The sequence below is a fragment of the uncultured Bacteroides sp. genome (genome assembly GCF_905207245.1).
GTDB lineage: Bacteria > Bacteroidota > Bacteroidia > Bacteroidales > Bacteroidaceae > Bacteroides.
The window spans coordinates 1-57,189 of the sequence record NZ_CAJLKP010000036.1; the positions used below are offsets into that span (position 1 = coordinate 1).

34 protein-coding genes and 2 pseudogenes are annotated in these 57,189 nt (G+C 46.1%); 15 read left to right on the top strand and 21 right to left on the bottom strand.

The features are described 5' to 3' along the window. Positions 1-178 precede the first annotated feature (178 nt). The 15 genes and pseudogenes from QZ135_RS12190 to mraZ all read right to left on the bottom strand — a co-directional run bounded on the left by QZ135_RS12190 (position 179) and on the right by mraZ (position 18,190). Positions 179-1,426: an acyloxyacyl hydrolase gene (locus QZ135_RS12190; protein ID WP_294609350.1), complete on the bottom strand. Its 1,248-nt coding sequence runs from the start codon at positions 1,424-1,426 to the stop codon at positions 179-181. 187 nt (positions 1,427-1,613) lie between these two features. Continuing rightward, a complete protein-coding gene (locus tag QZ135_RS12195) occupies positions 1,614-2,063 on the bottom strand; it encodes a GatB/YqeY domain-containing protein (RefSeq protein WP_294609353.1) in 450 nt (149 codons plus the stop codon). A 105-nt stretch (positions 2,064-2,168) separates the two neighbouring features. After that, positions 2,169-3,488, bottom strand: coding sequence for a cell division protein FtsZ (gene ftsZ / locus QZ135_RS12200; protein WP_294609356.1), 1,320 nt, complete (start codon positions 3,486-3,488; stop codon positions 2,169-2,171). Positions 3,489-3,508: 20 nt separating this feature from the next. Then, positions 3,509-4,933 carry a cell division protein FtsA gene (gene ftsA / locus QZ135_RS12205; RefSeq protein ID WP_294609359.1) on the bottom strand — a complete coding sequence of 475 codons (1,425 nt, stop codon included), beginning with the start codon at positions 4,931-4,933 and terminating at the stop codon, positions 3,509-3,511. 109 nt (positions 4,934-5,042) lie between these two features. Further along, a complete protein-coding gene (locus QZ135_RS12210; protein WP_294609362.1) occupies positions 5,043-5,783 on the bottom strand; it encodes a cell division protein FtsQ in 741 nt (246 codons plus the stop codon). Between the two features lie 88 nt (positions 5,784-5,871). After that, the gene (gene murC / locus QZ135_RS12215; RefSeq protein WP_294609365.1) at positions 5,872-7,257 is read right to left on the bottom strand and encodes a UDP-N-acetylmuramate--L-alanine ligase; all 1,386 of its coding nucleotides are present in this window, start codon (positions 7,255-7,257) and stop codon (positions 5,872-5,874) included. Positions 7,258-7,271: 14 nt separating this feature from the next. Further along, positions 7,272-8,429 carry an undecaprenyldiphospho-muramoylpentapeptide beta-N-acetylglucosaminyltransferase gene (gene murG / locus QZ135_RS12220; RefSeq protein ID WP_294609368.1) on the bottom strand — a complete coding sequence of 386 codons (1,158 nt, stop codon included), beginning with the start codon at positions 8,427-8,429 and terminating at the stop codon, positions 7,272-7,274. A 10-nt stretch (positions 8,430-8,439) separates the two neighbouring features. After that, on the bottom strand, positions 8,440-9,717 hold the full coding sequence (locus QZ135_RS12225; RefSeq protein ID WP_294609371.1) for an FtsW/RodA/SpoVE family cell cycle protein: 1,278 nt from the start codon (positions 9,715-9,717) through the stop codon (positions 8,440-8,442). 33 nt (positions 9,718-9,750) lie between these two features. Next, on the bottom strand, positions 9,751-11,085 hold the full coding sequence (gene murD, locus QZ135_RS12230) for a UDP-N-acetylmuramoyl-L-alanine--D-glutamate ligase (RefSeq protein ID WP_294609374.1): 1,335 nt from the start codon (positions 11,083-11,085) through the stop codon (positions 9,751-9,753). A 133-nt stretch (positions 11,086-11,218) separates the two neighbouring features. Continuing rightward, positions 11,219-12,487: a phospho-N-acetylmuramoyl-pentapeptide-transferase gene (locus QZ135_RS12235; RefSeq protein WP_294609377.1), complete on the bottom strand. Its 1,269-nt coding sequence runs from the start codon at positions 12,485-12,487 to the stop codon at positions 11,219-11,221. A gap of 77 nt (positions 12,488-12,564) precedes the next feature. Further along, entirely contained in the window at positions 12,565-14,082 is a 1,518-nt protein-coding gene (locus QZ135_RS12240; protein ID WP_294609380.1) for a UDP-N-acetylmuramoyl-L-alanyl-D-glutamate--2,6-diaminopimelate ligase, read from the bottom strand. 38 nt (positions 14,083-14,120) lie between these two features. Next, positions 14,121-16,221: pseudogene (locus QZ135_RS12245) on the bottom strand (penicillin-binding transpeptidase domain-containing protein). A 130-nt stretch (positions 16,222-16,351) separates the two neighbouring features. Further along, on the bottom strand, positions 16,352-16,720 hold the full coding sequence (locus tag QZ135_RS12250; RefSeq protein WP_085938325.1) for an FtsL-like putative cell division protein: 369 nt from the start codon (positions 16,718-16,720) through the stop codon (positions 16,352-16,354). Between the two features lie 54 nt (positions 16,721-16,774). Continuing rightward, positions 16,775-17,689: a 16S rRNA (cytosine(1402)-N(4))-methyltransferase RsmH gene (gene rsmH / locus QZ135_RS12255; RefSeq protein WP_294609383.1), complete on the bottom strand. Its 915-nt coding sequence runs from the start codon at positions 17,687-17,689 to the stop codon at positions 16,775-16,777. A 24-nt stretch (positions 17,690-17,713) separates the two neighbouring features. Further along, the gene (gene mraZ / locus QZ135_RS12260; protein ID WP_044154727.1) at positions 17,714-18,190 is read right to left on the bottom strand and encodes a division/cell wall cluster transcriptional repressor MraZ; all 477 of its coding nucleotides are present in this window, start codon (positions 18,188-18,190) and stop codon (positions 17,714-17,716) included. Positions 18,191-18,708: 518 nt separating this feature from the next. Between mraZ and QZ135_RS12265 the strand changes: the two are divergent. Both QZ135_RS12265 and QZ135_RS12270 read left to right on the top strand, forming a co-directional pair. Further along, positions 18,709-21,383, top strand: a pseudogene (locus tag QZ135_RS12265) (glycoside hydrolase family 2 TIM barrel-domain containing protein). Between the two features lie 218 nt (positions 21,384-21,601). Next, complete coding sequence (locus tag QZ135_RS12270) at positions 21,602-23,164, top strand: arylsulfatase (RefSeq protein ID WP_294609388.1); 1,563 nt, start codon at positions 21,602-21,604, stop codon at positions 23,162-23,164. 115 nt (positions 23,165-23,279) lie between these two features. On the opposite strand, the gene QZ135_RS12275 is transcribed toward QZ135_RS12270, so the two are convergent. Continuing rightward, positions 23,280-27,176 carry a two-component regulator propeller domain-containing protein gene (locus QZ135_RS12275; protein ID WP_294609391.1) on the bottom strand — a complete coding sequence of 1,299 codons (3,897 nt, stop codon included), beginning with the start codon at positions 27,174-27,176 and terminating at the stop codon, positions 23,280-23,282. 270 nt (positions 27,177-27,446) lie between these two features. Here QZ135_RS12275 and QZ135_RS12280 point away from each other — a divergent pair, with 270 nt between their 5' ends. From QZ135_RS12280 to QZ135_RS12310, 7 genes are all read left to right on the top strand, one after another. Beyond that, positions 27,447-30,671, top strand: a complete 3,225-nt coding sequence (locus QZ135_RS12280) for a TonB-dependent receptor (protein WP_294609394.1) — start codon at positions 27,447-27,449, stop codon at positions 30,669-30,671. 28 nt (positions 30,672-30,699) lie between these two features. Then, a complete protein-coding gene (locus tag QZ135_RS12285) occupies positions 30,700-32,523 on the top strand; it encodes a RagB/SusD family nutrient uptake outer membrane protein (RefSeq protein WP_195208709.1) in 1,824 nt (607 codons plus the stop codon). 232 nt (positions 32,524-32,755) lie between these two features. Continuing rightward, complete coding sequence (locus QZ135_RS12290; RefSeq protein WP_294609399.1) at positions 32,756-34,339, top strand: sulfatase; 1,584 nt, start codon at positions 32,756-32,758, stop codon at positions 34,337-34,339. Positions 34,340-34,367: 28 nt separating this feature from the next. Next, the gene (locus tag QZ135_RS12295) at positions 34,368-36,719 is read left to right on the top strand and encodes a glycoside hydrolase family 20 protein (RefSeq protein WP_294609401.1); all 2,352 of its coding nucleotides are present in this window, start codon (positions 34,368-34,370) and stop codon (positions 36,717-36,719) included. A gap of 125 nt (positions 36,720-36,844) precedes the next feature. Then, positions 36,845-39,874, top strand: coding sequence for a glycoside hydrolase family 2 TIM barrel-domain containing protein (locus QZ135_RS12300; RefSeq protein ID WP_294609441.1), 3,030 nt, complete (start codon positions 36,845-36,847; stop codon positions 39,872-39,874). 22 nt (positions 39,875-39,896) lie between these two features. Continuing rightward, entirely contained in the window at positions 39,897-41,768 is a 1,872-nt protein-coding gene (locus QZ135_RS12305) for an alpha-L-fucosidase (protein ID WP_294609404.1), read from the top strand. 49 nt (positions 41,769-41,817) lie between these two features. Next, complete coding sequence (locus QZ135_RS12310; protein WP_294609445.1) at positions 41,818-44,238, top strand: sulfatase-like hydrolase/transferase; 2,421 nt, start codon at positions 41,818-41,820, stop codon at positions 44,236-44,238. A 129-nt stretch (positions 44,239-44,367) separates the two neighbouring features. Here QZ135_RS12310 and QZ135_RS12315 read toward each other — a convergent pair whose 3' ends face one another. Both QZ135_RS12315 and QZ135_RS12320 read right to left on the bottom strand, forming a co-directional pair. Next, complete coding sequence (locus tag QZ135_RS12315; RefSeq protein WP_009129616.1) at positions 44,368-44,877, bottom strand: RNA polymerase sigma factor; 510 nt, start codon at positions 44,875-44,877, stop codon at positions 44,368-44,370. Positions 44,878-45,161: 284 nt separating this feature from the next. Beyond that, positions 45,162-45,665: an RNA polymerase sigma factor gene (locus QZ135_RS12320; RefSeq protein WP_117723431.1), complete on the bottom strand. Its 504-nt coding sequence runs from the start codon at positions 45,663-45,665 to the stop codon at positions 45,162-45,164. A 232-nt stretch (positions 45,666-45,897) separates the two neighbouring features. On the opposite strand from QZ135_RS12320, the gene QZ135_RS12325 reads away from it, so the two are divergent. After that, a complete protein-coding gene (locus QZ135_RS12325) occupies positions 45,898-46,716 on the top strand; it encodes a 1-acyl-sn-glycerol-3-phosphate acyltransferase (RefSeq protein ID WP_294609411.1) in 819 nt (272 codons plus the stop codon). Between the two features lie 55 nt (positions 46,717-46,771). Continuing rightward, complete coding sequence (locus tag QZ135_RS12330; protein WP_294609414.1) at positions 46,772-47,758, top strand: GNAT family N-acetyltransferase; 987 nt, start codon at positions 46,772-46,774, stop codon at positions 47,756-47,758. A gap of 78 nt (positions 47,759-47,836) precedes the next feature. On the opposite strand, the gene QZ135_RS12335 is transcribed toward QZ135_RS12330, so the two are convergent. Both QZ135_RS12335 and QZ135_RS12340 read right to left on the bottom strand, forming a co-directional pair. After that, the gene (locus QZ135_RS12335; protein WP_294609417.1) at positions 47,837-50,296 is read right to left on the bottom strand and encodes a glycoside hydrolase N-terminal domain-containing protein; all 2,460 of its coding nucleotides are present in this window, start codon (positions 50,294-50,296) and stop codon (positions 47,837-47,839) included. A gap of 154 nt (positions 50,297-50,450) precedes the next feature. Next, positions 50,451-51,779 carry a deoxyguanosinetriphosphate triphosphohydrolase gene (locus tag QZ135_RS12340; protein ID WP_294609420.1) on the bottom strand — a complete coding sequence of 443 codons (1,329 nt, stop codon included), beginning with the start codon at positions 51,777-51,779 and terminating at the stop codon, positions 50,451-50,453. 90 nt (positions 51,780-51,869) lie between these two features. Between QZ135_RS12340 and dut the strand changes: the two genes are divergently transcribed. From dut to QZ135_RS12360, 4 genes are read left to right on the top strand one after another with little or no spacing between them, the layout of a single operon-like run. Then, positions 51,870-52,304 (top strand): dUTP diphosphatase, encoded by a 435-nt coding sequence (gene dut / locus QZ135_RS12345; RefSeq protein ID WP_294609423.1) that lies wholly within the window; start codon positions 51,870-51,872, stop codon positions 52,302-52,304. Positions 52,305-52,337: 33 nt separating this feature from the next. Next, positions 52,338-54,095 (top strand): tetratricopeptide repeat protein, encoded by a 1,758-nt coding sequence (locus QZ135_RS12350; RefSeq protein WP_294609426.1) that lies wholly within the window; start codon positions 52,338-52,340, stop codon positions 54,093-54,095. Continuing rightward, the gene (locus QZ135_RS12355) at positions 54,092-54,682 is read left to right on the top strand and encodes a DUF4292 domain-containing protein (protein WP_294609429.1); all 591 of its coding nucleotides are present in this window, start codon (positions 54,092-54,094) and stop codon (positions 54,680-54,682) included. The genes QZ135_RS12350 and QZ135_RS12355 overlap by 4 nt, the downstream gene beginning before the upstream one ends. Further along, positions 54,679-55,992, top strand: coding sequence for a peptidoglycan DD-metalloendopeptidase family protein (locus tag QZ135_RS12360; protein ID WP_294609431.1), 1,314 nt, complete (start codon positions 54,679-54,681; stop codon positions 55,990-55,992). The genes QZ135_RS12355 and QZ135_RS12360 overlap by 4 nt, the downstream gene beginning before the upstream one ends. A 22-nt stretch (positions 55,993-56,014) precedes the next feature. On the opposite strand, the gene QZ135_RS12365 is transcribed toward QZ135_RS12360, so the two are convergent. After that, positions 56,015-57,028 carry a TraB/GumN family protein gene (locus QZ135_RS12365; RefSeq protein WP_294609434.1) on the bottom strand — a complete coding sequence of 338 codons (1,014 nt, stop codon included), beginning with the start codon at positions 57,026-57,028 and terminating at the stop codon, positions 56,015-56,017. Positions 57,029-57,189: the final 161 nt, after the last annotated feature.

The window sequence follows — 57,189 nt, forward strand, 5'->3', positions numbered from 1 at the left end:
ATGCTTCCATATGAATTTCTAATTTTAGAAGTGTCAACTTATTCAGTACACTACAGAAACTTGCGTTTCTAAGGCTGGGAACTGTCGTTTCCTACCAGTGGGAAACTGTAAGATGCTGTTTACTAATGATATGTAATAGGATGTTGTTGGGGCTTTGCACTCTCTGAAGAGCCTGTTATCAGCGATGGAAAGTAGGGTACTTGTTGTTGAAACGGAAGCCGATACCCAGCATCAGATAGTTAGGGTCACTGAAATTCTTCAGATTATAGCCTACGTGCAGATAGGAACTGTGGGTCAGCTCTACTTTGAGAGACAGTACTTGATAGATACCTTTGAGGTCGCCACCACCATGCAGAATGTTGGCACCGATACCTACACCTACCGTAAAGTATGGCATCACGTACTCGGCTCGTCCGGAGATTCCCAAGGCTAACTGTTTGTGGAAAGCTGGTTTGTAGCATTCATTGCCGTATCCGGGAATGGTATAAACGTTGGAACTTGCATCATAAACACCGTCCAGTGACACTCCGGTGCGGAACTTATATCCGATGTTGTACATAGGGGCAAAATTGAAACCAAGCACTGTATAGGCATCCGGTGAAGCTATTTGTCCGTTTCCCACCCATACGCCTTTTCGCCTCCACGAGCCGAACAGGGTCAGGTCATAGCTGACGTGGCGCGGAAATTTGGGTACGGGAGCCCAATAGGTGGGTTTGGTGAGCGCTTCTTCCGGCCTGTTGAAGTTGCAGACAACTCCTACTTTTAGTCCTATGGTATTCAGGCCTGCATTCGGAAATTTCGTGTTGCCGTTGGAGAAGTGAGTACCTGTAAATCCGGCAATCAGGTCGATTTCCCGCGAAACCATCCAGTTCAGTTGCAAACCGGCATTGATGTAGGCATTGGCTTTCGAACCGATGACACTATTGTGCATATTTCCGTATTCATCATAAGGCTTCCAACCGAGGGACAGGCCGAAGTTCCATTCATAATTGAGTGATAACCTCGAGGTGATACGGGCAATGCGTGCACCCTGGTAGAGATAGATGGCAAGCGGATTTCCCAGTTCTTCTTTGCTGCCGAAGTCGTAGTATCCTACGCCTATGCCTTGATAGGCACTACCGTAAATGCGGTCGGCGCAGGTATTAGGCTTGAACTGGAATGAATATTTCAGGTGGGCGGAATATCCCCATTCAAAAGGTTTCCATTGTGCATTGTCTCCTGCCAGGAACGAACTGGTCTGGAAGATGTATCCGGGACGGTATTCTACGCCAAGTCTGTGAATGAAACGTTTTGCGAAGGAAGCTGTGTCCGGATTATAGCCCGGGACATTGTCTTGTATCCGGCTTTTTGCGTTAGCAACGTCAGACAAGAAAAGCATTACTCCTGCGAGAGCCATCAGTTTCCACATCTTTATATTGCTTTTCATACTATTGTGCCAGAGTTCTAGTTTTATTATTATGGGGGATATTCCCTTAAAATGCGTGGCAAATATAACGATAGTATTTGAAAAAGAAATTATGATACTCAAGAAAATGTGAAAAGAAGCCGTGTTTTCACGGGAATTTCATTATTCCGGTGGAAACACGGCTTGTAATAAGAATAAAAACAGGAAGTTATCCCAGTAATTCTTTTACTTTTGCGGAGATGGCACGGCCTTCGGCAAGTCCGGCAAGTTTCTTGGAAGCAACGCCCATTACCTTGCCCATATCCTTACCACCGGTAGCACCGGTTTCAGCAATGATTTCTTTCAAAGCGGCTTCCAGTTCTTCGGCTGACATCTGCTTCGGCAGATAAACCTCAATAACTTTCACTTGCTCCAGTTCTTCATCAGCCAAGTCTTGACGACCTTGCTGTATATAGATTTCGGCAGCATCTTTGCCTTGCTTCATCAACTTCTGCATGATTTTCAACGCGGCGTCGTCAGTCAGGGTGTCATTGGCTCCCGGGGCAGTCTTTGCTTCCAGAAATACTTTCTTGATGTTTCTCAATGTGTTGAGAGCCACTCTGTCTTTGGCTTTCATTGCGGTTTTTATGTCTTCGCTGACTCTTTCAAATAAATCCATATTTCTTAAATTGAGAATTGAAAATTGATAATATTGAGTAAATTAAGAATTGAAAAGTAAGAAACAAGACTATCATTTCTCAATTTTCAATTCTCAATTTTTAATTTAAAAAGTGATTACGCCTCCTAAGTCTTCGCCTCCTTGTGCTTCTTCCGTGGCCATCTGTCCTTCAGCGGCAGCTTTGGTTTTGATGGTGCTCAGGGTGCTCTTGTCACGCAAATACGTCGGTGAGCTTTCCACCATGCTGATGATGTCGGCATTGTCCAGGTCCTCGGGATTGAAGATGTAGATATGGCGGCGCTTGCGGATGTTCTTGCTTCCGATGCCGCTGGCGCTTTCGCCGTATGCTTTGCGGATACGTTCCTTGTTCTTTTCTTTCTCTTCTTCGAGTTGGAGCTGGCGTTCTTCTTCTTCCTGACTGCGTTTCTCGAGTACACTGTCCATGCCCGGAACGTCTTCCACTCCGAAGCCGGTGGCAAGTACGGTAATTTTTACTTTACCCTCCAGCGTATTGTCCATAGCCACACCCCAGATTACTTCCACACCTTCGCGGAACTTGCTCATGAACTCGTGGATTTCGTTCATTTCTTCCATCATCAGTTCCGAGCTTTCGCAGAACGAAACGTTTAGCATCACCTTCTTGGCGTTGAAGATGTCGTTGTTGTTCAGCAACGGAGAGTGCAGGGCGTCGTCTATGGCTTTCGTCACACGGCTTTCACCTTCGCCGAAGCCGGTACTCATGATGGCTACACCACCATCTTTGAGGATGGTTTTCACATCAGCAAAGTCCAGATTTACCGTTCCGCGCATGGTGATGATTTCAGCAATACTCTTGGCAGCGATGGACAGGGTGTCATCGGCTTTGCCGAAAGCATTCATGAATGTCAGGTCGGAATATATTTCGCGCAGGCGTTCGTTGTTGATAACCAGTAAGGCATCTACGTGCTGGGCGATACGTTCCACGCCGTCCAGTGCCTGGATAATCTTCTTTTCACCTTCGAAGATGAACGGTATGGTGACGATACCAACCGTGAGGATGTCCATTTCCTTGGCGATGCGGGCAATGACGGGAGCGGCTCCCGTACCTGTTCCGCCGCCCATTCCGGCGGTGATGAATACCATTTTCGTACCGTCATTCAGCAACGCTTTGATTTCTTCGTTGCTTTCTTCGGCAGCTTCGCGGGCACGTTCGGGACGGTTTCCGGCACCCAGTCCCTCGGTGATAGAACGCCCCAGTTGTAGTTTCACGGGGACGGGAGACTCTTTCAACGCTTGGTTGTCCGTGTTGCACAGAACGAACGTCACGTCGTGTATGCCTTCCCGGTACATGTGGTTCACGGCGTTACCACCACCACCACCTACACCAATCACTTTGATGATTTTCGGTGAGTCTGTCGGGAAATCGAATTGTACTATATCGTCCATAGTTCCTTATTTTATTAAGTTTATTTCAAATCATCATCCGAGAAGATTTCATTGGAAAGTTTGTTGAAGGTCTTTTCAAACCAGCCTGGCCCTTCTTTCTTCTTTCTCTTCTTCTCTTCTTTTTCTTTGCGTTCTTTCTCTTTGCGTTCCCGTTCGCGGCGTTCCTTTTCTTCCTTTTCGCGCTGGGCTTTGGCGGCACGGGCGGCAGCTTCCTGTTCTTTCAGGGCTTCGTCGTTACCGAACATATCGGCGGGCTTGGGAGGAGTGGGAGGGGTGGTGGGAGCAGGTTTCACCTCTTGTAGGCAGCAGTTCTCATTTCCTGCGGCAAGTAGTCCGAGCAACGTATTTTGTATTCCGTCTTTCTTCAATACATCGCCGAAGCCATAGATGGTGTTGTGGATGAACTTCGTCGTCTTCACCTTTTCGGCTTTACTGCGTTTGCGGAATGCCTCTTCCAGATTCTTCAGGTTGGCGCCGCCACCGGTGAAGATGACACCGGATAGTAGCTTGTCTTCGTATCCTGAAAGCTGCAATTGGTTCCATACGTTGGCAAGGATTTCCTCGGCACGGGCATCGATGATGTCGTTCAATACGCTGAGCTCAATGCTACGACCATCTTCCAGCAAACAAACGGCAGGAGTTTCAGCCTCTTCTTCCTCATAAAGCATATCGCCATGTTTCAGCTTCAACTGCTCTGCTTCCGATTCTTCCATTTGCAGGGAAGTGATGTCACGGGTGATGTTGTTTCCACCCAATGGCAGTACACTGAGGAAGCGGAGTATATTGTTTTTGTATACCGATATGGTGGTGGTATCTGCGCCGAAGTCGACCAATGCGCAACCCGAACGCATCTCGCTTTCTGTCAGCACGGCATTTGCCAAGGCTATCGGGGCGATAAGCAAATCGGCTATTTCCACTTTGGCCTGTTCAAAGCTGTGTTCCAGGTTTTTTTTGAGGGAAGCACGCGCCACGATATTCAGGAAGTTTCCCGTAATGCGTTTGCCTGCCACCCCTACCGGGTCAGCTTGGAGGTTATTGTCTATCTTATATTCCTGCGGGGCGACATCCAGCACGCTCATGTCTATTAAAGGAACTTCGAGGTTTTCGTCGCTGATTGCGTCTACCAACTCTTGCGAGATAATCCCTTCTTCTTCGAGCACACGGCTTACCGCATTCTTTACCGTGCGCAATGACTGTCCGCCGATGCCTACATATACTTTGGCAATGGAGTTGTTCAACTGACTTTCTAGCTTGTTGATGATGGAAGTCAATGCCTGTGCGGTCTTATCAATGTTGTAGATGACGCCTTTGTGGATAAAAGAAGCGGCATCTTCACGCGCATAAGCCAGCACTTGTATGCTTCCGTCACTGTTCTTCTTTCCTGCAATACCGGAAATCTTGGAAGAACTCAACTCAATAGCGGCGATAAATTCTGTTGTTGCCATATATTTCTTTGTTTATAAGTTTATAAGTTGACAAGTTTATAAGTTGACGAGTTGACAAGGAAGAGACTGCAAAAGCCTTGTTCCCTTGTTAACTTGTCTCCTTGTTAACTTATTCTTTCCGTTTTGTACAGATAATCTGGTTACTAAATTCAACGTTAATACGTGAATATTTGTTCCATCCTACCTTATTTAATCCTCTTTCATAGAAAGCTTTCACCCGGTCGAGCTTACGCTCGAAGCCATCCAGTTTGCCGAGGTAGATGATATGGTCGCCTACACGCGGCACTAATTCGACGTTTCTGTCGGACAGCACATGTATCTGTTCAACCTGTGCGTCCCAGAACTTATTATTCTGCAAAAATACACCAAACTTATATAAATCCCTCATGGCAAACGACTTTTCTACTCTTCCGGTCACGATGGCGAGGTGGGCCACGCACTTTGCGTCGGGTGGCATCACCATTCCTTTGTTGTCCAGATAGTAGTTTTCGCCGTTGGCGCTCATTACCCGCAGGATGGGGACTCGCTGGCTAACTTCCACGCAAAGTTTTCCGCTGGGAGTCTTGTAGCATTCCACTTCGTCGATGAGCGGATGTTTGGTAAGTTCCTTTTCCAACGTTTTGCTTCGAATACGGTCCATTGGCTTGCCAACAGGATAGATACCTTTTTTCTCCAGTATATCTGCTACCTCCTTCTTAGTGATGAAGCCGGCATAAACTGTATCTTTGATAACCAATTCCATGTCATGACACACCTGACCGGCAGGCTTCCGGTTGAAAGCCGTGATAGCCACCACCAGATAGGCAATGATGAGCAGCAGGACGATGGACAATAGAATTCGCTTAATCATAATGTTTATATTAATGAAGAATTAAGAATGAAGAATGAGAAATTTAGCTGCGCTGTGTAAGAATGATGCGCAGCCAAATTCTTCATTCTTAATTCCTCATTCTTAATTTAAGTTGTTTCGTGATTTCGGGGACATAGTTGTCTATATCTCCGGCACCTAATGTAATCAGCACTTCAATCTGCTTTTGCGAGAGCAAGTGTGGTATCTCTTCCTTTTTACACATACATTTCTCGATACCCGGACGCAGGTTGTCATATATCAATTGGCTGGTGACACCGGGAATGGGTTGCTCACGCGCCGGATAAATATCTACGAGGATAACTTCGTCGAGCAATGACAGGCTGTCGGCAAATTCCTTGTAGAAGTCGCGGGTGCGGGTATAGAGATGCGGCTGGAAGATAGCTGTAATCTTTTTGTCCTGATACAAATCACGGATAGACTTCACGCTTTGTGCAATTTCGGCAGGATGGTGGGCATAGTCACTCAGGAATACGACCTTGTCATTCTTTATTTTGAAGTCGAAGCGACGGTCTACCCCCCGGAAACTTGCCATGCCGAGTTTGATTTCTTCGTCGGTAGCACCGCTAAGGTGGGCGAGTGCCATAGCTGCCACGCCGTTCTCTATATTGATGCTGACGGGGACGCCCAGTTGAATATCGTTGATACGTGTATCGGGTGCCACGAAGTCGATGAATATCTCACCGTTTCCGATACGGATATTCTCGGCATGGAAATCACCTTCGGTGCGGGCATAGGTATAGACCTTTACGCCGGGTTGCACATCAGGCTTCAGGGCAATATCTTTATGTATAATCAACGCACCGCCCGGTTGAATAAGTGTAGTGTAGTGACGGAAACTTTCCAAATAAGCCTCTTCTGTGCCGTAGATATCCAGATGGTCGGGATCGGTGGCGGTAATCACGCTCATGTAAGGTGATAACCAATGGAACGAACGGTCAAATTCATCTGCCTCAATAACTGTGTAAGGGCTGGATGGTGACAACAACAGGTTCGTTCCGTAATTTTTGGAGATACCTCCGAGAAATGCGGTGCAACCGACATGTGATTGATGAAGCAGATGGGCGGCCATTGTGCTGGTGGTGGTCTTACCGTGTGTTCCGGCAACACATAAACCTTTACTGCTGTGAGTGATGGTTCCCAAGACCTGGGCACGCTTCTGTATTTCAAAACCGTTATTGCGGAAGTATGCTAACTCGGCATGTTCCTGCGGAACGGCCGGGGTATATATTACTAAAGTCGTTTCCTTATCTTTGCAAGCTTCGGGAATAAGATTCACGTTTTCTTCGTAGTGTATCTTTGCGCCTTCGGTTATGAGGTGTTCGGTTAGTTCGCTCGGGGTACGGTCATAACCCGCAACGAGCTTTCCTTTGGATAGGAAATAACGTATCAGGGCGCTCATGCCGATGCCGCCGGCACCAACGAAATATACGGATTTGATGTTTTCTATATTCATGTATTTTAGTGTTATCACTTATCGTTATCTATCAGTTTCAATACTTCTTTTGCAATAATAGTTGCTGAGTCAGGTAAAGCCAGTGTAGCAATGTTTTCGCTCAGCACTTTCAGCTTTTTGTCATCAGCAACAGTTTCAAGTGCCACAGGTACCAGTTGTTCCATTGCATCCACATCTTTCACATAGATAGCTGCTTCTTTGTTTACCAATGCCAGTGCATTTTTAGTCTGGTGATCTTCTGCCACATTGGGCGAAGGCACCAGGATAACCGGCTTTTGCAGCAGGCAGAACTCGGAGATAGAACCGGCTCCCGCACGTGAAATAACCAGGTCGGCAGCCGCATACGCACTTGCCATATCCTTGATGAAATCCGTCACATACAGGTTCGGGATAGCGGGGATACGCGGATTGCGTACAGCCTCACCCGTTGCCGTGGTGATGGCATCTTTGATTTGCTGGATATATATTTTTCCTGTTTGCCAGATAAACTGAATATCGCTATGTGCTTTTATTGTATCCAGTGCAGCAATCAGCGTTTGGTTGATGGTGCGGGCGCCAAGGCTTCCACCCAATATCAATACCGTTTTCTTCTCCGGGTTGAAACCGAATGAAGCTACAGCTTCTTCGCGCCCCAGTTTGTTTGCCAGTAAATTCTGGCGTACCGGATTTCCCGTCATGATAATCTTGTCTGCGGGGAAGAATTTCTCCATGCCATCATATGCCACACAAATCTTGCATGCCTTTTGTGCAAGCAGTTTATTCGTTACACCTGCATAAGAATTTTGTTCCTGTATCAAAGTTGGCACTCCCATCATGCCTGCCACTTTCAAAGTCGGACCACTGGCATATCCGCCTACTCCTACAGCTACTTGCGGCTGAAATTCCTTCACTATCCGGCGTGCCTTCCACTGGCTTCGTAGCAACTTCACGATTACTGCGAAGTTCTTCCATAAGCGTTTGCGGTCGAATCCGGCTACGGGCAAACCGATGATTTTGTATCCTGCGTCGGGCACACGCTGCATTTCCATCCGCCCTTCTGCACCTACAAAGAGGATTTCTGCATCAGGTTGAAGTTCTTTGATGGCGTTGGCAATGGATACTGCGGGGAAAATGTGCCCCCCTGTACCTCCACCGCTGATAATGACGCGCGGCCCGTTATTTTTTGTTTCCATATCCTTGTTATTATTCAAATTCTGCATCACTATTCAATACCTTTGCTGTTGGGTCGGCTGCTGTCTGGGCATCACTGTGCCCTTCTTCAACAGGAGCTTCTACTTGCATGGGTATCTGTGCATCATGCTCCTGCAACTCTTCCAGTCTGGCTGTATAGCGGCTCACACTCAGTATCATACCGACATATGCACAATTGATAAGCGTAGAAGTACCTCCTTTACTGATGAGTGGAAGCGGTTGTCCGGTGACCGGTGCCAAGCCCACTGCCACCATCATATTGAAGACGGCCTGCGACACGAGCAACAGCGCAATCCCTATAATGAGGAAGGCCGGGAATGTTCGGTCGCACTTCTTCGCTATACGCCCCACGCGTATCAGCAGGCAAACGTAGAGGAATACCACAAAGGCTCCTCCTATCAGCCCCAGTTCTTCTATAATGATAGCAAAGATAAAGTCGGAGAACGCCTGACTAAGGAAGTCGCGTTGCACCGAGTTCCCCGGTCCTTTTCCCACGACGTGGCTCGTAGCTACGGCAATGCGGGCATGGGCTATCTGTGCATCCTTGTCTATATCGAATTTAGCGGCGGGCACTTCTTTGTCGTCCGTAAACTTCTCAATACGGGCGCGCCAGGTATCAAAGCGGTGGAGGAAAGGTAAATCACTGTTCTTTGTCAGTACCAAAAAAGTGACGCCTATAATGGCTACTCCTGCCAATCCACTCGCGAGTATCAACAGTTTCTTCATGGCCACCCGTCCGATGAACATCATCAGAAAGACAACGCCGAAGAGCAATGCTGCCGTAGAAAGGTTTTCCGGTGCAATGAGCAGGCAAATCACTCCCGTTATAATCATGATGCGCTTGAATGCTTTCGGGCTGGCCCCGTCCTCGTCCTGACCTTTCGAAAGGATGAATGCAGTGACGATGATGACAGCCATCTTCGCAATCTCCGAAGGCTGAAACTGGATACCCATAAAGGTCATCCAGCGTGCTGCTCCGTTGACGCGTTCCATTAGCATGACGAGCCCCAGCAATACCACCGACAGGGGCAGTAGAAACACAGGGAACACCTGAAACCACTTATAAGGGATGTTATGCATAAACACTACTACCACGACACCCACCATCAGAATGATACTGTGCTGTGTAATCGGTCCCCAGTGGTCACCGCTCTTGTACGTCAGTGTAGACGCAGCACTGAACACTTCCGTAATGGAAATGAGACAAAGGAAGAGGAAGATTATCCAGATTACCTTGTCGCCTTTGAATATGCTTCTTAATAAGTCCAATGCTTTGCAAATTAAAAATTAATAATTAAAAAATTAAAGAGCTCTCACACACTCCTTAAACTGGTCGCCGCGGTCTTCGTAACTCTTGAAGAGGTCGAAGCTTGCGCAGCAAGGGCTCAACAATACAGTCTCGCCTTTCTTTGCCAGACGGAAGGCGGCATCTACTGCATCTTTCATGCCGGTTTGCACATCGGCGACAGGCAATCCCATGCGGTCGAAGAAATCGTGCAACTTTTCATTGTGCAAACCCAGATAAACCAGGGCGGAGCACTTTTCGCGTACCAAATCTTCAATTTCCGTATAGTCGTTGCCTTTATCCTTTCCGCCCAGAATAAGTACGGTTTTGGTCTTCATACTCTGTAAGGCATACCAGCAGGAATTCACGTTTGTAGCTTTAGAGTCATTGATGAACTCTACGCCGCGCACGGTTGCCACTTTCTCCAGGCGATGTTCCACTCCTTTGAAGTCGGACAATGCCCGGCGTATATATTCTTTCTCTATTCCGGCAAGGTTGGCGGAGATGCCGGCGGCGAGAGAGTTATATAAGTTATGAGTACCTTGCAAGGCCAGTTTCTCTTGCTCCATGTTGAAGGCGATAGGTTCGTTGATTTCCACTTCTCCGTCTTCTACATAAGCGATGGCTCCGTCTTCTTTCACGGCAGAGAATGGATAAAGGTGGGCGCGCAGCCCGTGTTTGTCCAATTCACGTTTGATGATGGGGTCATCGTTCCAGAAGATGAAAGCATCTTCCGGTGTCTGGTTCTGCGTGATGCGGAACTTAGCATCCACATACTTCTGCATGCAATGGTCGTAGCGGTCCAGATGGTCGGGCGTGATGTTCATCAGCACGGCGATGTTGGCGCGGAAGTTGTACATGTTATCCAGTTGGAAAGAACTAAGCTCAATTACATAATAATCATGCTGTTCCGTTGCTACCTGCAAGGCGAGGCTGTTACCGATATTGCCGGCCAGACCCACATTCAGTCCTGCACTCTTGAAGATATGGTAAATGAGTGAGGTGGTGGTGGTCTTACCATTCGAGCCGGTAATACATATCATTTTAGCATGGGTATAGCGTCCCGCAAACTCTATCTCAGAGATGACAGGCGTTCCTTGCTCTTTCAGTTTCAGTATCATCGGAGCGTCGTTGGGGATACCGGGGCTTTTCACGACTTCATCGGCATTCAAAATCAACTCTTCCGTGTGTTGTCCTTCTTCCCAGGCAATATTGTATTTGCCCAGCAATGCCTTGTATTTGTCTTTAATGGCGGACATGTCGGAAACGAACGTGTCGAACCCCTGTACTTTGGCGAGTACGGCAGCACCTGCACCGCTCTCTCCGGCTCCTAATACTACAATTCTACTCATGGTCTTTTAAGTTACGGGCTACCAGCTACAAGCTACCAGTGGGAGGCTGAAGTTGGTAGTTGCTACAAGTTTGTTTCTTATTAGCAGCCAGTAGCGAGCACTTGTAGCTTGTAGCTCGTCACTGGTAGCTCTATTATCTGATTTTTAATGTTATAATCGTTATCGCTGCCAGTACAATTGTCACAATCCAGAAACGAACAGTGATTTTTGATTCGTGGAACAGCTTCGTCGGTTTGGCAAACTTCACCGTGCACCCCGGTTCTATCAGACTCATGGAAGTGCGGAAATGGTCATGAATAGGTGTTCGCTTGAACAATCTTTGTTTCACTCCCTTCCGTTTTCCGGCTTTATAATAGAAGCGTTGCAGGATAACCGATAAATTCTCCACCAGAAATACGCCGCAAAGAATGGGTATCAGCAATTCCTTGTGTATGATGATGGCGAACACAGCAATGATACCGCCAATCGTCAAACTGCCCGTATCACCCATAAACACCTGTGCCGGAAACGCATTGTACCACAGGAAACCAATCATGGCACCGATGAAGGCACAGATAAAGATTACCAGTTCTTCCGACCCTGGAATATACATGATATTCAGGTAACCGGCATACTCGATATGGCTCGATACATAGGCCAGGATGCCTAATGCCAATCCGATGATTGCCGAGTTCCCGGCTGCCATCCCGTCCATTCCGTCATTCAGGTTGGCTCCGTTGCTGACGGCAGTTACTACGAAAATGGTGATGATTACAAATAATACCCAGCCTGCCGTCTGTGCATGCTTACCCATGAAACCTACAATGTCGGCATAATCCAGGTTATTGCTTTTGAAGAACGGAATAGTGGTTTGTGTAGACTTGATGTCCTGTCCGGCATGGATTACCTCCATTTCTTGTCCGGGCTTCTGCACTTCAATGTTTTCACGGATAACAGCTTGTGGACTGAGGTAAAGCGTCAGGCCTACAATCAGTCCCAAACCTACCTGCCCGATAATCTTGAACTTTCCATGCAGACCTTCCTTGTCTTTCTTGAAAATCTTGATATAGTCGTCGGCAAATCCCAGCGAACCCAGCCATACCGTGGTAATCAGCATCAATATCATGTAGATATTGCTCAGTTTACCCAGTAACAGACATGGAATGAGAATTGCCACAATGATAATGACGCCCCCCATGCTCGGCACACCTACCTTATCCACTCCGAACGGGTCAATGCTGGCGTCACGCTGTGTTTCCGTAATCTGTTTCCGTTTCAGTAAGTTGATGAAACGGTCACCCCAGATACTTGAAATGAGCAATGCCAGAAGAATTGCCATCAGTGCCCGGAATGATGTATACCCGAACATACCTGCGCCGGGAATATCATATTTATCTAACCATTGAAATAAGTAATATAACATGTTGCTAGTGACCAGTTTTTTAGTGATTAGTGATTAGTGCTTTGCGGTATGACAACGCAGCCGCTAATCACTTATTACTAACCGTTAAACACTCTATTTAATTCCTCTTTATCGTCAAAGTGATGTTTCACTCCTTTTATCTCCTGATAGTTCTCATGGCCTTTTCCGGCTACGAGAATTACATCACCTGATTGTGCCAGCATGCAAGCCGTTTTGATGGCTTCGCGGCGGTCGGCAATGCTGATGGTCTTTTGCATATCATCTTTGTCCAGACCGGCAAGCATGTCGTTGATGATGTCTTGCGGCTCTTCAAAGCGCGGATTGTCCGAGGTGATGATGACGCGGTCGCTTGCTTTGGCAGCTTCCTTTGCCATGATGGGGCGTTTACCCTTGTCGCGATTACCGCCTGCACCTACCACAGTGATGACTTTTCCTTTGCCTTCAAGTACGCCGTGAATGGCATTCAATACATTTATAAGTGCATCCGGAGTATGCGCATAGTCCACAATGGCAGTATATCCTTTGGGTGAGCGGATGGCCTCAAAACGTCCGGTTACCGGATGAAGGGTGCTGAGGGCAATCAGTACATCTTCCTCCTTTTTGCCAAGCAACACGGCTGCACCGAACACCGCCAGCAAGTTTGAGGCATTGAAACGGCCAATGAAACGCACTGCCAGTTCGTGGTTGTTGAAGTCGAGCAACATACCTTCAAAGTGAGACTCCAGGATTTTGCCTTTGAAGTCGCAGAGGCTGCGCAAGGAGTAAGTATATACTTTAGAGCGCGTGTTCTGCGTCATGACGAGGCCATTCTTGTCATCCAGATTCGTAAGGCTGAATGCATTCTTGGGCATATCATCGAAGAATTTCTTCTTGGCTTTCAGATAATTTTCCACTGTTTTATGATAATCCAGATGGTCGCGCGTCAGGTTGGTGAAGATGCCACCTGCAAAGCGCAGGCCGCTGATGCGTTTCTGGGCAATGGAGTGTGAACTCACCTCCATGAAAACATACTTGCATCCGGAATCTGCCATCTGCCCTAATAGTCGGTTCAGGGTGATGGGGTCGGGGGTTGTATGTTCAGTCGGTACGGCCTTATCGTCTATATAGTTGCAAACGGTAGAAATCAATCCCACCTTGTAGCCGAAGTATCGGAATGTATCATATAATAAGGTGGCAATAGTGGTTTTTCCGTTCGTTCCGGTCACGCCTACCAGCTCTATCTTGGAAGTCGGGTCATCATAAAAAGTAGTGGCTACTTTGCCTACGGCATCTTCGCTGTCCTTCACTATGATGTAAGTGACAGTTGACGAGTTAACGAGTTGACAAGTTGAGGAGGCTGTGCCTTGTCCTCTTGTCTCCTTGTTCCCTTGTTCCCTGATCTCTTCGGGCACATCTTCACAAAGCACAGCCACGGCACCTTTTTCAATGGCGGCGGCGATGTAGGCATGTCCGTCTGTCTGGGTGCCGCGCATAGCCATGAACAGATGTCCGGCTTGCACCAGGCGGGAGTCTATATTCACTCCCGTTATCTCCGTCTTTGTACTTCCGATAATCTGTATCGGTTGTATTGTTTTCAGTAATTCACTTAATACCATACCTTATTATATATAATGTATATTCTGTTTGGATAAACTTAGTGAAGTGTCAATGCTATCGTTTGTCCCTTCACTACACGGTTTCCGCCCGGTATCGATTGGTTCTTCACCCTACCTACGCCGTTCAGTCTAACTCTCAGTCCTTTGCTTTCCAGCAAATAGACCGCATCTTTTGCTCCCATTCCGATAACGCTGGGAACGGCATTCGAACCGGCTTCTTCCTTACCTTGCAGGATAACCGCACCGGGTGATGCCTGTGTATGTCCCCATGTCTTTCCCTTTCCGGGAGGAGAATTGTTTCTGTACCGGTACGTTCAGATCGTTCAACACCTGCAACGCCTCGTTCATTTCTCCGGCTTTTACAGGAGGAATAACATTGCTTGTGCTGTCTATCGCGCTTCGTATATCGAACCGCAGGTTTTTCGCATATACTCTTTCGGCAATCTTTCCGAATACGCTACCTGCCATCAAGCCGCCTGAAGCGGGAAGTCCCGGCTTTTGAATAGAGACAATGCAACTATATTTCGGCGCCTCTGCCGGGAAGTAACCGCAGAAACTTACCAGATAATTAACCCGTCCGCTTTTGTAACCTGCCGTACCCTGAGATACTTGTGCCGTACCTGTTTTACCTGCCACAGAGAACTGTTTGCTTCCGGCCGGTTTTGCCAATCCTTGTGATACGACTTTCTCCAGAATATCGCGTATCTGTGTCAGAGTGCGGTCGGAGCATATCTTTGGGTTAATCACTTCGGTGGGGTATTCTTCCACGACTTCACCATCTTTTACGGCAGCTTTTACAAACTTGGGACGTACCATTACGCCATTGTTGGCAATCGCATTATAAAAAGTCAGTATGTTGAGTGGCGGAACTTGCGTTTCATATCCGATACTCATCCAAGGCAAGGTGGTCTTGGCAAAGTATCTTTCTTTCGGACCTTTTATGTTCGGCTCTCCTTCACCGGAAATCTGTAAATGCAACGGCTGGTCGATGCTCATGCGCTTCAAGCCGTCCACATACTTCTGCGGGTTATCTTTGTAATGCTTGTCGATGAGGTAAGAAACACCTACATTGGACGAAACTTCCAGGATGCGCGTTACATTGATTTTTCCATATCCCCCACGATGCCAGTTATGGTCTCTCATTTTGCTGCCGTACATATTCATGATACCGTTTCCGGTATCCACTTCTGTTTCCGGCGTGATTTTTCCGTCTTCGAGGGCCACCATGATAGAGGCAGTCTTGAATGTAGAGCCCGGTTCCATCATATCGCTGATGGCATTATTACGCATTTCATAATACTTGCCGTCACCTGCTTTCATCATATTGACGATGGCTTTTACTTCGCCTGTCTCCACTTCCATCAGTACGGCTACGCCCACGGTGGCATTGATTTCTTTCAATTTGTCCACCAACGCTTTCTCGCAAATGTCCTGCATGCCTACATCGAGGGTGGAGATAATGTCACAACCATCCACGGGAGCTATATCCACGATGTTCAAGTATTTGTTCATTACCTTCTGGCGGTGAGTGATACCGTCACGGCCTTTCAGCAATGTGTCGAATGATAGTTCGATACCATTTTTTGCTCCCTGTGCAGTGTCGGCGTAAAGGTCGCCTAATGTACGGGCGGCGAGTGAACCGAACGGCTTCTTGCGCTGATTGTATACTTGTTCGTGGAAACCACCTTTGTACTTGTTCAGATTGAATACAGGCAGACGTTTCGCTTCCTTATATTGAATGTATGAGATACGTTTGGGGTAAATCAGATAATTCCGGCTGCCTTTTTTACGTCCTTTTTGCAAGTGCGACTTGAATTCGGCGGTGCTTTTATCGGGAAATATCTTATGCAGTCCTTCGCAAATCTCGTTCATGTGGTTCACCAGCATGGTGTCCTTGGTGTATCCGCCCGCCTTGAAGTCCATATATATACGGTATTCGGGCAGGGAACTTGCCATCAGTTTGCCATCGGATGAAAGAATATTACCACGATTAGGCTTTACCGTCACGTTCTCTTTTACAAAACGGTCGGCCACATCCTGCCAGTACTGTCGTTCGGCAAACATGATGATTGTGCCTTTTACGACAATAGCTATCCCCAGCAATCCCATTATAAGGACTACAAAGAAGTAGCGGGTCATGATATTTTTCTTATTTACTGCCATTCTCTTCTTTAGTTGACGAGGTTTCCGGTTGACAAGTTGACGAGGCGGCTGCGCAGCTCTTGTTTCCTTCTCTCCTTGTTTCCTTGTCCCCTTATATTCTTGTTTCTTATTTAATTAAATACGGTGGATTAGTCGAAGTCTGCAAATCACTCTCCTTGGTTGCAATGTATTCCTCAATGCGCGACTGGCGGCTTCGCTCCATCAACTCCGAACTGCGGGTGAGAGCATCGTATTTAATGTCAATCAATTCTTTCTTCAATTTATCTATCTCTATCATCTGTTGCTGGCAAGCATAGCGGTTGTGTATGTAAAACAGAATCAGCACCATTATCAGCACAAGCAATTTAGTCTGACGGCGGAAAAAGTCCGTTGCCAGAATATCGCCACCAATGATATTTTTCAGGGATGTACGGTTTTTAGCCTTCGTTGCCTTTTCCGCTTTCTCCGTTTTTTCATTTACCTGCTTTTCTTCCATTTCTTTCATCGCTCCATCACTTATCACTAATCACTTAACGCCAATCACTATTCATCACTTTTTCTCCGCAATTCTCAGTTTGGCACTTCTCGACCTCGGATTACGCTCTATCTCCGCTTCGTCCGGTACAATTACTTTATTGTTTACCAACCGAAACGGTGTCTGCACATTTCCAAAGAAATCTTTTTCCATCTTGCCTTCCACGTTTCCGGTTTTCATCATGTTCTTCACCATCCGATCTTCCAATGAATGGTAAGTAATCACTACCAGTCGTCCGCCAGGTTTTAAAGCCTCAGTAGCGGCATATAGCATTTCTTTCAGTGCCTCCATTTCCTGGTTCACTTCGATGCGCAGTGCCTGAAAAACTTTAGCCAGTTCCTTCTTCTCCCGTTCCCTACCAAAAAGCGGTTTAATAACTTCCAGAAATTCTCCGATAGTCGTTATCTTCTGTCCGGCACGTGCTCTTACAAGTACGGATGCCAGTTTACGGCTATTCTTTAATTCACCGTACAGGTAGAAGATGTCTGCCAACCGTTCTTCATCATAATTGTTTATGATATCTGCCGCAGTATCTCCCGCACGTTTGTTCATGCGCATATCCAGTGCGCCGTCAAAGCGGAATGAGAATCCACGTTCGCTGTCATCGAAGTGATGGGAAGATACTCCCAGGTCGGCGAGTATAGCATCCACTTCTTCTATGTTGTGATAGCGCAGGAAATTGTGCAGATACCGGAAGTTGCTCCGTACAAAGATGAAATGTGGATTATCCACAATGTTCCGTTCCGCATCCTCGTCTTGGTCGAATCCCAGCAACTGTCCGCCGTCTCCCAGCCGTGACAGTATTTCCCGTGAATGTCCTCCACCTCCGAAGGTTACGTCTACATACGTCCCATCCGGTCGGATTTCCATTCCGTCCACACTCGGCATCAACAACACCGGTACATGATATGTCAACTCTTCATTTCCCATTCATCACTAATCACTAATCGTTAATCACTCATCCTCGTCTTCCTCCCAATCGTCTTCGTCTCCCAGAATATCCTGTAAAGCTTCGCTAAACTCTTCCGGGTTCATGAACGGTTGCTCGGTTTTCTCTTTTGCCCAGATTTCTATCGTATTGTCCACACCGATGAAACGTACATCGCTCTGTATGCCGGCCATTTGCAGGTAACGTTTGGGCAGCAAGATGCGTCCGTTCCCGTCGGGAACCATGATTTCCGCATCGCTCACAAATTGCCGGAAAATTTCTTGGTGTTTTGCGTTCCACTTATTCAGGCGCTTCCGTAGTTGGTTTTGCGTCTTGAACCAAACGCTTTCTGGATAGAGTACCAGGCAGTCTTGGAATACGTCTTTGCGCAGCACGAGTTTCTCTTCGGAGGCAGATTGCAGTTGCCTCCGAAAGCCGGCGGGGATAAATACACGTCCCTTAGCGTCGGTTTTCGCTTCTATATTGCCCAAAAAACGTATCATTGTTACCTTATTATAATAAGCGACGGTAAAAGTACACATTTCCCCACAATTCCCCACAAGTTTTAACTAAAAACTTTTTGAGAAGTTTTCAACACCCTGTTCATTGTTTATTTCGTTGATAATGAACATAGTGGTGAAAGGGCTTTTGGGTGGGGAATTGAGGTGGTTTTATAGTCTTAGTTTTGTATCCGGACCATACTTGAGACGTACCTGCTCCGTATCAACTCCGTAGCAAATTCGGTTAAAGGTACCTTCTAACCGAATTTGCTACGGAGCAAGTATGGAGTAAGTGCGATTTTGGTATGAAGCAGGTTGATTTTCATATTTAGTTCAACTTTGTAAAATGAGAAATAAATACTGTCTATGAATTTCGGTCATAAATGGCTAATTGGATAAAATTGGATTAAAAATAGTGATTATTGTAATTGTATTTTGGGGTTTTGCCCTACTTTTGCATCGGATGTCAAAGACTGCCATCATTGCATCCAATCCATATACTTAAAATAATACTATACCTTATGAAGAGAATTATTCATTTTATCCTAATCTCCTTATTGCTAATTCCCTGCTGTTCTGTGCAGGCATCTCATCAACCCGAGTTTTCTACTGCCGGTTTTTTCCAACTGCCCAATTCCGGTCGTGAAGTGTTTTCCATGAATCCTGCCTGGCGCTTCTGCAAAGGAACCGTTGCGGGTGCTGAGGCTACGAACTTTAATGATGCGGAATGGACGGTAGTCTCCCTTCCCAATGGCATTGAATATTTGCCGACGGAAGCCAGTGGTTGTATCAATTATCAGGGAGAAGTCTGGTATCGCAAGCACTTCACCCCTGTAGATGCTTTGAAAGGGAAGAAACTGTTCCTGCACTTCGAAGCCATCATGGGAAAGAGTAAAGTATTCGTCAACGGGAAGTTGCTGACCGAACACTTTGGCGGTTATCTTCCTGTGGTGGTTGATATCTCTGACGTATTGAACTGGGGAGAGGATAATGTGATAGCCGTGTGGGCGGATAACAGCGATGATACGAGCTATCCTCCCGGAAAGGCGCAGGATGTGCTCGACTTTACCTATTTTGGCGGCATTTATCGTGATTGCTGGCTGATAGCCCATAATCCGGTCTTTATCACTGACCCGAACTTTGAGAACGAAGTAGCAGGCGGCGGCTTGTTTGTGGCTTATGATAAGGTGTCGGATGCCTCAGCCGAAGTGTTGCTGAAAGCACACGTGCGCAATGACAGCCGCAAAGCCTTTACGGGCGTTGTGGAATATGAGTTGCAGCAGCCGGATGGTACACAGGTTGCTTTTCTGAATGATAAGATACAAGTACGTCCGGGGAAAGCGTTTATCTCGAAAGATAAAATCATAGTGAAGAATCCGATGCTCTGGAGTCCGGAAACTCCCACTTTATATAATCTGATCGTACGTATCCGTGACCGCGAAGGCAATGTAGTGGACGGTTATCGCCGCCGTATCGGCATCCGTAGTGTAGAGTTTAAGGGAAAGGATGGTTTCTGGCTGAATGGCAAACCTTATGAAAGTCCGTTGGTTGGTGCTAACCGCCATCAGGACTTTGCGGTAGTGGGCAATGCCGTAGCTAACAGCATTCATTGGCGTGATGCAAAGAAACTGCGTGATGCCGGAATGAAAGTAATCCGTAACGCCCATTGTCCGCAAGACCCGGCATTCATGGATGCATGCGATGAGCTTGGGCTGTTTGTCATTGTCAATACGCCCGGCTGGCAGTTCTGGAATGACGCTCCCGAATTTGCGCAACGTGTTTATAGCGATATCCGTAACCTTGTGCGGCGCGACCGCAATCATGCTTGTGTGTGGATGTGGGAACCTATCCTCAATGAAACCTGGTATCCGGAAGACTTCGCCAAGAACACCCGTGACATTGTAGACCAGGAATATCCTTACCCATATTGTTATTCCGGTTGCGATAGCGGTGCACGTGGGCGTGAGCATTTCCCCGTGCTTTTCACACATCCCTCTTACGATGGCAAGTCGTGGGGCGATAAGGATGCTGACCCAAAGATAACCTATTTTACCCGTGAATGGGGTGACAATGTGGACGATTGGAGTTCGCATAACTCTCCCAGTCGTGTAGCCCGCAACTGGGGAGAACAGCCTATGCTTATCCAGGCACAGCATTATGCAAACCCTACTTATACATTCACCTGTTACGATGCCCTTTATCGTACTCCCCGCCAACATGTAGGTGGTTGTCTGTGGCACTCGTTCGACCACCAGCGCGGTTATCATCCCGACCCGTTTTATGGCGGACTGATGGACATATTCCGCCAGCCCAAGTACTCCTACTATATGTTCAAAGCACAGCGTTCGCCCCGGACGGAGGAACGGCTTTTTGAAACCGGTCCGATGGTGTATATTGCTCATGAGATGACACCGTTCTCCGGCAAGGATGTGACTGTTTATTCCAATTGCGATGAAGTGCGCCTCACCTTCTTGAAAGATGGAAAGACTTATACTTATAATAAACCGGTAGTTAAAGAAGGTATGCCTTCGCCTGTTATCACTTTCCCTGATGTCTACGATTTCATGGTTGATAAGGCCTTGTCACGGAAGAAAAAGCAGGATGAAGTATTGCTGCGGGCGGAAGGTTTGATAGCTGGTAAGGTGGTTGCTACGCACGAAGTGCACCCTGCCCGTCGTCCGGAGAAAGTATTGCTTTGGGTTGACAATGAGAATGTGAACCTGAAAGCTGATGGTTCCGACTTTGTTACTGTAGTAGCTGCCATAGCCGATAAGAACGGGAATATTAACGTCTGAACAACTATTATGTGAAGTTCCATGTGGAAGGTGAAGGGCGTATTCTGGGAGATGCCGGAATATTGGCAAATCCCGCTCCGGTGAAGTGGGGGACGGCTCCGGTGCTGATACAGTCCACTTTGAAGCCGGGCAAGATAAAGGTAACGGCAAGTGTGCTCTTTGAAGGCTCGCAGATGCCTGTAAGTGCTGTATTAGAATTAGAAAGCTATCCTGCCGCCCATCCGTTGGTTTATTCGGAGAAAGATGCGGCGCTGATTGCCGGTTCATCTTCTTTGCAAGCTGCCGGAATGTCTGCAAAGTCGTCTGCGGAGTTGGAACAGGAACAGCTTCTGAAAGAGCAGAATGCTCAAAGACTGAAAGAGGTGGAGCAGCAACAGGAAGATTTCGGCGAAAGGAAGTAAGTGAGTAAGTAACGAGTTACAAGCTGCGGAATACACAAAGTGATTTTGTTAGTTGTTACTATCTGTCATGCTGAGCTTGTCGAAGCATCCCTTCTCCTAACATGTAGGACAGCCTTATACCAAGGGAGAAGAGCCTTCGATAAACTCAGGATGACAGATACTATTGTAAAATAAAAAATGGATTAATTACGAATATCTACTTAGGAAATATATTTAATATGAAACAGATAGGTCTAACTTTAGGAGCAGGCTTCTTGGCTACTGTTTCTTTGTGTGCTAATGCGGCAAACAAGAATCCCAAACCTAACATTATCTTTATCCTCTGCGACGACATGGGATACGGAGATTTAGGATGTTACGGACAGAAATACATTGAAACGCCTAACATAGACCGTATGGCAGCCGAAGGCATGCTGTTTACACAAGCCTATGCCGGTAGTCCCGTAAGTGCCCCTTCCCGTGCTTCGTTGATGACGGGGCAGCATACAGGGCATACCCATGTGCGCGGAAATAAAGAATATTGGCAGGGAGTACCAACTGTAAAGTACGGGGTGAATGACGAATTTACCGTTGTCGGCCAGGAACCGTACGATGAAAACCATATCATTCTTCCTGAAATCATGAAGAAGAACGGTTATACTACGGGAGTCTTTGGCAAGTGGGCAGGTGGTTATGAAGGCTCTTGTTCCACGCCGGATAAGCGGGGTATTGATGAATTTTATGGTTATATATGCCAGTTCCAGGCTCATTTATACTATCCTAACTTTCTGAACAGATACAGCACACAGGAAGGAGACACAGGAGTTGTACGCATCCTGATGGAAGATAATATCAACTATCCGATGTTTGGTGACGACTACAGGAAACGTACCCAATATTCGGCAGACCTGATTCACGGTAAGGCGCTGGAATGGCTGGCCCAACAGGACGGAGAACAGCCTTTCTATGGCTTTTTCACCTACACCCTGCCGCATGCGGAACTTGTACAACCGAATGATTCCATATTGAAAGATTATAAGAAAAAGTTCTTTAGAGATAAAACCTGGGGAGGGGTTGAAGGTGGTCGCTATAATGCCACGGAACATACCCATGCCCAGTTTGCTGGTATGATTACCCGTTTGGACTACTACGTGGGTGAGGTTATGGAGAAATTAAAAGAAAAAGGACTGGACAAGAACACCATCGTCATTTTCAGCAGCGACAACGGACCTCACGAAGAGGGCGGGGCAGACCCGGAGTTCTTCGGGCGGGATGGGAAACTGCGCGGTCTGAAACGCCAATGTTACGAAGGCGGCATCCGGATTCCTTTCATTGTGCGCTGGCCGGAACGCATCTCCGCCGGTTCGGTAAACGACCACCAGTTAGCATTTTATGACATTATGCCTACATTTTGCGAATTAATAGATGACAAAGGCTTCCCGAAGAAGTATATCAACAAGAAGTTAGAAGGTGACTGTTTCGACGGTCTTTCTTTTGCCTCTACTTTATTAGGCAATGCCGACAAACAGCAGAAACATGATTTCCTCTATTGGGAATTCCATGAAACAGACCAGATGGCTGTTCGCATGGGAGACTGGAAACTGGTAGTCAAGAAAGGGAAGCTCCATCTGTACGACCTTGCAAAGGATATTCACGAAGATGCCGATATAGCGGCGCAACATCCGGATGTTGTGAAACGGATACTTGAAGTTATCCGGCAGGAACATAGAGAAAACAAGATGTTCCCGGTGACATTGCCGGAATATGCCCTATACGAACAGGAAAATTGCGGTTTATTATAACTGTTTGAAAATGTGATTGATGAATAGTGTAATTGCCGTTACTGCTTTGCCTACATTTTGCCGTTGTGTTGGCAAAAATAGGGTTATTGTGATATCATAATTAACTCAAAGTCTTTCAGGAGTGTTTCTCCTTATATTGCGTTGGCGAACATCCCATATACTGTTTGAATACCGTACTGAAATAGCGTGATGTAGAGACCCCCGTCTGATCCGCTATCTCATTTATGCTGAGGGCACTGTGTGTAAGCAACCATACAGCCTTTTCCATCCTGATTTTAGTAATATAATCATTTGCCCCCATTCCGGTCAGTGCCTTCAGCTTGTTGTAGAGGGAAGCACGGCTAATGCCCAGCTCTGTGCAGAGTAGCGGTACTCCCATTTGCGGATTCTCCAGATTATCTGAAATGGTTTTATTCATTCGTTTGAGAAATATTTCGTCTGCCGAACTGAATGTACTTTCCTGTGGCTGAGGCAATGGCCCCGCTTCCGCATAGCGAGTCCGCATCCGCTCACGGTTTTTCAGTTGGCTTTGGATGATGGTGTGAAGTATGCTGACCTCAAAAGGCTTCGTCAGATAAGCATCGGCTCCGTTCTTGTAGCCGAAAATCTGGCTTTCCTCATCATTGCGGGCGGTCAGCAGAATAATAGGGATATGGCTGATTTCCAGGTCTTCCTTGATGTGCTTGCACAACTCATACCCATTCATGCGTGGCATTTGTATGTCGCTGACAACTATATCCGGATATGATTCCCGACAAATGCGCAGCGCTTCTTCGCCGTCATAAGCTACCCATATTTTCTTGAATTTGCCTTTCAGTGCTTCGGACAAATAGTCAGTCAAATCCTTGTTGTCATCTACTATGAGCAGCGTGTTGTTCATGGTTTCCTCTTTTACGGCTGTTTCTTCCGGAACACTTTCCACTTCCTGGGTAGGAGCTAACAACTCATTCAGATAAGGTTGGGGTTGCAAGGTTACTTTCCCGGGCTGCACGTTGCGGGGCAACTCAAACCAGAAGGTTGCTCCGGGTGCGGTTTCGTGGTCATAAGCACCGATGCTCCCGCCATGCTGCTCGGCCAGAATCTTGGAATAGGAAAGACCGATACCTGTACCCGGGCGGCTGTTGTTACCTTGATAGAATCGGATAAAGAGATTGTTTATATCTATGTCCTTTAAGCCGGGACCTTCATCGGCTACAGAAATGCGTACGTTGCTCTGGTCTTCGGACAAACTTACGGATACACTGATTTGCCCGTTTTCGGAATTGTATTTCAGTGCATTGATAAGCAGGTTCGTCAGGATGGTGGTGCATTTCTCCTTGTCAAAACAGAGGGTGTCTACTTCTTTGTCCGGATTGTAAACAATGGAAATTCCTTTCATTGTTGCCTCCGGCCGAAAATCATCAATAAGTTGTTCCACCCACGGGTTCAACTCTACGTTCTCTACATGCAGGGTGCTTTGTCCCATTTCCATTTTCCGTACATTCAGCACCATGTTCAGAAGCTCTTTCATGCGTCCGGACTGTTTGCTGATGCTTTGTATAATAGGGTATTTTTCATCCTCCGGTGATAAGGTTGCCAACAGTTGTTTTAGCGGGGCATGTATCAGGGTTAGCGGAGTGCGCAATTCATGGTTGATGTTGATAAGGAAGCGCACTTTTTCTTCATACACTTGTTGCTCATGCTCTTTCATGGCCCATTTCAGCTTGTTTTCTTTGCGGCGCAGCAGGGAGAAGAATACGAGTACAATGCCGGAGAATACCACTATGATGCAACTGATTGTGAACCAGCCGGATTTATACCAGGGCGGAAGTACTATTAATTCCAGTATTTGGTAATCTTCCGTCCATCCTCCACTGCGGGTGCTGCATGCAGCCATTACTTGATAAGTTCTTGCAGGCAAACCGCTGAGTGTCAGTTCCGGTTGATAAGAGTAGATGACTTGCCCCTCCATTCCCCGCAGGGTGTAGCGATACATGGGTTTGCGGAAGATATCTTTGTCGTGGGCGATAATCTTTATGGATATGGGTTTGCTTTGTTCCGGAACTTTCAGGCTTTGTCCAGTGTTAATCAGGGTGTTCATGCGTTCTCCGCCCACCGATACATCAGCCAGTTCCAGCACGGGCGGAGTTGTTGACTCGTCGGGAAGTTGCTTGTTGACACAGAGCAGGCCGTTGACACCACCCATGTAGATATCGCCTTGGGCAGATAACAACCGTGGCTTTTCCAGATACTCATTCAGAATCACTCCGTCAGATTCTCCGTAGAGGATGAACTCTCCTTCGTGAATGAGGTGGGCAAACAGTTTTCCGTCAGTCCCCAGCCATACGCGGCCCCGTTTATCACAAATCAATGAATTGATTTCATTAATCAGGCTGTTGGGAATATTGACATGTTCTTGCTTTTCGATGGAGTAACGGCTGAGGCCGTAATTGCTTCCTATCCAGAAAACCCCGCTTTCATCGATGGCTATGGAATTGAATATGGTGTCTCCTTGACAACTGAAGAGAGTTTCCAATACATTTTTCCGGGAGTCTATGCGGTAGATGCGTTTAAAATCGTGCAGGTAGGAGACAGGTCCTTCGCTCTCTATCGACAACATGGTACCGATAATCTCTTTAGTGTATTTGTCTAGTGAAATAGGGGTGAATTCTTTCTTACCTATGTGGTAACTATAAGGCGATTCGGCAAGTAATAAAATGGTTTCGGGTGTGTTTTGGAATACGTTTACGGTTTTTCCACGCTTGCACATCAGTTCGTTGATGCTGTCATTTACGATAATGAGTGGCTGGTAATTTCCGGTTTTCCTGTCGAAGAAGAACAATCCTTTGCTAAACAGGGATACTAATAACCGTTGTTTGTCCACTCCTGTGATAGAAGATACTTTGTCTCCCCATGTAGACATGACGTGATGGAATTTCTTGTTGCCGGGATGAAGACTGTTGATTCCACCGCCGTCTGTCCCGATCCAGATTTCGTCATCTTCGTCCTGATAGATGCATAAGATTGATTTCTCACTTAATCCGTATTCCGTGCCGGGCAGGGCATCCGAGTAAATCTTCATCCCTACTTCCTTAATGCTGATTAGTCCTCCGCGTACACTGCCTGCCCACATACTATTGTTAGCGTCAGCGTACAGATAAAGAATGGAATTGACCGGCAGAGAGTAAGGATCGCCCGGAGTATGTGACAGGACGGACATCTCGTCGTTTTCCGGATTTAATATATAAATGCCTGCACCGTCCGTTCCAATCCAGATGTGTCCGTCATTTTCGGCCAGTGAGAGCACGACGTTGGTTTGCAAAGGGGAGTTCCCGCTGTGGTAGGAGTGCAGAAGTTTGCCATTCCGGTCGTAGCACCTCACTCCTTGATGATAAGGAGCTATCCATATATTCCCATCCTTGTCGATAAGAGTGGAGATTAATTCGTTACTTTCAAAAGGGACAGGCCGTGTCTGACCGGTAGGTACGTCAATGAGTAATGCGTGGTTCCAGCGGTTACTGCACAATAGGGTGTGGTCGTCCCACTTTTGTAAGTTGGTAATATTGTATTTATTATTAGGTGTCAGAGGATATAAGAATTTGATTTTCCGGTTGGCATAGTCATATTTATAGAGTCTTCCGTTACCACCGAACAACACGCCGTCGGTCCACGGGCAGATGGAAGTCACGGTCACCGGGTTGTTGTCTTCGTCGCGTGCCTGGAGGAATTTGTCTTCCTGATAATCGTAGTAGAATAAACCTTTGGGAGTAATGGTCCAGATGGTATGTTCTTTATCTTCAATAATATGGGTGATATTTCCCAATAGATATTTCCTTAGTTCGTAGCCGTCGAAACGTCCGATACCCAGCCTCGTTCCCATCCATACGTATCCCTTCTCCTGGCTCACAACCAGGCAGCGGACCGAAGAGGACAGGCCGTTTTGCGTACTTATCTGCTGGAAAGCGTATTGTTTATTGCCGGCTGCTTTATCCGGAAAGAGCGATAATAGGAACAATACTAGTGTGGTTAACATGGTTTTTCTCATGGTGTTGTGCAAAGATTGGAACAAAAATAAACTTTTGTATCGAACCATACAAAACAAAAGGCAGGAATCTGATGGGAAGAAACTCCAATTTTGTCTATTTTTAGCTCCAAATTTGGCTATACCTCTGCTGGAAGGCTGTAGGTAGTCAATTTTGGATTTAGTAATAGTGATTATTGTACCGGTGCTCCTTCTGTTTCGCTTTACATTTGCATCGAAATTAATGTTAACAATAGTCTTTACTAATTTAAATTTAATTCTATGAGACAGAAGCTATTTAATGTTTTTCTAACATGTCTGCTCTGCTTGACAACTACTGCTGCCGCTTATGCACAGCAACCCGTCAAAGTAACAGGTAAAGTGATTGACAACACCAATGAAGGTGTACCCGGTGTCAATGTACAAGTAAAAGGAGGATCGCTTGGGACGATTACCGATATTGACGGTAATTATAAGATTGATGTCCCCAACTCTAAATCAGTATTAGTTTTTTCTTTTATTGGTTATGTAACGCAGGAAATATCTGTGGGAAATCAGACTGTAATCAATGTATCTTTAAAAGATGATACGCAGTTGTTGGATGAAGTGGTAGTTGTCGGTTACGGTACTGCAAAGAAGAGTGATGTGACTGGTGCCACGAAAAGTCTTCGTCCTGATGCTAATGATGCTTCTAAAGCGTCATCTTTAAATAATCTTTTGCAAGGAAAAGTGGCAGGTCTGAATGTTAGTGCAACCATGTCTACTCCAGGTGCAGCCACATCTGTGACCATTCGTGGTGCCAACTCTCTTCGTGGTGACAATCAGCCGCTATATGTTATTGACAATATTCCTCAATCTTCAACAGGTGAATTTGCAGCATCTGCAATGGGTGGCAGTGACTTTCAGATTGCCCAGGATCCGCTGAGTGCCTTGAATCCAGCGGATATTGAAGACATAACAGTGTTGAAGGATGCTTCTGCAACAGCTATTTATGGTTCGCGCGGTGCTAATGGTGTAATCCTTATTACTACAAAGAAAGGTAAGGCAGGAAAGGCTAAAGTGAATGTAACAGCTAACTTTACAATAGCAAATGCACGTAATCTGCATGATATGATTAATCTGAATGAATTTGCTACTTATGCCAATATGAAAGTGAATCCGGGTGAAGAAAAATATTATCCTCAGGCAAACGGAGAAATGCGTTACGTATATGGAGAGAATCTGGACAGCTATAAGGCAGATCCTACCAATCCGGCAAACTACCGGGTGATTAACTATGTAGACTGGCAGAAAGAAGCATATAGCTCTGCCTTGTCTCAGATTTATTCGGCTTCTGTCAGTGGTGGTTCTGATGCTGTGCAATATTATGTTTCTGCAAACTTCAAGAATATCAAAGGTATTGTAGAAAATACTGGAATCAAGCAAGGTGACTTGCGCTTGAACCTGACAGCTAACTTGTCGAAGGCGGTGAAACTGACCCTCAACATGAATGGTTCATTACAGCAAAATGATATGATGACCGGTGGTAATACAACCGGAGGCGTTGCTGGCTCTTTGGCACGTACGGTGTTGGATACTGCTCCCTATCGCACTCCGTCGGATGACCCGTCGTTGTTGGATAATATGGATGCGAAGACAAATGTGGATAGTTGGAAGAATGACTATGATGACATCATAAACGATAAGAAGTTCAATGCAAGTGCTGATTTGCTTTGGAAGATAAACAAACATTTCTCTTATAATCTTCGTGCCGGTGGTGGCGTTTCTGTTAATGACCGTAATCGTTGGTATGGTATGACATTGACTATTGGTGCTAATGATGAAGGCGTATTGGCTGTTTCCAACACAGATAAGTCTAACTATAGTATTGAGAATATCCTGAATTACAATGTTGATCTGACTAAGAAAATTCATTTGGATGCAACGGCCGGTCTGACTTATGATGTCCATACCTTCCTGAACAAGAATGTAAAGGGTACCCGTTTCTCTAACTTCGATTTACGTACGAAAGGTTTGCATCTGGCTTCAATTATTAAACATGACCAGCCGACTCAGAAAGATTATCAGTTACTTTCTTATCTGGGTCGTGTGAATCTCTCTGCCTATGATAAATATCTGTTGACGGCCTCTTTACGTGCTGATGGTTCAAGTAAGTTCAAAAAAGGTAAGCGTTGGTCTTATTTCCCTTCTTTCTCAGCTGCATGGCGCATTGAACAGGAAGAATTCGTTAAAGATATTAAATGGTTGAGCCAACTGAAAGTACGTGCCGGTTATGGTGTGACGGGTAATCAAGGAATTGATCCTTATGCCACATTCTCTGATTATTCGCAGATTATAGACTATGCTCAGGCTACGGGTGACCGTTTATTGGCAATGGCTGTAAGTAACTTACAGAATGATGGTTTGAAATGGGAACGTACTTCTTCATGGAATGCGGGTATTGATTTCGGATTCTTCAACGGACGTCTTTTTGGTACGGTAGATGTGTATACGAAAAAAACGAATGATTTGCTGATAAAACGTAATTTACCGGCTTCCAGTGGGTTTGCCAATGTAATGGTGAACCAAGGTTCTTTGACAAATAAGGGTATTGAGTTTTCTTTGGATGGAGAAATTCTGCGTAATTCCAAAGGATGGAGTTGGAGCCTTGGTGCCAATATCGGTTTCAATAAGTCTAAAATTGGAGACCTGGGATTTGAACCAACCGATTTCGGTATGCTGAAAAACGTGCGTGGTTATGAAGGTGCAGCTATTAGTGACCATTTTGGCATTGCAAATTTGTTTATTGCAGGTATGGCTCCGGGTATATTTTATGGTTATAAAACGCAGGGAATCATTCAACCGGAAGATATTGTAAATGGTGAGGTGTCTTATATTGCGGCTGATGGTACTACTAAAACTTATAAGAGTTCTACTGCCAATGATATGACCCCCGGTAGCATTAAATGTATTGATATGAATGAAGATGGTGTGGTAGACGAAAAGGATAAAGACATGCTCGGTGATCCGAATCCTGACTTTACCTATGGTTTCAATACCCGCATTACCTGGAAAGATATTTCTTTGTCTGCTACCTTTAACGGTGTATATGGTAATGATATCCTGAACTCGAATATTCGTTACTATACGCCATCTAAACAAGCAGGTAATCTGACTCGTGAGGCTTATCAGGGCATGTGGACGGAAGCCAATCATTCTAACCTTTACCCTGCTGCTACAACGAATATAAAGAATGTGGTTTATGACCGTTATATTGAAGATGGTAGTTTTCTGCGTTGCTCTGATATTACATTGAATTATGTATTGCCTAAAACTTGGATGAAGAAGATAGGATTTGAGAATACAAGTGTGTTTGCTTCTGTGAAAAATGCTTTCGTTATCACTAGCTATAGCGGCTATGATCCTGAAATCAATAGTTTCGCATTTGAAGGCCTTCGCCCGGGTATCGATATGAATGCTTTCCCGAGCATGCGTTCATTTGTGTTTGGATTAAATGTTACTTTCTAAGTGGTTAACTGATAAATTTGATTGAGATATGAAAAAATTTAAATATATATTATTAGTTGCAGGCGCATTGTCATTTAGTGCTTGTGAATCATGGCTGGACGAAGACCCCCAGTATACAGTGAACTCGAAGAACCAATTCAGTACGGCAGAGAATGCACAGCGTGCTCTTTTAGGATGCTATGGTTATATGAGTGCTGATAATGCTTATGGACAAGCATGGCAAGAGGTTATGATGGGATATAGTGGCTTTGGCTATCCTCAGACGAATGGATCATCGGCAGATTTGTTGGCATCTATGAAGGGAAAACCAATTGATGAAACCCTCAACGGCATGGCATGGAAAGGTATGTATAAGGTGATAGGTGAGGTGAATGCCTTTGTTGCAAATGTTGAAGGAAGTCCTTTGGATGGAGCAATAAAAACTAAAATGGAGGCGGAAGCCCGTTTCCTACGTGCATTGGCTTACTACAATTTGGCAGTCGTTTACGGAGATGTCCCATTGAAGACTACTCCTTCGGCTCATGATGCGCTGGAAATACCTCGTTCTCCAAGAGCGACAGTCTATGAACAAGCGCGTACAGACTGGGAGTTTGCTTATGAAAATTTGCCGGAAACATCTGATGACGGCTTTGCAAACAAGTATGCTGCAAAAGCATATCTGGGTAAGTTGTATTATACTTTAGCTTGTCAGGGAGATGAAGGAGCATGGGCACAAGCAAAAGCTTGTTTTGATGAGGTATATGGCAAATATGCATTGGAACAGAATTTTGGCAATTTATTTGCCAACTATGTGCAAGGCTCAAAAGAGGCTATCTTTCAGCTCAATTTTGCTTTGGCTGGGTCCAGTACACGTAATAGAGGCAGTTGGCTGATTGCGCCGGCTGGTGCAACTAATGGACAGAGTTTCGGACGAATCCGTGCTTCTAAAGTGTTGCTTGATTACTTTATGGCTACGTATCCGGGTGATCCCCGCATTGATGTTTCTTATTTGTCTAACTGGAAAACTTATAAAGGTGTGGGACAAGGTCCGAAACCTCTGGAAGAACCGATTGCAACTCCGCGTGACTCCGGTTATTCTTATCCCTATTTTACCTATACTATACCGGGAGAAGAAATACCTGCTGGTTGGAAAAAGGTTAAACTGTATGTTGCCAAATTACCTTATGAAAAATTTGCTAATCCGGCATCTCCTACTATGGAAGAGATTAATGCCATCATTGGCGATGCCACTACCGGTTATCAGAAAGGTTTGAAAGGCTTTATTGAAAACTGTACGCAGAAACCTTCTGTTAACACGCAGTCATGGCCTTACTATAAGAAAGCATTTGATCCGGAGCAGAGCGGAAATAATAGCCATAAGAACTTGATTATTTATCGCTATGCGGATTTACTACTGATGATGGCAGATGTTTATAATGAATTGGGTGATAAGGGTAAAGCGATAGATTTGGTAGATGAAGTGTTGGCAAGAGCTCGTCGTTCAGGCACTACTGTTTCTGCCCAACCTGCAAGATGGGACTCTAGCTTGACAAAAGAACAAATACGTGAGAAAATCTTCTTTGAACGTTTACTGGAAGGAGCCGGTGAACCGGAGATGTATCAGAATATGCGTATGCGGGGTACCGAGTTCTTTAAGAAAGCACTGGAATTGAATAATAATCATGGTATCATCAAGGAGAGTGTAGCCAAAAATCCGCAGGGTAATGGCAACTGGGGAGAACGTATTTTTAATAATGGAAACCTAAATGATCCGGACTTCCTGAAGAAAAATCTGCTGTTGCCGATACCGAAGGAGGAAATCGATACGAACTCGGCTTTGGACTACACGGATAATAACTTCGGTTATTTTTAATGTGACGAATTGGTTTTTTCAATAGGCTAATATAACCTAACATTTCGGAAGCAGACAGCGCATCTTGTCTGTTCTGCTTCCGGTTTTGTCTTCGCTGCTTTTAATTTTGTCTTTTTGTTGCTTTAGATATACCCGAAATGGTGAATTTTGGATATGATAAAGATATTCTTGAACATTGCTCTTATCCATTACGCGTACTTTTGGGCAATTAAACTACTAAAGATTTCCGACCATGAAAAACTTACAATCAGGATTACTCTATTCCCTGACCGGTGCCGCTGCTGTGGCATCCTTGGCCTCATGCTCTGCCCAAAAGAAGGCTGAAGAGCAGAAGCAATACAACATTGTATACATCATGACGGATGACCATACAGCCCAGATGATGAGCTGCTATGACCACCGTTATATGGAAACACCGAACCTGGACCGCATTGCTGCCGATGGAGTACGTTTCACCAACAGTTTTGTTGCCAACTCATTGAGCGGACCCAGCCGTGCCTGTATGATTACGGGCAAGCACAGTTGTGCCAATAAATTCTACGACAACACCACTTGCGTGTTCGATGCTTCACAGCAGACATTTCCTAAACTCTTGCAACAAGCCGGTTATGAAACAGCCCTCATTGGTAAATGGCACCTCGAAAGCCTGCCTACCGGCTTCAACTATTGGGAGATTGTGCCCGGACAGGGCGATTATTATAACCCGGCTTTCATCACCCAGGATAATGATACGATACAGAAACATGGTTATGTAACGAACCTCATCACCGATGACGCCATCAACTGGATGGAGAATCAGCGGGATAAGGACAAACCATTCTGTATCCTGATCCATCACAAGGCCATCCACCGCAACTGGCTGGCAGATACCTGCAATCTGGCACTTTATGAGGATAAAACTTTCCCGTTGCCGGACAACTTCTTTGACGGTTATGAAGGACGCCCCGCTGCTGCGGCACAGGAGATGAGCATCGTGAAGGATATGGATATGATTTACGACCTCAAGATGCTGCGACCCGACAAAGAAAGCCGCTTAAAGTCTATGTATGAGAAATACATCGGTCGCATGGACGAAGGACAGCGTGCCGCATGGGATAAATTCTACGGACCTATCATTGATGACTTCTATAAGAAGAATCCGCAAGGCAAGGAACTTGCCAACTGGAAGTTCCAACGCTACATGCGCGACTATATGAAGACCGTGAAGTCTCTGGACGACAACGTGGGGCGCGTGCTGGATTATCTGAAAGAAAAAGGTCTGGATGATAATACGCTCGTGGTTTACACCTCCGATCAGGGCTTCTATATGGGCGAGCATGGTTGGTTCGACAAGCGCTTCATGTACGAAGAGTCCATGCGTACTCCATTGATTATGCGTTTGCCGAAAGACTTTCAGCGTAAAGGAGATATTGACGAAATGGTGCAGAACATTGACTACGCACCTACCTTCCTTGAACTTGCCGGAGTGGAAGTGCCGGAAGATATTCAGGGCGTTTCCCTGATGCCACTGCTGAAAGGAGAGAAACCTGCCGACTGGCGAAAGGCTTTGTACTATCACTTCTACGAATATCCTGCCGAGCACATGGTGAAACGCCATTATGGTGTGCGCACCGACCGCTACAAACTGATTCATTTCTATAATGATATCGATGAATGGGAACTGTATGACTTGCAGGCCGACCCCACCGAGATGCGCAACATCTACGGACAAGCGGGGACGGAAGAAATCATCAAAGACCTGAAAGCGCAACTAACCGCATTGCAGGAACAATATAATGATCCTGTACGCTTTTCGCCCGAGAGAGATAAAGAATGAGTTTTTAATAGCTAATGAGAAAGACCTTATGAAATATAGAACTATTTATGCACTGGTGTGCCTGCTGCTTCTGGCAGTAGCAAACATCCAGGCTGATAACTTGACACAATCCATTTCCTTAGTTCCCTGCCCGGTCAGTATAGTGCCGGGCACGGGTAACTTTCATTTCTCTGCAAAAACAACCTTTGCTGTGGAGAACGAGGAACAAGCTGTAGAAGTACGCCGCTTTACTGCACTTCTTATCCATGCGGCAGGTTTTACTCCCCGTATAAAGGTGGGAAGCAAGAAAGGAGACATCTGTCTGACTACGGATGCCTCTTTGAAGAGCGAATCCTATAAACTGGAGATTACGTCCAAGAGAATAAACATTCATGCTGCCGATGTGCAAGGTTTCTTCTATGCCCTGCAAAGTATCCGACAATTGCTGCCCGCCGCCATTGAGACGGCTTCGGCTCCGGCATCAACATTGGCTTCCCCTTCAACCTTGGCCAACATCGACTGGACAGTTCCGGCAGTCACTATCACCGATCAGCCCCGTTTCGGTTATCGCGGATTGTTGGTAGACGTGGCACGGTTCTTCTCCCCTAAGGAGAACCTGCTGCGTATCATCGACTGCATGGCTATGCTGAAACTGAATAAACTGCATTTCCATCTGACGGATGATAACGGCTGGCGCATTGAAATCAAGAAATATCCCGAACTTACGGAGATAGGTTCCCGCCGTGTAGACCGTCCGGGCAAGAACTTTCCCGACCGCCGCAATCCCCGCCAAGGCGAGTCTACGGTAGCAAAGGGATACTATACGCAGGGCGAGATTCGTGAGATAGTGGCCTATGCCGGGGAACGCCACATCGAAGTGATTCCCGAGATAGAAATGCCAGCGCATAGCAATGCCGCACTGGCTGCTTATCCGTTGCTGGCGTGTCCGGTGGTGAATAAATATATCGGCGTGTTGCCCGGTTTGGGCGGAGAGAACGCCGATGTCATCTTCTGTGCCGGAAACGATAGTGTATTCACTTTCCTGCAAGATGTGCTGGATGAGGTACTCGAACTTTTTCCTTCAAAGTATATTCATTTGGGTGGAGATGAGGCGCGAAAGACGCATTGGGAAAACTGTCCGTTGTGTCAGGCGCGGATGAAGGAAGAGAAACTGGCGAATGAAGAAGAACTGCAAGGCTACTTCATGGGCCGCGTGGCGCGCTATGTGCAGAGCAAAGGCCGTGAGGTGATAGGCTGGGATGAACTGACGAATGCTACTATCCCCGACGATTTCATCATCTTGGGTTGGCAGAAGTATGGCGAAGCGGCGGTGAAAGCTGCCGAACTGGGACATCGTTTCATCATGACGCCCGCCCGGATTATGTATCTCATCCGCTATCAGGGGCCGCAATGGTTTGAGCCGTTGACGTATTTCGGAAACAATACCTTGAAGGATGTATACGACTATGAACCGATACAAAAAGACTGGTCGCAACATACTGTTTCCCTTCTGATGGGAGTGCAGGCCTGCATGTGGACGGAGTTCTGCAATACTCCCGAGGATGTGGATTATCTTTTATTCCCCCGTCTATCCGCATTGGCCGAGGTAGCTTGGACAAAGCCGGAATGTAAGAACTGGAAGTCTTATCTGGCGGCTATGGACCGCTTCAACGAACATCTGGCTGCGAAAGGCATTGTTTACGCCCGTTCCATGTACAACATTCAGCAGACGGTGATACCGAAGAACGACCGTCTGGAGGTGAAGTTGGATTGTATCCGTCCGGATATGGAAGTGCGTTACACGATGGATGGCAGTCAGCCCACAGCACAATCCGCCCTCTATACCCGGCCATTGGTGCTCACGGGTACGAAAACAATAAAAGCTGCCACTTTCTCTGTAGGCAAGCAGATGGGACAAACCTTGGAACTGCCTGTTGTGTGGAATCCGGCAACGGCAAAAGCAATAAAGAGCATCGGTGCTGACAATATCGGTCTGCTGGTGAACGGTGTGCGGGGAAGTTTGAAATATACCGATTCCGAATGGTGCTCATGGATGAAGAACGATACCGTTTCCTTCACTCTTGATTTGAAGAAGTCTGAAAACGTGAACCGGTTGATATTGGGTTCCATCACCAATTACGGTATGGCAGCGCATAAACCTGCAAGGATAGAAGTGCTGATTTCGGCGGATAATAAAGACTACCGCAAGGTCTCCGAGAAGTCGTTTACGAAGGATGACATTTTTCGCGAAGGCACTTTCCGCGAGGATATTCTGTTTGAGATAGGAGAGAAGGCACGCTACATCCGCATCGTGGCATATGGGGCAGGTGATTGTCCTTTCACCCATGTACGTCCGGGACAGGAAGCTCGCATCTATTTTGACGAAGTCATAGTGGAATAAAGACCGTTGACGCATTACTAATAGAAACGAGTCTAATAAAGTAGTAGTATCTTAATAGAAAAGCAGGTATGATAAAGAATATACTTTTGAGTTTGATAGCCATATGTTCCGTTTCTGTTGCCATGATGGCGCAGCCGGAGTGGCAGAGCCAGTATGCCGTCGGAAAGAATAAATTGGCACCACACGCCTATGTGTGGCCCTATGAAACGGCAGATGCCCTGCACAGCGGCAACTACGAACAGTCACCTTACTACATGAGCCTGAACGGTACATGGAAATTCCATTGGGTGAAGAACCCCGACCTCCGACCGAAGGATTTCTATAAACCTTCTTTCTACACCGGCGGGTGGGCGGACATCAACGTCCCTGGCAACTGGGAACGCCAAGGATACGGCACGGCTATCTACGTGAACGAAACCTACGAATTCGACGATCCCCTGTTCAACTTCAAGAAGAATCCGCCACTGGTGCCTTACGAAGAGAATGAAGTAGGCTCCTATCGCCGTACCTTTATCATACCTGAGAACTGGAAAGACCGTCGCATTGTAATCTGCTGCGAAGGTGTGATTTCTTTCTATTATATTTGGGTGAACGGTCATCAATTGGGCTACAATCAAGGCTCAAAGACTCCTGCCGAATGGGACATCACCGACTATGTCAAAGAAGGTGAGAACACCGTAGCGCTCGAAGTCTATCGCTGGAGTGCCGGTTCCTATCTGGAGTGTCAGGATATGTGGCGTCTGAGTGGTATTGAGCGCGATGTCTATCTTTACAGCACTCCCCGCCAGTTTATTTCCGATTATAAAGTGACTTCTTCCTTGAATAAACAGACGTACAAAGAAGGGCTTTTAGTTCTCGAAGCTACTGTTGAAGGGGCGTCGGACGGTGTGTCTGCTTTGGAATATACGCTGGAAGACCCTTCCGGAAAAATAATATTGAAAAAAGAAATGCCTGTAAAGAGCCGTGGCTTGAGTAATTTTATTACTTTTGACGAACAGACTCTGCCGAATGTGAAACGTTGGAGTGCGGAACATCCTAATCTTTATTCACTAACCTTGGCGTTGAAGAACGCTGACGGACAAGTGACACACCTGACAGGGTGCAACGTCGGTTTCCGCACTTCTGAAATTAAGGATGGACGCTTCTGTATCAACGGTGTGCCTGTGTTGGTGAAAGGTGCCAACCGTCACGAACATTCCCAGTTGGGACGTACAGTCAGTAAAGAATTGATGGAAGAAGATATCCGTCTGATGAAACAACATAACCTGAATACAGTGCGCAATTCGCATTATCCGACCCATCCGTATTGGTATCAGCTTTGCGATCGCTACGGACTTTATGTGATAGATGAAGCAAACATCGAATCGCACGGTATGGGATATGGCGCTGCATCGCTGGCTAAAGATAGTACCTGGCTGCCTGCCCACATGGATCGCACTCAGCGCATGTACGAGCGCAGCAAGAATCATCCCGCCATCGTCATTTGGTCATTGGGTAATGAAGCGGGCAACGGCGTCAACTTCGAACGGACGTATGATTATATGAAATCCATCGAAACCACCCGCCCCATCCAGTACGAGCGTGCCGAGCAGAACTATAATACGGATATCTACTGCCGCATGTACCGCAGCGTGGAAGAACTTCTTGCTTATGCCCGCCAGACGGAGCCGAAAGTTTACCGTCCCTTCATCATGACCGAATATCTGCATGCTATGGGCAATAGTTGTGGCGGCTTACGCGAATACATGGAAGTCTTCGAAACGGAACCTATCGTTCAAGGTGGTTGCATCTGGGACTGGGTGGATCAGTCGTTCCGTGAAATAGATGCCGATGGTCGCTGGTACTGGACTTACGGCGGCGACTACGGGCCCAAAAACATACCCAGCTTCGGTAACTTCTGTTGCAACGGCTTGGTGAATGCTGTTCGTGAACCACATCCGCATTTGCTTGAAGTGAAGAAGGCTTATCAATATATCAAGGCGGAACTGGTAGATAGTAAGAAACTAACCCTGAGTATCAAGAACTGGTACGACTTCACTAACCTCAACGCTTACACACTGCACTGGCAGGTGGTTGGTGATAATGGCCGGGTGATTGCCGACGGCGCGCGTCAGGTAGATGCCGCCCCGCATGCTACGGTGGAAGTGACATTGGGTGCCGTGCGCCTGCCTTCTGATGTCCGCGAAGCTTGGCTCAATCTGAGTTGGACACCCGTTGAGGCTACTCCTTCCTCCGCCGACGCCTTCGTCTCCTCCCTTCTTGGTCCCGGTCATGAAGTGGCCTACGACCAGTTCCCCCTTACCGGAAACCGGAACTACCGTGCTACTGAGGCAAAACTCTCCGGTAAAGTGGAGATGAATATTGACCCGGAAACGGGAGCGTTACGCTCCTATATATATAAAGGTGAAGAAATGCTGGCTTCTCCCGTGATGTTGAGTCTCTACCGCCCTGCTACCGATAATGACAATCGTGAAAAAGTGGGTGGTGCCAAAGCCTGGAAGAAAGCCGGACTGGATAAACTGACGCAACGCGCCCTTTCGGTCAAGACTACTGCCCGTGGCGGACGCAGTGAAGTGGAATTGCTGAATGCCCGTAATGAGCGTCTCGGCATTGCCACCTTCATCTATACATTGAAGAAAGATAGAGCGCTGGATGTGCAGACGCATTTCGTTCCCGATACTGCTGTTGTTACTTCATTGGCACGTGTGGGACTTGCTTTTGAAATGCCTGATGCTTATAGCCAGGTTACTTACTTGGGACGCGGGGGACATGAAACGTATATTGACCGTAATGAGTCCGGCCGTATCGGCATTTATCATACGGATGTAGAACGTATGTTCCACTATTATGTCCGTCCGCAAGCTACGGGGAATCGTACGGATGTCCGTTGGATGCAACTTGCTGATGAGGCAGGAGAGGGATTGGCTTTCCGTTCCGACACTCCATTTCAGTTCAGTGTCATTCCTTTCACGGATGAATGTTTGGATGCAGCGACACATATTAATCAGTTGCGACGTGAAGGAGTTGTGACTGTACATTTGGATGCTGCGCAGGCGGGTGTGGGTACAGCGACTTGCGGTCCTGGTGTACTACCCCGGTATCGGGTACCTGTGCAGGAATATATGTTCCGGTTTACAATTCAACCATTGAAGTAATACCAAAATAATAATAACGACTATGAAACAGTTTGCACTACCCTTTTTATTCGCCCTTGCATCCCTTACCGGATTGCACGCGCAGGAGACTTATTATGAAAAGCACGTTGCTTTTCCCGCTAATGCTACTGCCGAAGAGAAAATTGACATGGCCTCTCGTTTGGTTCCCACTCCCCAGCAACTGGAGTGGCAGCAAATGGAACTGACTGCTTTCCTGCACTTCGGTGTGAATACTTTCACCGGTCGTGAGTGGGGCGACGGAACAGAAGACCCGAATATCTTCAATCCTACTGAACTGGATTGCGAGCAATGGGTGCGTACCCTCAAAGAAGCCGGTTTCAAGATGGCCCTTATCACAGCAAAGCATCACGATGGTTTCTGCCTTTGGCCTACAAAGACTACCCGCCACTCCGTAGCTTCCTCTTCTTGGAAAAACGGAAAAGGCGATGTCGTTCGCGAACTACGTGATGCTTGCAAGAAATACGGGGTCAAATTCGGCGTCTACCTTTCCCCTTGGGATCGCAATGCTTCTTGTTACGGTGATTCTCCCGCCTATAACCAGTTCTTTATTGAACAACTCACCGAATTACTGACCAATTATGGTGAAGTTCACGAAGTCTGGTTTGATGGTGCTAACGGTGAAGGCCCTAATGGAAAGAAACAAATCTATGACTGGGATGCCATTCTGAAAACCATCCGCCGCTTGCAACCCAAAGCCGTCACTGCCATTATGGGGGATGATGTCCGCTGGGTAGGCAATGAAAAAGGTATCGGTCGTGAAACTGAGTGGAGCGCCACGGCACTGACTCCGGGTATCTATCCCCGTTCCGGTGAACAGAATAAGAAACTGGGCATTTATGGAAAGGCTAAGGATCTGGGCGGACGTGACATCGTGGCTCGTGCTACCGAACTTTTCTGGTATCCTTCGGAAGTGGATGTTTCTATCCGTCCGGGTTGGTTCTATCATGCCGACCAGGATAGTCAGGTGAAGTCTTTGAGTCATCTGGCGGATATCTATTTTCAATCCGTAGGTTATAATTCTGTTCTTTTGCTGAATATCCCACCTGACCTTCGTGGGCGGATTAATGAGAGTGATGTGCAACGATTGAAGGAGTTCTCCGGTTATTTGAAGAAGACTTTTGCCCGCAATTATGTGCTGAAAGGAGACGAAGCCTGGCATGGGACTTCCGGTACAGCACGCGAATATGATGTGCAGAAAGATGCACTGGTGAATGCTTTAATGATTCAGGAAGATATTTCCAAGGGGCAACGTATCGAAAGTTTCCTTGTCGAAGCCTATAAAGATGGTGCCTGGATTCATCTTGCCGAGGGTACTACAGTAGGGTATAAGCGTCTTGTCCGCTTCTCCGACACTCGTCCGGATCGTATCCGTGTTACGATTCGCTCTGCACGTGGCATAGCTAACGTTTCTGCCGTAGGTCTGTTCTATGCCGAACCTCTTGCTGATAAGAGTGAGGAAGTGCAGCTTAGTGACATCCCTGTAACTGAATGGAAGGTGGTCGGTGGCAATGCGGATTCCCGTCTGGCTATTGACGGAGACCGGAAAACTGTCTGGCGTGCCTCTGCTCTTACACCGTTGGTAGTCGATATGGGGCATGAAGTGAGTGTGAAAGGTTTCAGTTACGCTTCCTCTCTGGAAGAAGATTTAACGGGAACTATCTATAAATATGCTTTCTACATCAGCCTCGACGGTCAATCGTGGACTAAATGTGAGGCAAGCGGTGAGTTCAGCAACATCATGCACAATCCCGTACCTTACTTTGTACGGTTTGGAAAGACGTATCCCGCCCGTTACTTCAAGCTGGAACCTATATCGGAGATAAATAATAAAAACGCCGTAACCGTCGGTGAAGTAGGTATTCTGACAAGATAGCAAGTGCTGGATTATCATTTATAAAACTACTTTTGAATTATTGCTTATGATGAAATATCCCCTTGTTTCTATAGCTGCTGCGGCATTGCTTTCCGGCAATGTCGCAGCCCAACAAAAGCCTAATATCATTCTTTTTCTGGTTGATGATATGGGATGGCAGGACACCTCCCTGCCGTTCTGGAAAGACACTACCGAACTGAATCATGTTTATGAGACGTCCAACATGGAGCGTCTGGCAAAGAAAGGCGTCAGGTTTACACACGCTTATGCATGCCCTATCAGTTCCCCTTCGCGTGTCAGCCTGTTCACCGGCACAAATGCCGCGCAGCACAGGGTTACGAACTGGACTTTGAAGAAAGACACACCGACCGACCGGAAGAATGAAACGCTGGATTTCGAGGCTTGGAACTATAATGGCCTGTGCCCTGAACCCGGTCTGGAACATTCTTTCTATGCAAAATGCCTGCCGCAACTGCTTCGTGAAAACGGATATACGACGATGATGGTAGGCAAAGCACATTTTGGTTCAATAGATATGCCTGCTGCCAATCCTCTGACAATCGGCTTCGATTATAACATTGCCGGTCACGCTGCCGGTGCTATGGGCAGCTATCTGGGAGAAGAAGGATACGGTGCAACCGGCCAACCGGAATGGGCGGCGATATGGGCTGTACCGGACCTGGAGAAGTATCATGGAACGGATACTTTCCTTACGGAAGCCCTGACATTGGAAGCAAAAGGGCTTATGGACAAAGCCATTGAACAATCCAACCCTTTTTTCCTGTACATGAGCCATTATGCCGTACATGCCCCTTTCAAGACGGACAAACGTTTCTACCAGAAGTATATTGATAAAGGCCTCACTCATAAGGAAGCGCAGTACGCCGCTTTGCTGGAGGGAATGGATAAGAGTCTGGGAGATTTGATGGATTATGTAGACCGGAAAGGCATTGCAGATAATACAGTAATCATTTTTATGTCCGATAATGGCGGTTATACCATAGGGCGTGCAGACAAGAACGCTCCGTTGAGCGAAGGAAAAGGTTCTCTGAAAGAAGGAGGTATCCGCGAACCGATGATTGTCTATTATCCGAATATAGCGAAACCATCGACTGTCAATGACACCCCGGTTATCATCGAAGATTTCTTTCCCACCCTGCTGGAGCTTGCCGGAGTGCGCGATTATCAAACGCCGCAGCATATTGACGGGCAGAGTTTCATGGCACAAATAAAAGGACAGCCCGGTGATAAGGAGCGCGCCTTGTTTTTTCATTATCCGAATAACTGGGGCGAGAGAGTAGAGACCATCGGTGCCCCGCAAAGTGCCATACTGAAAGGAGACTGGAAACTGATTCATTATTATGAGTCCGGGAAGAACTGTCTCTATAACTTGGCGGATGACATTTCTGAAAAGCAGGATTTATCTGCCCGTTATCCAGATAAAACGAAAGAACTGGCAAAGGCATTGAGCGATTATTTAAGAGAGCAGCATGCCACCATGCCTGTCCTGAAAAGAACCGGCAAGTTTGTTTCTTATCCCGACGGCGGACAAGTGGAGCGGAAATTGCCCAAAGATGATGAAACGCTGGTTTATGATAATCCGGGGGATGCGTTGCTTTTGAAGGAAGGGGACATGCACCCCAAAATCAAGAACTGGCATTTCTATACAGCCCATGAGTTTAATAATAAACATACCAAAAAAGGCTTGCCGCTTGGTTTCATAGAACATCGAGGCATGCACATGTCCCGTACGGCAAAGGTTGATAACCGGAAATGCTCAAAGGTAGATGAGGGAGTTTTGCGCATCTGGAGTGTGGAAGAGAAAGACTCGATAGACAACCGTTTCGGTAAGAAAGTGAAGTACTCTCACGGTTGTTACCGTACTTCTTTACCGGGAAGTAAGGAGTTCTGGTGCAATTTTACCGAGAATATGCGCATTGAAATCCGCTTCAAACGTACTCCCTATGTAGGCTTTAATGATGCCCTTTGGTTTATGGGCAACAATAACCGTCCCTGGCCGAAGAATGGTGAGATCGATCTTTTGGAGAACCCGAAGAAGACGCTGAACGACCGTGCCCATTTCACGCTGCATTCCGAGAATCATTATGCCGGTGTGATAGGCGGCTCGGGCAGTGTTACTTCCACAATCGATCTTGCCGATATGTCCCAGTGGAATATCTACTGGTTGGAATGGTATCCCGACCGTATCGTGGGTGGTGTCAACGGACAAGCTTACTTTGAACATCGCAAAGGTGCCGATGATAATACGGACTGGCCTTGGAGCGATCCGCTGGGCTTCTTCCTTATCTTCAGTACAGGCATCTCTACCAATCCTAATGCCTGGCCCGGCGCTATCATACCTTCTGAATGGAAGAAAGACGCGATGCCTGCCATGAATATAGATTGGATACGCGTTTACGTAAATGACGGGTATAAAGGCGCGAAAGCTCCGGCAGCAAAATACTATTGATTTACCAAAGTCCGCTTCATAAAAACAGATTTGGGCAGATTGGAACTTACTCCAGTCTGCCCATTTCCTTTCTGACACAATTAAAATCTAAGCTAAATCTACAAAAAACGTAGATTATTTCTTATTTGTTTAAACAAAATCCTTCAACTCTTGTTGTAGCTTCTGACGGGTGAAGAAGATGCGGCTTTTCACTGTACCCAGTGGCAATCCTAACTTCTCGGCGATTTCGCGGTATTTGAAACCGGAAACGTGCATGGAGAACGGAATTTTATATTCGCGAGGAAGTGCGTTCACTATGCGGTGCATCTCTTTCAGATCGTAAGCGCTTTCCGTGCATTCGAAGCCGGATTCCTGCGGCAGATTCAGATGATAGAGGTTATCCGTCTGGTCTACAAAAGTTTGGTCACGTATCACCTTGCGGTAATTATTAATAAAGATATTGCGCATGATGGTGTATGTCCATCCTTTGAAGTTAGTGTCGGGGGCATATTTATCTTCGTTATCTAATATCTTTAACGAGGTTTCCTGGAGCAGGTCATTGGCTTCTTCACGGTCGGAGGTCAGTTTGTATGCAAAGCGTAATAAATCGTCTTGTACTCCAAGCAAGTCTTTCTGGAATGTAATACTGTTATTGTTCATAATCAATCTCCTTTTCTAAATTATTCGTTCGTATTGTTTTGGCTTTGCAATTTTACGAAAGTTGTAGCACTTTGGCAGACGGATTTCAGGTAATCTTTAGGGGGAAAACTATCAATTGATAGTTTTCGGGTGGTGTTTTGATAGTTTTCGGGTGGTGGCTGAACCCTGTTTACTCATAAAAAGATGAGGCGGAAAACTTTCTTCAAGCTCCCCGCCCCATTTCAATTACTGGTCTTTTTTGAGTCTTACTTAAAAGACATTATTTTATATAGTTAAGGAATAGGTTATCTAAAATCTTTCAGTTCTTGCTGCAGTTTCTGGCGTGTGAAGAAGATGCGGCTCTTTACTGTTCCCAGTGGTAATCCCAGCTTCTCTGCAATTTCGCGGTACTTGAAACCGGAAACGTGCATGGAGAATGGAATCTTATATTCACGCGGCAAGGCATTTACCACACGGTGCATCTCTTTCAGGTCGTAAGCGCTTTCTGTGCTTTCGAAGCCTGAGTCCTGCGGGAGGTTAAGGTGATAGAGATTATCCGTCTTGTCAATAAAGGTCTGATCGCGAACTACTTTACGGTAGTTGTTGATGAATATATTGCGCATGATAGTATACATCCATCCTTTGAAGTTAGTATCGGGTGCATATTTATCTTCGTTATCTAACGCCTTTAAAGAGGTTTCCTGAAGCAAGTCGTTTGCTTCTTCACGGTCGGAGGTCAGTTTGTATGCAAAGCGTAATAAGTCGTTTTGTACTCCGAGCAAATCTTTTTGAAATGTAATACTGTTCATATCGTTCTCTCCTTTTTATTATAGTTATTCATTCGTTTTACTTTTGATGTTGCAATTTTACGAAAGTTAGCTCACTCCGACGGACGTATTTCAGGCAATCTTTAGGGCAAAAACTATCAATTGATAGTTTTTGGGTGCCTTTTGTTTGTTTTTGGGTGCAGTTTTAGACAATTTTATTGCGTATAATTAAAAAGATGAGTTAATTTTGCGCAATCATTTCATCTTAAAAAGAATGGCTGACGACTCTTTATTTTTGATTGATATTGATAAAGTACTCCGGGAAAAGGCTCCGAAGTACTATAAGTATATCCCCAAATTTGTCGTTTCTTATCTGAAAAGAATCGTCCATCAGGAAGAACTGAATGTTTTCCTGTACGAGTCGAGAGATAAGATGGGCGTGGATTTTTTGAAAGCTTGTCTGGAATTTCTTGATGCCAAGATTGTGATAAAGGGAGAAGAAAATCTGCCAAGGGAAGGGCTATACACCTTTGTCTCCAATCATCCGTTGGGAGGCCAGGACGGTGTAGCTCTGGGCTATGTGCTGGGGTCTTTTTATGAAGGCAAAGTGAAGTACATGGTCAATGACCTGCTGATGAATCTGCAAGGACTGGCTCCGCTTTGCATACCTATTAATAAGACAGGTAAACAGGCAAAAGACTTTCCGAGAATGGTGGAAGCCGGTTTCGCGTCGAACGACCAGTTGATTATGTTTCCTGCCGGATTATGCTCCCGTCGCCAGAATGGAGTGATCCGCGACCTGGACTGGAAAAAGACTTTCATTGTAAAGAGCGTGCAGGCCCAGCGCGATGTAGTGCCTATCCATTTCGAAGGTCGGAATTCCAACTTTTTTTATAATTTGGCTAACGTCTGCAAATTCTTGGGTATCAAGTTTAACATAGCCATGCTCTATCTTGCGGATGAGATGTTGAAGAACCGCCATAAAACGTTTACTGTCACCATAGGGAAACCCATACCTTGGCAAACTTTCGATAAATCGAAGACTGCTGCCGAATGGGCGGCTTATGTGAAAGACATCGTTTATAAGTTGTAAGTGCGGTTAAGTGACAAGGTAATAAAGTGAATTAAAGAACTACTAACATAAAAATATGGAAGAGATTATTGAACCTATAAGCAAGGAACTTCTGAAGGCGGAACTGACTGAGGAAAAACGTCTGCGTATGACGAATAAGAGTCATAACCAGATTTATATCATTACAGCTCAGGATTCTCCGAATACCATGAAAGAAATCGGGCGCTTGCGTGAAGTTGCTTTCCGTGCGGCAGGCGGAGGTACAGGGAAACCACTGGATATCGATGAATATGATATTATGGAGAATCCTTATAAACAACTGATCGTCTGGAATCCGGAAGCGGAAGAAATATTAGGTGGTTACCGCTATATCCTTGGTACAGATGTTCAGTATGACGAACATGGTGCCCCTATACTGGCTACAGCCCACATGTTCAACTTCTCTGAAAAGTTCCTGAAAGAATACCTTCCTACCACTATTGAGTTAGGACGTTCGTTTGTTACGGTAGAGTATCAGTCTTCCCGTGCCGGGAGTAAAGGGCTGTTTGCATTAGATAATCTGTGGGATGGTTTAGGTGCGTTGACGGTAGTGATGCCCAATGTGAAGTACTATTTCGGCAAGGTGACTATGTATCCGAGCTATCATCGTCAGGGACGGGACATGATTCTTTATTTCCTGAAGAAGCACTTTGAGGATAAGGATTGCCTGATTACTCCGATGAAACCGCTGGAAATGGAAGCTAATGAGGAAGATTTGGCAGCTTTGTTCTGTAAGGATACCTTTAAGGAAGACTATAAGATACTGAATTGTGAGATACGCAAGTTAGGTTATAACATTCCTCCGTTGGTAAATGCTTATATGAGTCTGAGCCCTACAATGCGTATGTTCGGCACCGCCATTAACTATGGTTTTGGGGATGTAGAAGAAACCGGTATCCTGATTGCCGTAGACGAAATTCTGGCGGAAAAGCGTATCCGTCACATCCAGTCGTTTATAGAGAATGAACCGGAGGCCTGCAAACTGACCTCTGGTGCGAATAAAGTATTCTTTCCGAGCAGATAAACCGGAATTATTATAATAGGTAATGCCATTGAAAACCAGTGTTTTCAATGGCATTACTTATATAGAGCCCTATACCATTTATAAGCTTTGCGTTTGTTTTAGCTTGTCTCCGTCGATTCTTACTTTATAGGTTTTTCCTTTCACTGTTTTAAATGAGATTTCCTTGTCACCATATCTGAGATTGCAGGGCACTCCGGCTTTCGATAAGAGTACCGCTTCAACTAACTGATTGTTTTTCCAGGAGATGGAAACCTCAAAGTTGCCCTTTGCACATATTCCGTTGATTGAACCTTCTTTCCAGGCATCCGGCAGGGCGGGTAATAATTGGATAAAGCCCATGTGACTTTGTAATAACATCTCTGTGATGCCTGCTGTACCTCCGAAGTTGCCGTCAATCTGGAAAGGTGCATGTGTATCCCACAGATTGTCCAATGTACCATTTTTTAATAGATTGCCGAATAATTTATAAGCATGATTTCCATCCTGAAGTCTTGCCCATTGGTTTAGTTTCCATCCCATGCTCCAGCCAGTAGCGCCGTCTCCGCGGTGTACCAAAACAACTTTAGCCGCTTCAGCTAATACAGGAGTGGTTATGGGAGACAGAGTGTGTCCCGGGTGTAGTCCGAACAAATGGTTTACGTGACGATGATTGTCGTTCGGATCATCTATGTCTTTGGACCATTCCATTAGCTGTCCGTAGCGACCTATCTGATATGGGGCAAGTTTATCCAGAACTTTTTGCCACTGTTTGCGCTCCTTATTGTCCACGCCCAGGGTTTTGCTTGCTTCGATAGCATCCAGAAGAATTTCCCTTACTACGGCATGGACGAATGTGGCGCCTTCATCAATCGGGCCATGTTCGGGGGAAGTGGAGGGAGCGGCTGTATAAGTGTCGTCCGGTTTGTGCCATAAGTAGTCTACGGTAAACTGTGCGCTACTCTTAATCAGGTCGTATCCGATTTCTTTCAGGAATTTCCGGTCCCGTGTGTAATCGTAATATTCCCAGATGTGCGTTGCCAACCAGGGACCGGCCATTGGATTGAAGTTCCATGCCATCACCTCACTGGATAATGGTGCGGTGAATCCGAAGATATTGGCAGAAATAGAAGCTGTCCATCCGCGTGCGCCGAAGTAAGCCTGTGCGGTCTTTTCACCCGGTTTCACTAAGCCACGGATAAAGTCAATCAACGGCCAGGTACATTCCCCCAGGTTTGTGGGACATGCAGGCCAGTAATTCATCTGTATGTTGATGTTGTTGTGGTAGTCTACCCGCCCCGGGCCATCTACATTATTGTGCCATACCCCTTGCAGGTTGGCCGGTAAGTTGCCCGGTCGTGAACTGGCTATCAGTAAATAGCGTCCGAACTGGTAGTATAATTCTTCCAGCCGATAGTCCGGTTGCTCTTTCCTGTAATTTGCCAGGCGCTGATAAGTGGGTAGGTTTGGACTCTCGTTGTTTGGATTCAGGGTTAGTTTCACCCGGTTGAATAATGTGGTGTAGTCTGCCTTATGATTGTTGCACAAAGCGTTGTATCCCTTTTGCGCAGCTTGCTCCATCATGTACTGCGTGGTTTGTACCGGATCGTTTCCTACATAAGTTTCAGGGTCTTTAAAGTCGGGGGCAAAGTTCATCTTATAGTCGGTATCTGCAGTGAGCAGAAATATAACCCTGTCGGCGCCTTTCACAATCAGACGGTCGTTTTGTGCTGTTATGGTTCCGCCTTCTGCAATCGCTTTAATCCGGAAAGCGAACTTCATTCCGTTATTGTTCAGTGTTCCGGTATATAGCAGCCCGTCAGTGCCGTCATTCTGCATACTGCTTTGAGCCTCCGGATTCGGGCTGTAACTTAATTCCAGATTTTGCTGTCCGGCTTTGGTGGCTGAGAACTCCATGACCATTACGCTGTCCGGATAGGAAACAAAGTATTTACGGCGATATTGCACACCTTCCTTATCAAATTGTACTACTGCCATTGCCGAATCCAGCGATAATATGCGGCGATAGTTTTTCATCCGCACCTCGCTCAATCCGGTTTCTATATATAGTTCGCCCATTGTGGTAAATGAACCGAAGCGGAACGGGTTCTCATCTTTTTCTTCGTATGCTGCCAGCCCGTTAAAGTTTTTGCGGGTCAATTCTGCCGCCTTTTCCCCGTTTCCATCACTAAAAGCTTGTCGGATATCTTTCAGGAGGTGGGCAGATTGCTTGTTTACATTCCAGTAATAGTCAGCCCCGCCGGATGTGTTTGGTCCGCCTCTCCAGAGTGTTTTTTCATTGAGTGTGATCCTTTCAGCGGCAACAGATCCCAGGATATTGGCGCCCAGACTGCCGTTTCCGATAGGTAGTGAACGGCTTTCCCAAGCTCTATCCTTATTGACTCCCTTATCGCCATAGCCATGTGACCATATGGTTTGTCCGTCAAGCCCGTTAGGGGTGTCAAACCAGATGGAAAGCCCTTGTGTATAATCTATTTCCGTGGCAAACACCATAGGCGAGAAAAGAAGTACACTTACAAAAAACAAATAGAATCTTTTCATAATATTCATGATTGCGTTATATTTAACAAAGTGAAAACTCCGGCAAATATAAAGTATTTTTCAACATATTGGTAATGATGTCTGTAACCCAAAGGATCTAAATGGCTATATTAGATATTTTTGGATACAAAAAAGACATTATTGGATGTCCATCCTATACTGCCGGAAGACTATTTCCGTTAATCTTCCTGTAAAGATCCAGTGCAAAGACATCCGTCATGCCGGAAATATAATCCAATACCGCCTGTATTCTTTCATAGAGTACGGGCGCTTTTATGTTATATTGATTGGATACTCGGTTGATGAGTAGCTGCGAGTAAGTCTTTTCCGGTGAACGGACGGCATCAATCATCAGATCGAGCAAAGTGCTGATGATGCGGAAACCGGCAAGTTCAATGTCCAACACATCCCGTGAACGGTAAATCTTCTCAAGGGAGATGACTGCGCAATGTCTATAAGCGTTGGCGGGTAGTTCGGAGATGTGCTTGATAAGGCTTCCTTCGAATTCTCCTTCCAATATCTGTCCTTCATTGTTCAGGAAGGCTTGGGTACATTCCTGAATCAACAGGCCGATGACACAGGAGCGCAGATAGGCAATCTGCTCATTGACATCACTTACAAAATCCAACGTCTTAAGCATGTGTGCTTTGCGTTCTTCAGAAAAATAGGAGAGAAGTAAATCCTGTGTCTCCCTGGTGGTGAGTATCTTTAGTTTATGGGCATCTTCAATATCCATCATCTGATAGCAGATGTCATCCGCCGCTTCTACTAAATAGACGAGCGGGTGGCGGGCATATTTCAAAGGATTATCATTCAGTCTCTTCATACCCAGTTCCTCCGCTATCCGGCGGAAACTTTCTTCTTCTGTCGTGAAGAAACCAAACTTTGACTTTTTACCTGCTAAACTCGATGAAAAGGGGTATTTTACGATGCTGGCAAGAGTGGAGTAAGTCAGAACGAAGCCTCCTTTGCGTCTTCCTTCAAACTGATGGGTGAGTAATCGGAATGCATTGGCATTTCCTTCAAAGTGCGTCAGGTCCTCCCATTGCACAGCGGGCAACTGGTCTTTCAGTGTCATGCCCTTACCTTCGGAGAAAAAGGTGGAGATGGCACGCTCACCGGAGTGTCCGAAAGGCGGATTACCCAAATCATGTGCCAGGCAGGCTGCCGATACGATGGAACCTATTTCCGGCAAATATGAGTTTTGTAATTCGGGTTGGCGGGCAAGTATGGCTTTAGCTACATCATTTCCTAAAGAGCGTCCTACGCAGGAAACTTCCAGACTATGTGTCAGGCGGTTGTGTACAAAAATACTACCCGGCAGGGGGAAAACTTGTGTTTTGTTCTGCAAACGGCGGAAAGGGGCTGAAAAAACAAGACGGTCATAGTCCCGTTGAAATTCGGAGCGGTTTTCGTGGCGTTCTTGGTGAAACTCTTCCAGTCCGAAACGTTTGGCAGATATGAGGGTATTCCAGTTCATCATGGTTGCTTTGTTATTATTTAACTGCAAATGTATCATTATTTTGCTTCAAATTCCGTATTTTCGCCCGTTAATATAGTAAACGACTTGAATATGAACGTACAAATCATTAATAAATCGAAACATCCGCTTCCGGCTTATGCCACTGAACTGTCTGCAGGAATGGACATCCGCGCTAATCTTTCAGAACCTATTTCGTTAGCTCCGATGCAGCGTTGCCTGGTACCTACGGGACTATTTATTGCCCTGCCTCCGGGTTTCGAGGCGCAAGTTCGTCCGCGTAGTGGTCTGGCTATCAAGAAAGGAGTCACAGTGCTGAACTCTCCGGGAACCATCGATGCCGATTACCGTGGTGAAGTTTGTATCATTCTTGTAAATCTTTCGTCGGAAACTTTCGTGATAGAAGATGGGGAGCGCATTGCACAGATGGTGATAGCACGCCACGAACAGGCTGCGTGGCAGGAAGTGGAGGTGTTGGATGAAACAGTGCGTGGCGCCGGCGGCTTCGGGCACACAGGGAAGAAATAATTAAAAATTAAAGGGCTGAGTTCTACTAATTGAATGAAAATGAATTTTAAGATATTATCGCTTTTCGTATTGTGCGCGGTGCTCATATCGTGTGGTACTTCTCGCCAGGGAGGGAAGAAACAGCGAAAAGGAGCCAAGGCGCAGGTTGTGCTTACGCCCGAAGAGCAGCGTAAATACGATTACTTCTTCCTGGAAGCTTCCCGCTTGAAGATGCAGAAGGACTATGGTGCAGCTTTCGACTTGCTGAAGCATTGTCTGACTATTAATCCGAACGCTTCGTCGGCTCTGTATGAAATCTCGCAATATTACATGTTCCTCAAACAGGTTCCTCAAGGACAGGCAGCTTTGGAAAAGGCTGTGGAGAATGACCCTGATAATTACTGGTATAGCCAAGGCTTGGCAACTCTTTATCAGCAACAGAATGAAATGCAGAAAGCTACCGATTTGCTGGAAAGTATGGCAACCCGTTTCTCGGATAAGATGGACCCACTGTACAGCTTACTGGAGATTTACAACAGTCTGGAAGATTATGCAAAGGTGATTTCTACCCTGAACCGTCTGGAAGAAAAGATGGGAAAGAACGAGCAGCTCAGCATGGAGAAATTCCGCATCTACTTGCAGATGAAAGACAATCAGAGCGCTTTCCGCGAGATAGAAAGTCTGGTGGAGGAGTATCCGTTGGATGTGCGTTATCAGGTGGTGCTGGGTGATGTCTATATGCAGAACGGCAAAAAGGAAGAGGCCTATAATCTATATAAGAAAGTACTTACTGCGGAGCCTGATAATGCCATGGCTATGTACTCGTTGGCCTCCTATTATGAACAGACCGGGCAGAAAGAACTCTATGAACAGCAACTGGACACCCTCTTGCTGAATAAGAAAGTTCCTTCGGACACGAAGTTGAACGTCATGCGCCAGTTTGTTGTTGAGAACGAAAGGGCGGGGCGTGACAGTACCCGTGTCATTACTTTGTTCGACCGTATTTTGGAACAAGACCAGGATGATGCGCAGATGCCAATGCTCTATGCACAATACCTCCTTTCTAAAAAGATGAATAAAGAAACGCTTCCGGTGCTGGAGCAGGTTTTGGATATCGACCCTACCAATACCGCTGCCCGCATGATGCTCCTTGGCGAAGCTGTCAGCAAAGAAGACTATAAAGAAGTTATCCGCTTGTGCGAAGCCGGTGTAGAGTCCAATCCCGAAATGCTGGAATTTTATTTCTACCTTGCCATAGCTTATAATCAGGCAGAACGGACAGATGATGCACTTGCCATTTGCAAGAAAGCACTGGAGAATATTACAGAAAACAGCAAGAAAGAAGTTGTTTCGGATTTCTATGCCATTATGGGCGATATTTATCATACGAAAAAGATGAATGCTGAAGCTTATGCTGCCTATGACTCCGCATTGGTTTACAACTCTGCAAACATCGGAGCTATGAACAATTATGCTTACTATCTCTCTTTAGAACGTCGCGACTTGGACAAAGCGGAGGAAATGAGTTATAAGACGGTGAAAGCTGAGCCGAACAATTCCACTTATCTGGATACCTATGCCTGGATATTGTTTGAGAAAGGCAATTATGCCGAGGCTCGCCTCTATATAGACGATGCCATGAAGAATAAGGGGAATGAGAGTGATACCATTGTAGAGCATTGCGGTGACATCTACTACATGACCGGCGATGTGGATGGTGCATTGAAATATTGGAAGCAAGCTCTGGAAATGGGTAGCGAGTCCAAGATGTTGAAGAAGAAGATTGAGAAAAAGAAATATATACCAGAATGAAAGCGTTATACTGTAATTACAAAACTGTGGGACGTATCCTGCCTCTCCTGCTTCTCCTGAGCTTGGTGGTAGGACTTTCCGGTTGTAAAACCTCCCGGAAGGCAACCTCATCACTGGGAGAATCCCGTTATTTATCGTCCAAAGTGCAGTTGACTATTCCCAATAAGGATGGCTCAATTACGGTGAACGGCACCATGAAGCTCGTCAGCGGTGAACGGATGCAGCTTTCTTTCCTTATGCCCATTATCCGTAGCGAAATAGCCCGTTTGGAAATTACCCCTGATGATGTACTCGTGATAGACCGTATGGGAAAGCGTTACGTACAGGCTTCACGCAAGGAACTGAAAGACATCCTGCCTAAGAAGGCCGACTTCGCCCATTTGGAGAAGATGCTTTTTGATGCTTCCAAGCCCGGAGGCAAAACCTCTTTGACGGGTAAAGAACTGGGTATCCCTTCATTGGAGAAAGGGAAAATCGTTCTTTCGGATTTCTCGAACAAAGAACTTTCCCTGACGCCCACCCAAGTGTCTTCCCGCTATGCAAAGGTAGAATGGACTGAACTTTTAGAGATGCTGGCGAAGTTATGAAACAGTTTCTTTGTATCTTCATAGGTTGTTTCTGTCTGGCTATGCCGCTTTGTGCCCAATCCAACAAGATGATTAAGGATTTGGAGAATAAGCGGGGTGCTTTGCAAAAGCAAATAGCCGAGTCGGAGACGCTTTTGAATACTACAAAGAAAGACGTAGGCAGTCAGTTGAACGGACTTGCCGCCCTCACCGGACAGATAGAAGAGCGGAAGCGCTACATCCTTGCCATCAATAATGACATGGAAACCATCGACCGTGAGCTTTCCAAACTGGAGCGCCAGTTAGTCCGCCTCGAAAACGACCTGAAAGATAAAAAAAGGAAGTATGAAGCTTCCGTTCAATACCTGTATAAGAATCGTTCAGTTCAGGACAAACTTCTGTTTATTCTTTCGGCCAAGACACTCAGCCAGACTTATCGCCGTCTGCGGTATGTGCGTGAGTATGCCGATTATCAACGTCTTCAGGGAGAAGATATTCTGAAAAAGCAGGAACAAGTCAATCAAAAGAAAACGGAACTCCAGCAGGTAAAGAAGGCAAAAGCCGGTTTGCTGAAAGAGCGTGAAGTTGAAAAGGAGAAGTTGGAAGCCCAGGAAAAGGAAAAGAAGACATTGGTTGCCAACTTGCAGAAGAAGCAGCGCGGTTTGCAGAATGAACTGAACAAAAAACGTAAGGAAGCCAACCAACTGAACGCCCGTATCGACCGCCTGATAGCCGAGGAAATAGAAAAAGCCCGCAAACGTGCAGCAGAAGAAGCCCGCAAAGAAGCTGCTGCCCGCAAGAAAGCTACTTCAAAAGAAACTAAGAATGTTCCGGCTACTGCATCCTCTGGAACTGCTACCAAAAAGGCGACTCCTCTTGAGGCATATACTATGGATAAGGCAGACCGGGAACTATCCGGTAGCTTTGTCAGCAATCGTGGTAAATTGCCGATGCCTATCACTGGTCCGTATATCATTACGAGCCGTTACGGACAGTACTCTGTCGAAGGACTCCGCAACGTGAAACTGGATAATAAGGGTATCGACATCCAAGGTAAGCCTGGTGCGCAGGCGCGTGCCATATTCGATGGAAAGGTGGCTGCCGTCTTCCAGTTGAATGGCCTTTTCAATATTCTTATCCGTCATGGCAACTACATTTCTGTTTACTGTAACCTGGCTTCTGCATCCGTCAAGACGGGTGACACGGTGACTACCCGGCAGTCCCTCGGCCAGATATTCTCGGATGGGGCGGACAATGGACGCACGGTGCTGCACTTCCAGTTGAGGAAGGAGAAGGAGAAACTGAATCCGGAGCTGTGGCTGAATCGCTGATTGGGAATTCCCTTTTGAAAGATTATTGCTTTACTTCAACAGGCTCCACTTTGTATCCTTCCTTTTGCAGGAGGGAGATTAGTCCGTTCTCTCCCGGCAGATGCCGCACGCCGACGGCAATGAAGGTGGGTTTATCTTTTATGAGCCTGGTGAGTTTGCTTATCCAGTTCATGTTCCGGGCTCTCAGTAATACTTGTCGTTGATGTGTGGCTATCTCCTGTAAGTAGGGAGAAGCGTTAAGGTAGAAAGCATCCATTTGAACTTCATATTCGATTAGGCGCTTCATGCTTTGTGAACGGTATACTTCTGCAAGGGCATCGGTTAAGGTTTGAAATTGTGTATATTCCTTGTCTTTCTCTTTTTCTTTCCGGCAGTATTCTACCAATGCGGTTGCATTTTCTTTTAAATCTCCGGGCAATATCATGTCCAATTGTTCTGAGATAGTTTCCAGCCCGTTGATCGTATATCCTTTTTCTTTGGCTTCCTTTTCTAATATGACATCCATTACCTGAGAGTGGATGCTGTCCATCTGTGATTCCGAATATCCTGCTTTCTTTAACTTCATTATTTGGTCTATTTGTCCTAAAAGCATAGACAGATGCCCCGGCTTTAGGTACATCCGATGTAGCGGTACATCCATTTTATGGCGCAACGTTGAGTCTACGAGCTGATAATCTTCTTCATTTAGCAAATCATGGTAAGTTGTGCCTGCGGGCAACTTGGCGTTGGAAAAGAAAGAGGTGGAATCGTTGCTATAGGCTACTTCTCCTATATACTGGCTGCAAGCGTCGAAGGCTTGACGGAATCCCGGAATGCTATCGACATATCCATAAAGAATGTGGGATGAGCCATGATATGTTCCGAACAGATAAATAGGGTGAGTGAGTTCGTTGCCTGATATTTTCCATAACCAGCCGCCTTCTGATTGTGTTTTTGCGGAAGAATCATAACTATGAAATATTTTCTCCTGTTGGGCTGATGCCACTGTGCAGTAAGAGAGGATGATATATAATAAAAGAAAAGTTGAGTTCTTCATAATAGTAGTAGTTTATGGGGTGAATTTTACAAAAGTAATGAAAATAGGTGATTATTCAGGAAAATCGCACGGAAAGTATTACGGAATAGTTTAGTTCATGTCAGTTCCTGTAGTGTACTGAATAAGTTGACACTTCTAAAATTAGAAATTCATATGGAAGC

Bases quoted from the DNA above. Each gene is read 5' to 3' on its own strand.
- QZ135_RS12290 (WP_294609399.1), top strand. From the start codon at position 32,756: ATGAAAAACTTACAATCAGGATTACTCTATTCCCTGACCGGTGCCGCT.
- QZ135_RS12335 (WP_294609417.1), bottom strand. From the start codon at position 50,296: ATGAAAAGATTCTATTTGTTTTTTGTAAGTGTACTTCTTTTCTCGCCT.
- QZ135_RS12355 (WP_294609429.1), top strand. From the start codon at position 54,092: ATGAAAGCGTTATACTGTAATTACAAAACTGTGGGACGTATCCTGCCT.
- QZ135_RS12350 (WP_294609426.1), top strand. From the start codon at position 52,338: ATGAAAATGAATTTTAAGATATTATCGCTTTTCGTATTGTGCGCGGTG.
- QZ135_RS12300 (WP_294609441.1), top strand. From the start codon at position 36,845: ATGGCGCAGCCGGAGTGGCAGAGCCAGTATGCCGTCGGAAAGAATAAA.
- QZ135_RS12295 (WP_294609401.1), top strand. From the start codon at position 34,368: ATGAAATATAGAACTATTTATGCACTGGTGTGCCTGCTGCTTCTGGCA.
- QZ135_RS12305 (WP_294609404.1), top strand. From the start codon at position 39,897: ATGAAACAGTTTGCACTACCCTTTTTATTCGCCCTTGCATCCCTTACC.
- QZ135_RS12360 (WP_294609431.1), top strand. From the start codon at position 54,679: ATGAAACAGTTTCTTTGTATCTTCATAGGTTGTTTCTGTCTGGCTATG.
- QZ135_RS12270 (WP_294609388.1), top strand. From the start codon at position 21,602: ATGAAACAGATAGGTCTAACTTTAGGAGCAGGCTTCTTGGCTACTGTT.
- rsmH (WP_294609383.1), bottom strand. From the start codon at position 17,689: ATGGGAAATGAAGAGTTGACATATCATGTACCGGTGTTGTTGATGCCG.
- murG (WP_294609368.1), bottom strand. From the start codon at position 8,429: ATGGAAACAAAAAATAACGGGCCGCGCGTCATTATCAGCGGTGGAGGT.
- QZ135_RS12315 (WP_009129616.1), bottom strand. From the start codon at position 44,877: ATGAACAATAACAGTATTACATTCCAGAAAGACTTGCTTGGAGTACAA.
- QZ135_RS12310 (WP_294609445.1), top strand. From the start codon at position 41,818: ATGAAATATCCCCTTGTTTCTATAGCTGCTGCGGCATTGCTTTCCGGC.
- QZ135_RS12320 (WP_117723431.1), bottom strand. From the start codon at position 45,665: ATGAACAGTATTACATTTCAAAAAGATTTGCTCGGAGTACAAAACGAC.
- QZ135_RS12285 (WP_195208709.1), top strand. From the start codon at position 30,700: ATGAAAAAATTTAAATATATATTATTAGTTGCAGGCGCATTGTCATTT.
- murC (WP_294609365.1), bottom strand. From the start codon at position 7,257: ATGAATATAGAAAACATCAAATCCGTATATTTCGTTGGTGCCGGCGGC.
- QZ135_RS12325 (WP_294609411.1), top strand. From the start codon at position 45,898: ATGGCTGACGACTCTTTATTTTTGATTGATATTGATAAAGTACTCCGG.
- mraZ (WP_044154727.1), bottom strand. From the start codon at position 18,190: ATGATACGTTTTTTGGGCAATATAGAAGCGAAAACCGACGCTAAGGGA.
- QZ135_RS12240 (WP_294609380.1), bottom strand. From the start codon at position 14,082: ATGGTATTAAGTGAATTACTGAAAACAATACAACCGATACAGATTATC.
- murD (WP_294609374.1), bottom strand. From the start codon at position 11,085: ATGAGTAGAATTGTAGTATTAGGAGCCGGAGAGAGCGGTGCAGGTGCT.
- QZ135_RS12330 (WP_294609414.1), top strand. From the start codon at position 46,772: ATGGAAGAGATTATTGAACCTATAAGCAAGGAACTTCTGAAGGCGGAA.
- QZ135_RS12190 (WP_294609350.1), bottom strand. From the start codon at position 1,426: ATGAAAAGCAATATAAAGATGTGGAAACTGATGGCTCTCGCAGGAGTA.
- ftsA (WP_294609359.1), bottom strand. From the start codon at position 4,933: ATGGCAACAACAGAATTTATCGCCGCTATTGAGTTGAGTTCTTCCAAG.
- QZ135_RS12280 (WP_294609394.1), top strand. From the start codon at position 27,447: ATGAGACAGAAGCTATTTAATGTTTTTCTAACATGTCTGCTCTGCTTG.
- QZ135_RS12195 (WP_294609353.1), bottom strand. From the start codon at position 2,063: ATGGATTTATTTGAAAGAGTCAGCGAAGACATAAAAACCGCAATGAAA.
- dut (WP_294609423.1), top strand. From the start codon at position 51,870: ATGAACGTACAAATCATTAATAAATCGAAACATCCGCTTCCGGCTTAT.
- QZ135_RS12340 (WP_294609420.1), bottom strand. From the start codon at position 51,779: ATGATGAACTGGAATACCCTCATATCTGCCAAACGTTTCGGACTGGAA.
- QZ135_RS12250 (WP_085938325.1), bottom strand. From the start codon at position 16,720: ATGGAAGAAAAGCAGGTAAATGAAAAAACGGAGAAAGCGGAAAAGGCA.
- QZ135_RS12365 (WP_294609434.1), bottom strand. From the start codon at position 57,028: ATGAAGAACTCAACTTTTCTTTTATTATATATCATCCTCTCTTACTGC.
- QZ135_RS12210 (WP_294609362.1), bottom strand. From the start codon at position 5,783: ATGATTAAGCGAATTCTATTGTCCATCGTCCTGCTGCTCATCATTGCC.
- QZ135_RS12275 (WP_294609391.1), bottom strand. From the start codon at position 27,176: ATGTTAACCACACTAGTATTGTTCCTATTATCGCTCTTTCCGGATAAA.
- QZ135_RS12235 (WP_294609377.1), bottom strand. From the start codon at position 12,487: ATGTTATATTACTTATTTCAATGGTTAGATAAATATGATATTCCCGGC.
- ftsZ (WP_294609356.1), bottom strand. From the start codon at position 3,488: ATGGACGATATAGTACAATTCGATTTCCCGACAGACTCACCGAAAATC.